Below are 57,308 nucleotides of genomic sequence, written 5' to 3'. Positions count from 1 at the left end.
CCACCTCACCGACGGTAAAAAAGTACAGCCGTGTAGCCTGCAGGTGCGTTCCGGTGAAATCGTTGGGCTGGCGGGCCTGGTCGGGGCCGGACGATCCGAGCTGGCGCAGCTGATTTTCGGCGTGCGTAAAGCCACCGGCGGCATGATTGAGGTCGACGGCGAGCCGGTGGTGATCCACTCCCCGCGTGCGGCCATCGAAAACGGCATCGGTTTTCTCACCGAAAACCGCAAGGAGCAGGGGCTGTTTCTGGAGCTGGCGGCGCAGGAGAACATCACCATGGCGACGCTGGAGCGCGACGCCACCTTCGGCATGCTAAACCGCAAAAAAGCCCAGTCGATTTCCGATGACGCCATTGCATTGCTCAACATCCGCGTGCCCCATTCGCAGGTGCGCGCGGGCGGGCTGTCCGGCGGCAATCAGCAAAAGCTGCTGATCTCCCGCTGGGTGGCCATCGGCCCGCGCATTCTGATCCTGGACGAACCCACGCGCGGCGTGGACGTCGGCGCGAAAAGCGAGATCTACCGCATCATGAACCAGATGGCGCGCAAAGGGGTGGCGATTTTAATGATCTCCAGCGAGCTGCCGGAAGTGGTAGGCATGAGCGACCGGGTGTACGTGATGCGGGAAGGCAGCATTGCGGGTGAACTCCACGGGCGCGACATCTCTCAGGAAAACATTATGACGCTGGCAACCGGCGTGAACGACACTCATCATCAGGCGGTGCAATCATGACAACTCCAACCCATCCGCAGCAGGTGGCGAAATCCGCCTCCGCCAAAAAAATGCTGATGAGCGATCTGATGCAAACGGTCGGCATCCTGCCGATTCTTATCCTGATTGTGGCGGTATTTGGCTTTATCGCCCCGAACTTCTTCACCGAGAGCAACCTGCTCAACATTACCCGTCAGGCGTCGATCAACATCGTGCTGGCGGCGGGAATGACCTTCATCATCCTAACCGGCGGGATTGACCTCTCCGTGGGCTCAATTCTGGGCACCACGGCGGTAGCGGCGATGGTGGTCTCGCTTATCCCTGAATTTGCCATGCTCTCCATTCCGGCCGCGCTGATGCTCGGCATGGTGCTGGGCCTGTTCAACGGCGCGCTGGTGGCCTTTGCCGGGCTGCCGCCCTTTATCGTGACGCTCGGTACCTATACGGCGCTGCGCGGCGCTGCGTATCTGCTGGCGGACGGCACGACGGTCATTAACTCCAACATCAGCTTCGAGTGGATCGGCAATAACTACCTCGGCCCGATCCCGTGGCTGGTGGTAATCGCCCTGGCGGTCATTGCTATCTGCTGGTTCATCCTGCGCCGCACCACGCTCGGCGTACATATCTACGCGGTGGGCGGCAACATGCAGGCGGCGAGACTGACGGGCATTAAGGTCTGGCTGGTGCTGCTGTTCGTGTACGGCATAAGCGGCCTGCTCTCCGGGCTTGGCGGCGTCATGAGCGCCTCGCGCCTCTACAGCGCCAACGGCAACCTCGGCACGGGCTACGAGCTGGATGCGATTGCGGCGGTGATCCTCGGCGGCACCAGCTTCGTCGGCGGGATCGGCACGATCACCGGCACGCTGGTGGGGGCGCTGATCATCGCCACCCTCAATAACGGCATGACGCTGATGGGCGTCTCCTACTTCTGGCAGCTGGTGATCAAAGGGGCGGTGATCATCATAGCGGTGCTGATCGACAAATACCGTACCCGACACCATCAAAGTGCATAACAACAAAACCCTACAGCTTCGAGGAAAACCATATGCGTTTGAAACCGTTAGTGACCGCGCTCTGTGCTGGCGCGCTGCTTGCCGCAACGCCGTTTGCGCAGGCAAAAGATCTGAAGTCCATCGGCGTGACGGTGGGCGACCTGGCCAACCCGTTCTTCGTGCAGATCACCAAAGGTGCCGAGCTGGAAGCCCGCAAGCTGGCTGGCGATAACGTCAAGGTGACGCTGGTCTCCAGCGGTTACGATCTGGGCCAGCAGGTGGCGCAGATCGACAACTTCATCGCCGCGAAGGTGGACATGATCATCCTCAACGCTGCGGATTCCAAAGGGATCGGCCCGGCGGTGAAGCGCGCGAAGGACGCCGGGATCGTGGTCGTTGCGGTTGACGTGGCGGCGGAAGGGGCGGATGCGACCATCACCTCCGATAACACCCAGGCGGGCGAAATGGCCTGTAAGTACATTACCGATCGCCTGAAAGGCAAAGGCAACGTGGTGATCATCAACGGACCGCCGGTCTCTGCGGTGCAAAACCGCGTGGAAGGTTGCCAGACGGAATTCAAAAAACATCCGGATATCAAGGTGCTCTCGGATAACCAAAACGCCAAGGGCAGTCGTGAAGGCGGTCTGGAAGTCATGACCTCCCTGCTGGCGGCCAATCCGAAGATCGACGGTGTGTTTGCGATTAACGATCCGACGGCGATCGGTGCCGATCTGGCCGCGAAGCAGGCTCAGCGCAACGAGTTCTTTATCGTCGGCGTGGATGGTTCCCCGGACGGTGAGGAAGCGCTGAAGCGCGAAAACTCCCTGTTTGTCGCGACCCCGGCGCAGGATCCGCAGGTGATGGCGGCAAAAGCGGTGGAGATCGGCTATGACATTCTACAGGGCAAACCTGCGCCGAAAGCGCCTGTGCTGATCCCGGTGACGATGATCGATAAAAAGAACGTCGGCACGTATAAGGGTTGGACGGTTAAGTAACTTCGGTGCGGCCTGATGCCCTCACCCTAACCCTCTCCCACAGGGAGAGGGAACTTACTCCCCTTCTCCCTTGAGGGAGAAGGCCGGGGTGAGGGGGTGGCATAAAATTCAAGGAGTCCCCATGAAACGCTCCGACATCAATGAAATTCTCGGCCACACGCGACAGTTCTTTTCCATGCACGACGTGCATCTCCCGCCGTTTGCCAGCTTCCCGCCGACAAAATGGCAGCAGCTTGACCAGGCCGCCTGGCAGGAAGTGTTCGACCTCAAGCTCGGCTGGGACGTGACGGCGTTCGGCGGCAACAGCTTTGCCGCTGAGGGCCTGACGCTGTTTACCCTGCGCAACGGCTCGCCCAACGGCGTGCCTTATGAAAAGTGCTATGCCGAAAAAATTATGCACGTGCGCGACGGCCAGGTGACGCCGATGCATTTTCACTGGCGCAAGCGGGAAGACATCATCAACCGGGGCGGCGGGAATCTGATTATTGAGTTATGGAATGCCGGGGCGCATGAAGAGACGGAAAACACCGACGTGACGGTCACCGTCGACGGCTGTCGTCAGACCCACGCGCCCGGCAGCCAGCTGCGCCTCATGCCAGGGGAAAGCATCTGTCTGACACCCACTCTGTACCACAGCTTCTGGGGCGAACGCGGCTTCGGCGACGTGCTGGTTGGGGAGGTGTCATCGGTAAACGACGACGAGCACGACAACCACTTTTTGCAGCCCGTTGCCCGCTATAACAACATCGAAGAAGACGAACCGGCGCTGCTGGTGCTGTGCAACGAGTACAACCTGTTCCGGATATAAGGAGTAAATGATGCCATTGATCTCTCTTGCCGACGGTCTGGAGCACGCCAGGGCGCATCGCTACGCGCTGGGCGCGTTTAACGTGCTCGACTCCCACTTCCTGCGCGCGCTGTTCGCCGCCGCGAAGCAGGAACGCTCGCCGTTTATCATCAACATCGCCGAAGTGCATTTTAAGTACGTTTCTCTGGATTCGCTTGTCGAAGCGGTGAAGTTCGAGGCCGCCCGTCACGATATTCCCGTGGTGCTCAATCTCGACCACGGCCTGCATTTCGAGGCGGTGGTGCGCGCCCTGCGCTTAGGGTTCAGCTCGGTGATGTTTGACGGCTCTACGCTGAGCTATGAGGAGAACATTCGCCAGACGCGGGAGGTGGTGAAGATGTGCCACGCGGTCGGCGTGTCGGTGGAAGCGGAGCTGGGCGCGGTCGGTGGCGATGAAGGCGGCGCCCTGTACGGGCATGCGGATGAAGCGTTCTTTACCAACCCGCAGCTGGCGCGCGAGTTTGTCGATTCAACCGGCATTGACGCGCTGGCGGTTGCCATCGGCAACGCGCACGGCAAATACAAGGGCGAGCCGAAACTCGATTTCCCACGCCTGGACGCCATTCGCCAGCAGACGGGCCTGCCGTTGGTTTTACACGGCGGCTCAGGGATTAGCGATGCCGACTTCCGCCGCGCCATCGAGCTGGGCATCCATAAAATCAACTTCTACACCGGCATGTCGCAGGCCGCGCTCGCCGCCGTTGAGCAGCGCATGGCGAACCGCCAGCCGCTTTACGATGAGTTTGCCGAGCTGCTGCTGGGGATAGAAGAGGCGATTACCGATACGGTCGCCGAACAGATGCGCATCTTCGGCAGCGCGGGGCAGGCATAATGGAACGCAAAGGCATCATCGCCGCAGGCAACATGCTGGTGGATCACGTGCATCAGATCGTGCAGTGGCCGGAGCGCGGCTGGCTGGCGGAAATCACCCACAGCGAACGCTCAACCGGCGGCGCGCCGCTCAACGTGCTGCTGACGCTGGCAAAAATGCACGTTGGCCTGCCGCTGCAGGCGGTGGGGCTGATTGGTGAAGATGCCGACGGGGACTACATTCTGGCGATGCTCGACCAGTACCACGTCAACCGCCAGCGCGTGCAGCGCACCACCTTTGCCCCGACCTCCATGTCGCAGGTCATGACCGATCCCAGCGGACAGCGCACCTTCTTCCACTCGCCGGGCGCCAACCGCCTGCTGGATCTTCCCGCCTTCGATCGCTTAGACGGATCGATGAAGATCTTCCATCTCGGCTACCTGCTGCTGCTCGACAGCCTGGATATGCCCGATGACGAGTTTGGCACCCGCAGCGCGCGCCTGCTGGCGCAGATGCGAGACCAGGGGTATGAAACGTCGCTCGATCTGGTGTCCCGCAAGGGCGACCCGCGCTATCAGCCGCTGGTGCTCCCTGCCCTGCGCCATCTGGATTATCTGGTGATTAACGAGCTGGAAGCCGGGGAGTTTAGCGGGCTTGAGATGCGCGACGACGACGATGCGCTGAATATCGCCCATATCGCCGATGCCGCGACGCAGCTGCTGGCGGCAGGCGTGCGTCAGCGGGTGGTGATCCACTGTCCGGAAGGCGCATGGGGTGAAGCGCCGGGTGAGCAAGGCCGCTGGATCCCATCATGGTTGCTGGAGCAGAAAGACATTGTCGGCAGCGTCGGCGCGGGCGATGCGTTTTGCGCGGGGTTTTTATACGGCTGCCACGAATCGCTCCCGCTCACGGAGAGCATTTATCTGGCACACGCCTGCGCGCGGGCCAGCCTGCTGGCGGCCAACGCGATTGATGGCGCCAAAACGCTGGAAGAGCTGAAAACGTATCTTGAGGATAAGTCAGCCCCTACCTGAATTAAGGGTAAAGGGGAATATAACTTTATCGTAAATCACCCTGCAAGCGGCGCTATATCTCTGCTGCAATATATGTGCGTAAAATTTAAACTGATCAATTATCAACCATTCATATTAATCATATTTAAAGTTTAAGCCGCATCTGCCGTTTTTCCTTGCGTTATCCATTGGTCATGTTCACTTACCCTTAAGATGAATATACACCAGGATAACAACATTAATTTACCATAAGGAAAAACTATGAAGCATAGAATTATGCTGCTAACGGCATTGTTATTCTCCGGCATAACACATGCCGCAGTAACTGAATTAAGTGACACGCAACTATCGCAAATTAATGGTAAAGGAAACGGCCTTGTTACTAACCCAGTGTTCCCAATACCTAAACCTACAACCCCAACCAACCCTTGGGCTGGGATAAAGTTTCCGAAATACTCAAGTCTGACGTTGACCGACTCCGGCAGCATAAAAAAACCTCTTGAAGGGTTTGATACCATCACCGGAACAAATTTTGTTGGCATGCACTATATGAATATGATTCATAACTTCGGCGTCGATGAAGATAGTCGAAATTACGTATTGCACAGCCAGGACTTCGTCAACGGCCCGACAACGATTACCGATACCGGCGATGGTAAAAAATATTCGGTCGTTGGTGATGTGTGGCGCTACGCGCGCAGTACTGAAGGCCGTTTCGAAGCAGCGAAATCATCGGTTGTTGAAGAGTATTATCGTGTCATGAACACCGATGGGACCTTATCGAACCAGGCACTGCGCTGGACAAAATGGAACCGCGACATCAACATGACAAAATGGTGATTTAAATGATGTCGAGAGTGGCTGGCGTCGTTGCGCCATTTATATTTGTTACGATTGCGCATGCTGACATTCTCAGACTGAACAACGGAGACAATATCACTGGAGATATTGTCTCCTTTAAAGATGGTGTGTGTGTGTTCAGCACACCCTATGGTTCAAGTCTGCGGATCAGCGCTGATCAAATAAAAACGATAGACACCGATAAGCAGTATGCAGTGACGTTTAAAAATGGTGACAGAATCACGGGGTTCCTTAAATCAGATAGCAATCATTCAGCATCCATTGTGCGAAAGGATAACGCGTATCCCATTTCCTTCCCGGATGTCACCCATTTCGACGTCGTCAGAAAAGATAATAGTCGAATAGCTAACATAGAAAAAAAGCAGGAGGAGTATAGCGCGCCCATTAGTTATCTTTCCGACTATACGGTTCTGCTTAATCACGGGGAAACTGACGTTGATTTCGGTTTCAAATACCGCACATGGAAATCCACATCCTCATTGCCGCAGCAGGGACCTTATCAAGTTTCCAGTTATTCGATTAAAAAGCTTTATTTTTATGTTTCGCCAAAATTCGGTATTACCGACAGGCTTAGCGTCTGGTTGAACGTACCCTGGACCTACACAAAAATCGAAGATGTTTCGAGTAATGCCTGGACCCGGGATACCTCTCAGGGCCATATCGGCGACATATCGGCCGGTATCCAGTATCTGCTACTGAAAGAGAACAATGATCATCCATCCGTGACGGGCTCATTTGCCGTCAATACGCCGACCGGGCGCAAAAAATACGTCTCCGACCTGGACGCCTGGAAGCAGCCGCTCAATAACAGCGAAGGCTACTGGAGCCTGACGCCATCCCTGACGTTTGTGCGGATTACGGATCCCGTAACCTTTTTTGGCGGTATCTCATACGAAAAAACGTTTGAGACCAGTAAAGGTGGGGAGCGAATTAAAGCTGGCGATACCGCATCGGCATTCCTGGGCACCGGTTTCGCTCTCAATAATGTCAGTTCGTTGGGCAGCAGATTTACATATAGCTGGTCAGATAATATGAAATACGAAGGGCGCACCATGAAAGGCACCAGCCAGGAGTCTGAATCGCTTGCATTTTATTTCTCTTATCTGCTATCACCGCATTTCAGTATTACGCCTGAAGTCTCCTTCCCACTGGAGACCACGGGTTCAACGTTCGGCGTCAGCATGACAAGGAACTTCTGATGAAATGGTCAGCGGCATGTTTGTTATTACTGGCCTGTAATGCGCAGGCCTATAACGCAACCATGAAAGGCTGGATGCGCTTGCGTACAGACGGGATTGTTCGCCAGACGACCGATTTTTCATGCGGGCCAGCAGCGCTGTCGCTCCTGCTAAATACCCGCTTTTCACTAGAGATCAGAGAGATAGATATCATCTCAGATATTATCTATCGCGCTGAGCCTGGGACAGAAGCGGAGAAACTGCAAACAGGTTTTTCCCTTCTCGATCTGAAAAATGCGGCTCAGCGTATGGGTTTTCAGGCAAAAGGCCTCCGATATGACGTTAATGAACCACTGACGATTGACCAACCCATGATCATCCCCCTGGAAGGGGAAAAGTATTCGCATTTTGTGGTGATCACCGCCATTCATAATGACACTGCAGAAATTCTCGACCCGGAAACAGGACGAAAATCGATGCCATTGTGGCGACTAAAATCAGAGTGGAAAGGTTACGCATTGAAAACGGAGGCACTGATAAAACCTTAGTATTACGCTGCTTTCTCGCTATGGGAAACATCGGAGGCAAACACGTAACCCAGCCCACGAATGGTTTTGATGAGGGCTGGCTGGTGCGGGTTAGCCTCAATCTTCCGGCGCAGGCGCATGATCAGCACGTCAATCGTGCGGTCAAACACGTCCGCGCTTTCGCTGTGGGTCAGCTCAAGCAGGCGATCGCGGCTCAGCACCCGGCGGGCATTTTGCGTGAGCGCCAGCAGCAAGCCGTATTCGCCCTGAGTTAAGGGCACGCTATTGCGGTTCGGATCGATCAGCTCGCAGCGGGTGGTATCAAGCGTCCACCCATTAAAGGCAATACCCGCGACGGGCGCCGCGGGAGTTTCTGCAGCCAGCACGCCCGTACGGCGCAGTACCGCTTTGACGCGGGCGACGACCACGCGCGGGTTGAACGGTTTGCCAATATAATCGTCGGCCCCCATCTCCAGCCCCACCACCACGTCTGACTCACTGCCCAGACCCGTTAACATCACAACCGGTAGCGCCGGACGCTGCTTTTGCAGCTGCAGCAAAACCTGCAGGCCGTTGATATCGGGCAACATCATATCCAGCAGAACAAGCGCGATATTCTGATCCTGCTGTACCCGGCGCAGCGCATCCTGGCCGTTATGGCAGACAAGCACGCTAAAGACGTGCTCGCTCAGCACATCCTGAAGCAGTTCGCAGACTGCCGTATCGTCATCAACCACCAGAATCGCCGGTTTCATCGTATGCTTCCGTCAGGGGATTATGTTAAGTCTGAACCATTCTGCCGTCGGCTCCAGTTAAATAGTTTTTTCAGTGACGGAAATTCAACCCATGTCACATCCGCTGCCCTGTCGACACGTCAATTTTGACGATTGGCTGCTTTTTGTCAGGGTTTTCACCGCGAAGGGACCGTAAAGTCAGGGCATACCCATACAAAAAACATGGCATAGAAGCTGCATAGTGGGTGCGAATGATTCGATTAACTGGAGCAGACTGATGAAAAAAGTCGTCACGGTTTGCCCTTATTGTGCCTCAGGTTGCAAGATCCACCTGGTGGTCGATAACGGCAAAATCGTCCGGGCAGAGGCCGCACAGGGGAAAACCAACCAGGGCACGCTATGCCTGAAAGGTTACTACGGCTGGGATTTTATTAACGATACCCAAATCCTCACCCCGCGCCTGAAAACCCCTATGATCCGCCGCGAGCGCGGCGGCAAGCTGGAAGCCGTCTCCTGGAGCGAGGCGCTGGATTACGTCGCCACGCGTCTGAGCGCCATCAAGGCCAAGTATGGCCCGGATGCAATTCAGACCACCGGCTCTTCACGCGGGACGGGGAATGAAACCAACTATGTGATGCAAAAATTCGCGCGCGCCGTTATTGGAACCAATAACGTCGACTGCTGCGCTCGCGTCTGACACGGCCCATCGGTTGCAGGTCTGCACCAGTCGGTCGGTAACGGCGCAATGAGTAATGCCATCAACGAGATAGATAACACCGATCTCGTCTTCATCTTTGGCTATAACCCGGCGGATTCTCACCCTATCGTCGCGAACCATGTTATTCGCGCTAAGCAGAACGGGGCGAAAATCATCGTCTGCGATCCGCGCAAAATTGAAACCGCGCGCATTGCGGATATGCACATCGCGTTGAAAAACGGCTCGAACATCGCGCTGTTGAACGCAATGGGGCACGTCATTATTGAGGAGAACCTGTACGACCAGGCATTTGTCGCGACCCGTACGGAAGGTTTTGAAGAGTATCGAAAAATTGTCGAAGGCTATACGCCAGAGTCGGTGGAAACAATCACCGGCGTCAGCGCGCAGGAGATCCGCCAGGCGGCACGGATGTATGCCGGGGCGAAAACCGCTGCCATCCTGTGGGGAATGGGCGTGACTCAGTTCTATCAGGGCGTGGAAACCGTGCGTTCTCTGACGAGTCTCGCGATGCTGACCGGCAATCTGGGTAAAGCGCATGTCGGCGTCAACCCGGTACGTGGGCAGAATAACGTCCAGGGCGCCTGCGATATGGGCGCACTGCCGGACACCTACCCGGGCTACCAGTACGTGAAGTTCCCGGAAAACCGCGAGAAATTCGCAAAGGCCTGGGGCGTGGAAAGCCTGCCGGAACACACCGGATATCGCATCAGCGAGCTGCCGCACCGCGCAGCGCACGGCGAAGTGCGTGCGGCCTACATCATGGGTGAAGATCCGCTTCAGACCGACGCCGAGCTGTCTGCTGTACGCAAAGGGTTTGAGGATCTGGAGCTGGTGATTGTCCAGGATATCTTCATGACCAAAACCGCGGCGGCGGCGGATGTGATTTTACCGTCGACCTCCTGGGGCGAGCATGAAGGCGTCTACACGGCGGCAGACCGCGGCTTCCAGCGCTTCTTTAAGGCGGTCGAGCCGAAGTGGGACCTGAAAACGGACTGGCAGATCATCAGCGAAATCGCCACCCGCATGGGCTACCCGATGCACTACAACAACACTCAGGAGATCTGGGACGAATTGCGCAATCTGTGTCCGGACTTCTACGGTGCAACCTATGAAAAAATGGGTGAGCTGGGTTACATCCAGTGGCCGTGCCGGGATGAGTCCGAAGCCGACCAGGGGACGTCATACCTCTTTAAAGAGAAGTTCGACACCCCGAACGGGCTGGCGCAGTTCTTCACCTGCGACTGGGTCGCGCCGATCGATAAACTCACCGACGAGTATCCGATGGTACTCTCCACCGTGCGTGAAGTGGGCCACTACTCCTGCCGTTCGATGACGGGTAACTGCGCCGCGCTGGCGGCGCTGGCGGACGAACCGGGCTACGCGCAAATCAACACCGCCGACGCGCAGCGCCTTGGAATTGAGGACGAAGCGCTGGTGTGGGTGAATTCGCGCAAAGGCCGGATCATTACCCGTGCGCAGGTCAGCGATCGTCCGAACAAAGGGGCGGTCTATATGACCTACCAGTGGTGGATTGGCGCCTGTAACGAGCTGGTCACGGAGAACTTAAGCCCGATAACCAAAACGCCGGAGTATAAATACTGCGCCGTACGCGTGGAGCCGATTGCGGATCAGCACGCAGCGGAACAGTATGTCATTGACGAATATAACAAGCTGAAAGCCCGACTGCGCGAAAGCGCAATGGGTTGAAGCCGTTAATTCATCAGTGAATAAAGGGAGTGAGATATTCACTCCCTTTTTATTTCCGATTAACTCATCAAACATATCAATTATTATTCTGGAAAGCGGCTCGCAGAAATAATGTAATTTTCGCGAAAAAGAATTACATCTTTGCATTTTAATTCAGGGGGATAAGATGTGCGGCGGGTGCTTAAGACTTTCTGTCTTGAGCATTGTTGAGGGACAGAAAGTAGAAAGCCCCGGGAAATTTTCATTTACCCGAGGCTACTCCCTCAACTCCGACAAGTTGAGAGTAGCCTCTTATTCTTTTTTTGACAAGGAGTAAAAGGCATGACGCCATTAAAAACTGCGTTAAGCATCGTCTTTATTATTTGCCTGACGATAGTGATCTTTACCTTTATTACTCGCGGCAGGCTCTGCGAGTTTTCAATAAAGAGTGAGCATCAGTAGGTGGCGGCTAAATTAGCCTGTAACGCAGGCTAACCTCTACGGGCGGAACAACGGTTCCGCCCGGCTTGCAGGATGCTGAGGTCTTAATGCACCCATTTTTTTCTTCTGTCGCCGCGATTATACTGCGCGGCGTGTACCCCGATGATAAGAACCCATGAAACATATTTTTCTGTTGTTGTTACTTTTTACATCGCTTGTCCGTGCCGACGAGATTGGCAGCCAGTACAAAGAACAGGCTGAAGCGGGTGACGCCCGTGCCCAGTATTATTTGGCCGACACATACTTTAGCTCCGGTGACAGCAAGCAGGCCGCGCTGTGGGCCGAGAAAGCCGCTAAAGGTGGCGATGTCGACGCTATGGGGCTGCTCTCGCAAATCCTCTTTACCCAGGGAAATTATGCGCAAGCTAAGGCGCTGGCGCAGCAGGCAACCATCGCAGGCAGCAAACGCGGCGCGATCATGCTGGCGCGCGTGCTGGTCAACACTCAGGCAGGTAAAACTGACTATCCTCAGGCCATCAAACTGCTGCAAACGGCGGCCGAAGATATCGACAACGACTCTGCGGTAGATGCGCAAATGCTGCTGGGGCTGATTTATGCCAACGGCGTTGAAGTGGCCCAGGACGACGTGCAGGCCGCCTCGTGGTTCAAGCGGAGCTCGGCACTTTCACGCACGGGCTACGCCGAATACTGGGCAGGGATGTTGTTCAGGCAGGGTGAGAAAGGCTTTATCACGCCCAATAAACAGAAAGCGCTGTACTGGTTGAACCTGAGCTGTACTGAAGGGTTTGATACCGGATGCGAAGAGTTTGATGCGCTGAGCGGAGAGTAAAGTGCCGGGTGGCGGCTTCGCCTTACCCGGCCTACAAAACCCGTAGGCCCGGTCAGCGCAGCGCCACCGGGCTTAGGATGTTACTGGTCGGCCGTCTTATCAAAACGACCCAGCACCTCGCGTTCATACGCCAGCGCTTTTTTACGATCGAACTTGTGTTCCCACTTGGCGATAACCAGCACCGCCAGGGCATTCCCCACCACGTTCAGCGCGGTACGCGCCATGTCGAGGATACGGTCGACACCGGCGATAAACGCCAGACCTTCCAGCGGAATACCGACGCTGCCGAGCGTCGCCAGCAGCACTACGAAGGAGACGCCCGGTACGCCTGCAATACCTTTGGACGTCACCATCAGCGTCAGCACCAGCACGATCTCCTGCCACAGCGACAGATCAATGCCGTACAGCTGCGCAATAAAGATAGCAGCGATACTCTGATACAGCGTCGAACCGTCCAGGTTAAAGGAGTAGCCGGTCGGTACCACGAAGCTGGTAATAGAGGCAGGCGCGCCGTAGGCTTCCATCTTCTCAATGATGCGCGGCAGCACGCTCTCAGAACTTGCCGTGGAGTACGCCAGAATCAGCTCATCTTTCAGGATGCGAATCAGGATCCAGATGCTCAGCCCGCACAGACGCGCCACGATCCCCAGCACCACCAGCGCGAAGAACAGAATGGCGAAGTGAACCAGGAGCACCAGCTTCGCCAGCGGCCACAGGGAGGCAAAACCGAAGTTCGCCACGGTCACCGCGATAAGCGCAAACACCCCTATCGGCGCGTAACGCATCACCATGTGGGTCACTTTGAACATGGTTTCGGAGATAGAGCGGAACACGGTCACCAGCGGCTCACGGTGCGTCGCCGGCAGGGAAGAGAGCCCCAGACCAAACAGCACAGAGAAGAAGATGATAGGCAGCATCTCGCCCTTCGCCATCGACGCCACGATGTTGGTCGGCACCAGCGACAGGATAGTGCCCATCAGACCATGCGCATGGCTCTGCACGTCAGCGGTCGTACTTTGGTATTTCGAAATATCCACCGTGGCCAGCTGCGACATATCGATCCCGGAACCCGGCTGGAACACGTTCGCCAGCGTGATACCGAGGATAATCGCAACCGTAGTGATCACTTCGAAATAGATAATGGTTTTCGCGCCAATACGGCCTAACTGCTTCGCATCGCCGACGCCTGCAATACCGACCACCAGCGTCGAGATCACAATCGGCACCACAATCATCTTGATCAGATGAATAAAGATATCCCCTGCCGGAGAGAGCAGGTTCGCAATCAGCCATTCGCGGCTGTCGCTATGATAGTGGAGGTAACTGCCCAGCAAAATGCCCAGCACAAGGGCGATTAAGATCTGCCAGGCAAGGCTGACTTTAACGTTTTTCATAGAAACTGACTTCCTCAATGAAGCGCCTTATTCACTCAAACTGCATGAACAGGGAGACATACTGAAAGGGTATGAATTGTGTTGCGTTGGTTTATGGGATTTTTTAACGCGGCGTATGAGTATCATTTGCGCGACCTGTTGCGCAAGCCTTAAAGAACGACGCGTTTCACTCACAAAAGCGACGATGACGGGAGTTTGTTCTAATTCTGATAAATAACCTTTTGTTATAAAAACGCTTTTTTAAACATAAATGTGAATAATCGTCAGCATCAATTATTTTCCTTCAAAGTTTCATTCGCTCATTTTTCATACTCTTCAAACAATGCGTGATCTGTAGCCCAAATAATAAACAAAGCTTGTAAAGCCCCTACAATTAACGTTTTTGCGACATATTATTAACATCTTACAAGGAGAAAAAAAGCCATGAGCCAAATACATAAACACGACATTCCCGCAAATATTGCGGACCGTTGCCTGATCACCCCGGAGCAGTACCACGAGAAATATCAGCAGTCTATCACCGCCCCGGACACCTTCTGGGGTGAGCAGGGCCATATCCTGGACTGGATCAAACCTTATCAGAAGGTGAAGAACACCTCCTTTGCGCCCGGCAATGTCTCCATTAAATGGTATGAAGATGGCACCCTGAACCTGGCGGCGAACTGCCTCGATCGTCATCTCGCCGAGCGCGGGAACGAGACGGCCATCATCTGGGAAGGCGATGATGCCTCGCAAAGCAAACATATTACGTACAAAGAGCTGCACCGCGACGTGTGCCGCTTCGCCAACGTCCTGCTTGAAAAGGGCATTAAAAAAGGCGATGTGGTCGCTATCTATATGCCGATGGTGCCGGAAGCGGCGGTGGCCATGCTGGCCTGCGCGCGTATCGGTGCGATCCACTCGGTGATTTTCGGCGGGTTCTCGCCAGAGGCGGTTGCGGGCCGTATTGTCGATTCCAGTTCAAAACTGGTGATCACCGCCGATGAAGGCGTGCGCGCCGGGCGCGGTATCCCACTGAAGAAAAACGTCGACGAAGCGCTGAAAAACCCGAACGTCAAAACGGTCAGTAACGTTATCGTCCTTAAGCGTACCGGCGGCAAAATCGACTGGAACGAGGGGCGCGACCTGTGGTGGAGCGACCTGATTGAGAACGCGAGCGACCAGCATCAGCCGGAAGAGATGAACGCAGAAGATCCGCTGTTCATTCTTTATACCTCCGGCTCCACCGGTAAGCCGAAAGGCGTGCTGCACACCACCGGCGGCTATCTGGTCTATGCGGCCACCACCTTCAAATACGTCTTCGACTACCATCCGGGCGACATCTACTGGTGTACCGCCGACGTGGGCTGGGTTACCGGACACAGCTACCTGCTGTACGGCCCGCTGGCCTGTGGCGCAACAACGCTGATGTTTGAGGGCGTACCAAACTGGCCGACCCCGGCGCGTATGTGTCAGGTGGTCGACAAACACCAGGTCAACATTCTCTACACCGCGCCAACGGCGATCCGCGCATTAATGGCGGAAGGCGATAAAGCCATCGAAGGCACTGACCGCTCTTCATTGCGCATCCTCGGTTCCGTGGGTGAGCCAATCAACCCGGAAGCCTGGGAGTGGTACTGGAAGAAAATCGGTAACGAGAAATGCCCGGTGATGGACACCTGGTGGCAGACCGAAACCGGCGGCTTCATGATCACCCCGATGCCGGGCGCCACGCAGCTGAAGGCCGGTTCCGCAACCCGTCCGTTCTTCGGCGTGCAGCCTGCGCTGGTGGATAACGAAGGCAACCCGCTGGAAGGCGCCACCGAAGGCAACCTGGTGATCACAGACTCCTGGCCGGGTCAGGCGCGTACCCTGTTCGGCGATCACGATCGCTTCGAGCAAACCTACTTCTCGACCTTTAAAAACATGTACTTCAGCGGCGACGGCGCGCGTCGTGACGAAGATGGCTATTACTGGATAACCGGGCGCGTGGACGACGTGCTGAACGTCTCCGGCCACCGTCTGGGCACCGCTGAGATTGAATCGGCGCTGGTGTCGCATCCGAAGATTGCCGAAGCCGCCGTGGTCGGTATTCCGCACAACATCAAAGGCCAGGCGATTTACGCCTATGTCACCCTGAACCACGGCGAAGAGCCGTCGCCTGAGCTCTACGCTGAGGTGCGCAACTGGGTGCGTAAAGAGATTGGCCCGCTGGCGACGCCGGACGTGCTGCACTGGACCGACTCGCTGCCGAAAACCCGTTCCGGCAAAATTATGCGTCGTATCTTGCGCAAAATCGCGGCTGGAGACACCAGCAACCTCGGCGATACTTCAACGCTCGCGGATCCCGGCGTGGTGGAAAAACTGCTCGAAGAGAAGCAGGCCATCGCGATGCCATCGTAACCCCCTCACCCTAACCCTCTCCCTCAAGGGAGAGGGAACAATAAAACCTCCCCTACAAATACTTCTGGAGACTCTGTGATGAATAACGATATTTGTCAGCAGATAGAGAATAGTGCGCACTACAGGGAGCTCGTCGATAAGCGGCAACGGTTTGCCTTCATCCTTTCCATCATCATGCTGGTTATCTACGTCGGCTTTATTCTGCTGATCGCCTTTGCCCCGCACTGGCTGGGCACCCCGCTGCACGAGGGGACCAGCGTGACGCGCGGTATCCCGATTGGTATTGGCGTGATTGTGATTTCATTCTTGCTGACAGGCGTCTACGTCTGGCGCGCGAACGGTGAATTCGATCGACTTAATAAAGCGGTACTGCAAGAGGTAAAAGCATCATGAAGAGAGTTCTGACGGCGCTCGCCGCCACGCTTCCCTTTGCCGCCCACGCGGCGGATGCCATTACCGGCGAGGTCCAGCGCCAGCCAACCAACTGGCAGGCCATTGTGATGTTCCTGATTTTCGTCCTGCTGACGCTGTACATAACTTACTGGGCGTCGAAACGCGTGCGCTCCCGTAACGATTACTACACCGCTGGCGGCAACATTACCGGCTTCCAGAACGGACTGGCGATCGCGGGTGACTTTATGTCCGCCGCCTCTTTTCTCGGGATCTCCGCGCTGGTGTACACCTCCGGCTATGACGGCCTGATTTACTCCCTCGGCTTCCTCGTCGGCTGGCCGATCATCCTGTTCCTGATTGCCGAGCGCCTGCGTAACCTGGGCCGCTATACCTTCGCAGACGTGGCATCCTATCGCCTGAAGCAGGGGCCGATTCGCACCCTCTCCGCCTGCGGTTCGCTGGTGGTGGTGGCGCTGTACCTGATTGCGCAGATGGTGGGCGCGGGTAAATTGATCGAACTGCTGTTCGGCCTGAACTACCACGTCGCGGTGGTGCTGGTTGGCGTGCTGATGGTGATGTACGTCCTGTTCGGCGGCATGCTGGCAACCACCTGGGTGCAGATCATCAAAGCGGTATTGCTGCTGTTCGGCGCCAGCTTTATGGCCTTTATGGTGATGAAGCACGTCGGGTTCAGCTTCAATAACCTGTTCACCGAAGCGATGGCAGTCCACCCAAAAGGGGAAGCGATCATGAGCCCGGGCGGGCTGGTGAAAGACCCGATATCCGCGCTCTCGCTCGGTCTCGGCCTGATGTTCGGTACCGCGGGCCTGCCGCATATCCTGATGCGTTTCTTCACCGTGAGCGATGCGCGTGAAGCGCGCAAGAGCGTCTTTTACGCCACCGGTTTCATGGGTTACTTCTATATCCTCACCTTTATCATCGGCTTTGGCGCGATCATGCTGGTGGGGGCGAACCCGGCGTTTAAAGACGCGGCGGGCGCGCTGATTGGCGGTAACAACATGGCGGCGGTGCACCTGGCCGACGCGGTTGGCGGTAACCTGTTCCTCGGCTTTATCTCCGCCGTGGCCTTCGCCACCATTCTTGCGGTGGTTGCAGGGCTGACGCTGGCAGGCGCGTCTGCGGTATCGCATGACCTCTACGCCAACGTCTTCCGCAAAGGCGCGAGCGAGCGCGACGAGCTGAAGGTCTCGAAAATCACCGTGCTGGTGCTGGGCGTTGTCGCGATTCTGTTAGGCATTCTGTTCGAGAAGCAGAACATCGCCTTTATGGTGGGGCTGGCCTTCTCGATTGCGGCAAGCTGTAACTTCCCGATCATCCTGCTCTCCATGTACTGGTCGAAACTGACCACGCGCGGCGCGATGATTGGCGGCTGGCTGGGGCTGCTGACGGCGGTGATCCTGATGATTCTGGGCCCGACCATTTGGGTGCAGATCCTCGGTCACGCAAGCGCTATCTTCCCGTATGAATACCCGGCGCTGTTCTCTATCGCCGTGGCGTTTATCGGTATCTGGTTCTTCTCGGCCACCGACAATTCGCCGGAGGGTAACCTGGAGCGTGAGAAATTCCGCGCCCAGTTTATCCGTTCACAAACCGGCCTGGGCGTTGAGCAGGGCCGCGCGCACTAAACCTTTCTCCCCGGTCATTCTGGCCGGGGAGCTTAAAACATCACCCACGCCACCAGCGGGGCAATTAGCACCATCACTACGCCTGAGAGCATCATCACCAGGCTCGCGACGACGCCCTCCTGCTGCCCCAGCTCATACGAACGTGCCGTGCCCGCCCCGTGCGACGCCGCGCCAAACCCTGCCCCTTTTGCCATCCCTTCCCGGATAGAAAGCCGCAGAAAAAGCATATCGCCGACCGCCATCCCAAAGACGCCCGTCACCACCACAAACAGCGCCACCAGATCCGGCTGCCCGCCGAGCGGTTTAGCGGCCGCCAGCGCAAACGGCGTGGTTACCGAACGCACCGCCAGGCTGCGCTGAATTTCATCGGGCAGCGTAAACAGCCGCGCCAGCCAGACGGAGCTACACACCGCAACCACCGTGGCGGTGATGACGCCCGCGCTGAGCGACATCCAGTGGCGTTTGATAATCGCCAGGTTGTCGTAAACCGGTACGGCAAAAGCGATGGTCGCCGGGCCGAGCAGCCACAGCAGCCAGTGGGATTCGCCAATGTAGTTCTGCCAGGAGATGTGGCCGAAGACCAGCATCAGCACCAGCAGGATCGGCGTGAAGACCAGCGGCATCAGCGGCAGGGCATGAAAGCGGCGATACAGTCGCTTGTTGGCAAAGTAGATCGCCAGCGTCGCAATCAGGCACAAGACGCTGATCTGAAAATTAGTCATGTTTGTGCCTGCTGATTTCAAAGCGATACACTTTATCCACCACCCAGGCGGTCGCCCCCAGCACCATCAGCGTACTCAGCGCGATAACCGCAAAGATTCGCCAGCCGTCCACCATCAGCAGCTGCGCATAGTTCACCACCGCCACCACCGCCGGAACAAAGAACAGCAGCATCTCCGCCAGCAGCCAGCGCGCCCCGGCGCGCACCCAGTTAAGGGGGATCACGCGGCACAGAATAAGCGTCAGCATCAGCAGCATCCCGACAAGATTGGCTGGCAGCGGCAGATGCAGCCAGCCGACAAGATATTCCGCGAAAACAAACAGTCCCGCGTAGAGCAGTACCTGCACCGGGACCTGGAGTCGTTGCACAACGGCAGGCGTAACACGGCTTAACGCCACGGCCATGGGGGTTTTCCTCAAAAATGAGACGAGGCGCCAGTATAGAGAGCGCACGGTATGGACTGAAATGAATTAAAATCATCAAAGGTATAGTTTCGAGGAATAATCATGGACATAAGAACGCTGCGCTATTTTGTCGAAGTGGTTCGCCAGCAAAGTTTTACCCGCGCAGCGGAGAAGTTGTTTGTTACCCAGCCCACCATCAGCAAGATGCTGAAAAACCTCGAAGATGAACTGAACTGTACCCTGCTGATCCGCGACGGGCGCAAGCTGCTGCTAACCGACACCGGACGCGTGGTGTTCGAACGCGGGCTGGCGATTCTGGCGGAGTTTCGCCAGCTGGAAGCAGAGCTGGGCGATATCAATCATCTGAAGAAAGGTGTCCTTCGCCTCGGCATTCCGCCAATGGTGGGGATGATGATGGCCGGGCCGATTAGCCTGTTTCGCCAGCGTTATCCCGGCGTTGAGCTGAAGATTTCGGAGTTTGGTGGGTTAACCGTCCAGCAGGCCGTCACCAACGGCGAGCTCGACGTGGCAATGACCGCCCTTCCCGTTGAGGAAGAGAGCGGTCTGGCGACGCTTCCGCTCTTTAGCCACCCGCTGTGCGTGCTGGTTCCCCGCTCCGGCGACTGGCTGAAGTTAGACTCGGTGAGACCTGAACTGCTCGGCGAGCACCCTCTGCTGATCTACAACGAAGACTTCGCTCTCAGCCGCCAGCTGATGACGCTGTTTAACCAGCATAACGTCAAGCCGCGCATAGCGGTGCGCAGCGGACAGTGGGATTTCCTGGCGGCGATGGTGCAGGCCGGCGTGGGGATTGCCATTCTGCCGCAGCCTATCTGCGAGCGTCTGGATAAAAACACGCTGCGCTGGATCCCGCTGGAGAGCGACCTGCACTGGCAGCTGGGGATGATCTGGCGTGAAGGGGTGTATTTATCGCAGAGCGCGCAGGCGTGGCTGCAGTGTTGTGAGGAGTTTTGGGTGCCCTCACCCTAACCCTCTCCCACAGGGAGAGGGAACCGATCGAGCACGTAGGCCCGGTAAGCGCAGCGCCACCGGGCAAAAACAGCGCTACTGATTCTCTATCAACAGCGCTTCCAGCAGGTCCAGATCGTGCAGCAGCTTTTGCAGCGTTTCGTTGCTGATCTGCCTCGTGGCGCGCAGATGGTACAGCTCGGCACGCTCTGAGCGCAGCGCCGCCAGGCGGAACCGGCGCTCCAGGTTCTCCTCCTGCAGCGAGCTTTCCACATCGTTACGCCCGTCCGCGCGGCGGCGCAGGTTACCAATAACGCGGGAACTGACCTCTGTCAGCAGCTGATTGTCGATGTTCTCTTCCGCATCCGCTGCCAGACGCTCTTCCATCTTCTGAATCGCGACAATTGCCACTTCGGCGGTCGCCGCCCGGGCAATACGCTCCTCTTTATGCTGCTGGGTCGAATCACCGGCATCAATATGCTGGAGTAAAATCGGCAGCATAATCACGCCGACAAACAGGGAGAAGAGAATCACGCCCGCCGCCAGGAAGACCAGCTCGTAGCGCGCCGGGAAGACATCGCCCGTAGGCAGCAGCAGCGGAATGGAGAGCACACCGGCAAGGGTGATTGCCCCGCGGACGCCGGCAAAGGAGGCAATCAGCAGCTCACGCGTTGTCCAGGAGCCGAACTCCATCGGCTTTTTCTTCAGGAAGCGTACGCTGAAGTTTTTCATCGTCCACAGCCAGCCGAAACGCACCAGCATCAGCGCCAGGTAGATCAGCACGACGTCGGTAAACAGCATCCAGACCTCAACGTTCGGGTCGGCTTCGGCCGCCACCAGCGAGGATTCCATAATGCCCGGCAGCTGCAGGCCCAACAGCAGGAACACCATGCCGTTAAAGACAAATTCCAGCATGGCCCAGGTGCTGTTTGCACGCAGGCGCATGGCCAGCGGCGCGCGGCGCATTACGCCGGAACGGGTAATGGTCATCCCCGCCGCAACCGCTGCCAGAATGCCCGACACGCCGATATGTTCGGCAATCAGATAAGAGGCAAACGGCAGCAGGAACAGCAGTACGATCTGCGTTGCGGGCTCATCGCCGCCCCAGCGGCTGAGGAAGCGCAATGAGCGGCCGTACAGCCAGCTAACCACGAAGCCTGCGAGAATACCGCCAATCGCCACCTTGAAGAATTCCAGCGTCGCGCCGCCGACGGTAAAGACCATCGTGCCCATCGCAACGGCCACGGCAAACTTCAGGGCAACCAGGCCGGAGGCGTCGTTCATCAGCGCCTCACCCTGTAAAATCCCCATGATTTTCTTCGGAATTCGGCCTTCACCCACAATGCCGGACAGCGCCACGGCATCGGTTGGCGACAGCACGGCGGCCAGCGCGAAAGCCGGTATTAATGGAATACCCGGTACCGCCCAGTAGATCAGAAAACCAATCCCGACGACGGTGACCACCACCAGCGCCAGCGCCAGGCCGAAGATTTCGCGCCCGTGCTCAAGGAATTCGCGCGTGGGCGTTTTCCAGCCATCGGCAAACAGCAGCGGCGGGATAAACAGCACGAGGAACAGTTCGGGGTCAAATTCCACGTGCAGGCCAAACGTCGGCCACGCCAGCAGCGCGCCGATGGCAATTTGCATTAATGGCAGGGGGACCTGAAAGGGCAGTACGCGTGTAACCACCCCGGATAGCGAGACCACAAGGGTCATGATGAGTATTGTGAAGAAAATTTCCATGCGTTCCCTGTTTACTGTGTTGCTTATGTACTCCGGAAGGCGTCGTGCCTTTTATTCTATCTTCCCCAGAGTAACGCAAAAGGCAACGGGATGAGTCCTGAAAATAAAAACGGGCGGCCTGAGCCACCCGTTTTCGCATCAAAGGACAACTTAGATTGCCCAGCCGCCCGCGTAGAACGCCACCAGCGCAACGGCGATAACAACGGTGCCAACGTTCAGCTTGCGCCATTCGCCGGAAACCAGACGACCAATCACCAGCGACGCGAAGCCGATCATAATGCCGGTCACGATGTTACAGGTCAGCACGATGAAGACCGCGGTAATCAGGCCAGACATGGCGTCAACGAAATCTGCAAAGTCGATTTTCGCCACGTTGCTCAGCATCAGCAGGCCAACGTACATCAGCGCTGGCGCGGTCGCATACGCCGGAACCAGATAGGAGAGCGGAGAGAGGAACAGGATCAGCATGAACAGCACGCCGACGGTGATCGCCGTCAGGCCGGTTTTACCGCCTGCCGCCGTACCCGCCGCGGATTCGATGTACACCGCCGCAGGCGCCGCGCCCACCAGGCCAGAGAAGACGCTGCTCAGGGAGTCAGTGGTCAGCGCTTTGCCGCCGTCAATAATCTGACCGTCTTTATCCAGCAGGTTCGCCTGACCGGCCACCGCACGAATGGTACCGGTCGCGTCAAACACGGCGGTCATGACCAGCGCCAGCACGCTTGGCAGGATCACCGGGTTCAGCGCGCCAACGATATCCAGGCTGCCAATCAGGGAGTTACCTTTGTCATCGCTCAGCGACGGCATAGCGAAGATACCGGAGAAGTGTACGGTCGGATCGAAAATCAGGCCGACAATAGAAACGCCGATAATGGTCAGCAGAATGCCGCCCGGCACCTTCAGTTTTTCCAGACCGATAATCACCGCCAGACCGATCAGCGACATGATCACCGGGAAGCTGGCGAAGTGGCCCAGCGCTACCGGCAGACCGTCCAGCGGGTTCTTGATGACCAGACCAACGCCGTTGGCGGCGATCAGCAACAGGAACAGGCCGATACCGATGCCGGTACCGTGCGCCACGCCCTGCGGCAGGTTGCGCAAAATCCAGCTACGGATGCCGGTCGCCGAAATCACGGTAAACAGCACACCCATCAGGAACACGGCACCCAGCGCAACCGGTACGCTGATGTGCTGACCCAGCACCAGGCTGAACGCGGTAAACGCGGTCAGAGAGATGGCGCAACCAATCGCCAGCGGCAGGTTCGCCCACAGGCCCATCACGATGGAGCCCACGCCGGCCACGAGGCAGGTCGCCACAAAGACGGCCGCTGGCGGAAAGCCAGCTTTGCCCAGCATGCCCGGCACAACGATGACGGAATAAACCATCGCCAGAAACGTTGTCAAACCGGCAACAATTTCCTGGCGCACGGTGCTTCCGCGGGCCGAAATTTTAAACATGGCGTCAAGTGAACCGCCAGTCCGCGCAGATGGCGTAGACATAGAAAACATCCCCTGAGAGTTTTTTAGGAAGTCCGTAAGCGAGGTGGAGACGCCACTGCCAGCTGAACGTCAAATCCTTGTGTTGCGTTTGTGACGAAAGGGCGTCACAAAAAAAGCAAACGTTTAGCTCCGCGCTTACAAACGGGTGGTCAAATTAAGGCAAACGATTATCTAGCGTAATCCCTGCCCTTTTCAACTGAACTTTCTCGTTTTTCGCTAAAATTCACTTATGACGCTGAAGAAATAAACAGAGGATGCGCAAACGTTATCGTCTATGCGCAATTTGTTTACATTTCAGTCCTCACCGGGAATAGATAACGGTCCACCTTGTTCCAGGGTTCTTTGCCAGCCAGGGCTGTTCTCAACTTTTGCCTTCCATGCCTGAATATGCGGCAGATTAGCGATACCGCCGCGTGCCAGCAGGGCAAAGATCGGGAAGCTCATCTGAATATCGGCCATGCTGAGCGTATCCCCGGCAAACCAGCTGTTTTCGGCAAGATGTGATTCAATAAAGCGCGCATGGGTCTCCAGCTGACGGTTGAGATACGCTTTCTGCACCCCCTGCCCCAGCGCTTTGCCCAGGGTTCTGATACCAAACGGCACCGGCGGCTTGCCGAGGCTGTTGAAGACCAGCTTCATTAACAGCAGCGGCATCAGCGATCCTTCGGCGTAATGCAGCCAGAAGCGGTATTGCACCTTATGCGCGGGATCCAAAGGCTTAAGCCGCGACTCGGCATCGTACGTTTCCTGCAGATATTCCAGAATGGCGCCAGACTCCGCAAGGATCAGCCCGTTATCTTCGATAACCGGTGATTTACCCAACGGATGCACCTTTTTGAGAGCCTCCGGCGCCAGCATGTTCTTTTCGCGCTGGTAGTGAACGATCTCATAAGGCAGGCCGAGTTCTTCCAGCGCCCAGATCGCGCGGTGCGAGCGCGACTGGTTAAGGTGGTGTACCGTGAGCATGGCTTTCTCCTGTTATTCATACTTTTTAACTATAGAAAATTGAACAACACCGCGAAAAAAATTCGTCTAAAAAACGGTCGGTGAGGCTGGCGAAAAAACGGGTCTTGCATAGAATTAAAGTGTCAGCACAATCCGGAACCTCCCCAACCAGCTCGACACTGAGGGGTGCTGATGTCGGGGGAAACCCTCCCGTGAACCAGCGGGATAGAGTGAAAGACAAAGACCGGGAAAAACTAAAGCGCCCTTATGTGGCGCTTTAGTTCTTTATTAATCCTCTTCCAGCAGCCGCGCCCCCGTCCCCTGCTCGCCCAGCCTGTCGCCAGGGTTACGCAACGGACAATCGCTACGCGACAGACAGCCGCAGCCGATGCAGCCATCCAGCTCATCACGCAGGACGACCAGCGTATGAATACGCCGGTCCAGCTCTTCACGCCACTGGGAAGACAGCTCTTTCCACTCTTTCGGGCTGAGCGTATGCCCTTCAGGCAGCACGCCAAACGCCTCGCCGATGGTGGCCAGGGGGATTCCGATTCGTTGCGCAATTTTGATAATCGCCACGTAGCGGAGCACGTCTCGGGTATAGCGGCGCTGGTTGCCGCCGTTGCGGATGCTTTTAATTAACCCTTTGCTTTCATAGAAGTGGAGCGCCGATACCGCAACGCCGCTTCTCTTTGCCACTTCGCCGGGGGTTAACAGCGTTTTAATTCGCGGCAATCTCTTTTCCATAAAACCTCTTTACCTCAAGTTAACTTGAGGAATTATACTCGCCCGCAGAGAAAACGACGAATTAACCGAGATAGTTGTATCTACAGAGGGGCAACCTTATGTCGCATCAGCAGATTATTCAGACGCTTATTGAATGGATTGATGAACATATCGACCAACCGTTGAACATTGATGTGGTCGCGAAAAAGTCGGGCTATTCGAAATGGTATTTACAGAGAATGTTCCGCACGGTCATGCATCAGACGCTGGGCGAATACATTCGCCAGCGCAGACTGCTGCTGGCGGCACAGGCGCTACGCTCAACGCAGCGGCCCATTTTTGATATCGCGATGGACCTTGGCTATGTGTCGCAACAAACCTTTTCCCGCGTGTTTCGCCGCGAGTTTGACCGCACGCCGAGCGACTATCGCCACCAGTTGAATTAATCACCCTCAGTGCAAAGGCTGCTGCTGCCAGGTCATAAATTCCTGGGGCGGCATCGCTTTCGCGAAGTGCCATCCCTGACAAAACTGGACGCCGCGCTTCAACAGCCAGCTCACCTGCTCTGCCGTCTCTACCCCTTCCGCAATGGTTTTCAGCCGCAGGCTTTGCGCCATCTCGATAATATGCTCGGCGATCAGGTGGCTGGTACTGTTGGTCGTTAAGGTATCGATAAACGATTTATCGATTTTCAGAATATCCACGTTCAGCGAGTAGAGGTTGTGCAGGTTCGAGTAGCCGGTACCGAAATCATCGATCGCGACTTCATAACCCGCCTGACGGAAAGCCTGAATCACCGGCGTGGTTTTTGGCACATCGATAAAACCGCGTTCCGTCACTTCTATTTTGATTTGCTGCGCACGGACGGCGTAGTGGCGGGCCTTGTCGGAAATCATGGCGATCAGCCGCGAGGAATGGAAATCCGTGGCCGACAGGTTAATCGAAATATAGAGATGCGGATGCTCGGCCAGGAAATGGCCCAGATCGTTGAACACCTCCTCAACGACATAGTCCGTAATCCGCTCGCTCATTCCCTCACTTTCCGCCAGTGGGATAAACTCAGCCGGGCTCATCACCTGCCCGTTAAAGCCGGGCCAGCGTAACAGCGCCTCCGCGCCCACACACCGGTTATTCTTAATATCAATAATCGGCTGATAGTGGACGCAAAGCTGTCGTTTGTTCAGCGCGCGGTGCAGTAAGCGCCCCGGCGAATTAAGTTCACGATGGGTGCGGGACCATACCAGCAAAATAATAATGCTGCAGATCATGCCCAGCGGCAGCGTCAACGTCGCCTGGTGATAAAGCGTTTCATAAAAGCGTTTATTCGATGTCGACACAATGGCCGCAATCGGTCTTTTGGGAGATGTTACGATCGTATAAAAGCGGTTATCTTTTTGAAATACCGATTCCTTATCCCGAATCATCGAATTTAATAAAGAAACATTGGCTTTCTGGCTGACGGAAAAGAAAGCATTGGTTACCGTGTCGTACACACCCCAGGAGAGAGAATGATCCGCAGACATGACTTCGCTGTATGAAAGCGGATTGACGACAACCACATAATTTCCGCGCTGCATATATGTCATTTTATAGCCAGTATAAAATGGGGTGTCGCGATAATAATAGATAGCGACGTCAGGTTTACGCGTGTAATTAGCGACAGGAATGGCGTAGGGGTGATCCGGTGTAAAAACGGTCGAACAAAGAAAATTCTGACCTTCAGCGTAAATTAAATCGGCGACAAACAGGCGGCCACGAACAACGTTCAGCATATATTGACGGTGTCCCGGCGTGCAAAGCTCACCCTGATATTTTACAGCCTCGTCCCTGGCCAGCTCAACCTGATGAATAACCAGCTCTGTTTTGTCTAAAGCCAGTTCAGCAAATGTGCGTAGCTGGGCGCTTGTTTCAGAAACGGCTCGTAGCTGGGCAAACCATAGCGCAAGCATCACCGGCAGCATAACTACCATGATGATCCCTACCACCCTGAGCATTTTGCGCCGCGCGCTACGATTCATTTCCCGCCCTATATCCCTGCATGTTGTACGCCTGTAGTAATGAAGGCCGGATGCTTTGTTAAACAGGTGATTACGTTGCATGAATCATGCGAAGTTAGCAACTGACTTTTAGTATTAAAAATCTTAAATTTCGTTATGCCGATAATATTTTCCCGTAAGTTAAACTGTAAGTATTCGTTCCGTTTCAATTAAGGGAAATAATTATCCAGCCCGTTAGGGCTGACGGGAAGATAACACAACAGACGATCGTTGATTAAGCCAAACGTCTGACAGCATGAAAAAAGTACAACTTCATCGGGACATTTTATGCTATTTGCTCGGAGGCATTGTGTTCGTTGATTTATAAATAGTCAGCCTTCACCACAATATTTTCAGGATTGAGTGAGAATAACGACCCTCTTATAAAAACCGAATTTGCAGTATCACCACCTGCCCGATGTGCGTTTCCGGCGCGCTGTGTGCCCACCTCCTCGTGCGCCGAAGGCAGAACCAACCCGCGCAATCGCCTTTTCTGAAGAATAAAATCCTCTTTTTTGATCGCATAGATACTGGCGAATAAATCAACAAATGTGATATAGTTCACACATATTTTGTAACGAGAAACACCGTTTCATTCAGTTCGTCTGTTTTGTAGAGGATGGGTTTTATGGCAACCATTACTACCAGCATGGTTCTCCTGCGCTGGCCTTTGTTGAGTGCGGTACTGATGTTTTTAGCCAGCACGCTGAATATTCAGTTTCGTAAATCTGACTATGCGGGTCTTGCTGTTATCAGCACCCTGCTGGGGCTGGGTGCGGCCTGCTGGTTTGCAACGGGTCTGCTTGGCATCACCCTGCTGGATATCGCCGCCGTCTGGGAAAATATTAAAGTGGTGATGGTTGAGGCGATGAGCCACACGCCGCCAGACTGGCCGATGGTGATTACCTGATCCCTGACGGAATAAAAAAACCCAGACGATAGTCTGGGTTTTTTGTTTTCTGCACGCGGAAATCAGAACGGAATGTCGTCGTCGAAATCCATTGGCGGTTCGTTAGACGGCGCCGGAGCAGACTGCTGCTGCGGACGAGACTGTGCGCCGCCGCTGAACTGGTTGCCGCCCTGCGGCTGCTGAGGCTGACCCCAACCGCCCTGCTGCTGGCTCTGACCGCCGCCAGCCGGTGCGCCACCGCCCTGACGGCCACCCAGCATCTGCATGGTACCGCCCACATTGACCACAACTTCTGTGGTGTACTTCTCAGCGCCGGCCTGATCGGTCCATTTGCGGGTACGCAGCTGGCCTTCGATATAGACCTGAGAACCTTTACGCAGATACTCACCGGCCACTTCTGCCAGTTTGCCAAACAGCACTACGCGGTGCCATTCGGTCTGCTCTTTCATCTCACCGGTCGCTTTATCACGCCAGGATTCGGAAGTAGCCAGCGTAATGTTGGCAACTGCGCCACCACTCGGCATGTAGCGTACTTCCGGGTCCTGGCCCAGATTACCGACGAGAATCACCTTGTTTACGCCTCTGCTGGCCATGTTCGTGTCTCCTGAATACGTTTCTTAATAGTGTAAACGCGCGAGTGTACCATTTCCACGCGGCAATTTGCATAGTTGCGTAGTCGGTTCAGAAATCTCTCGCGGACTCGACATTGTTACACAACCAATCAGAAAATGCATTCCAATACTGTATATTCAAACAGGTCAAATTGTGTCATAATTAGCCGTTTCTGACAGCCGTTTGTCCTTCAAACAAATCAGGCAATCCGTGTTCCAACCGGGAAAGGTGAATGGATAAGATCGAAGTTCGGGGCGCCCGCACCCACAATCTCAAGAATATCAACCTCATAATCCCTCGCGACAAACTTATTGTCGTGACCGGGCTTTCGGGGTCTGGCAAATCCTCACTGGCTTTCGACACTTTGTATGCCGAAGGACAGCGTCGTTACGTTGAATCGCTCTCTGCGTACGCGCGTCAGTTCCTGTCGCTGATGGAAAAACCGGATGTCGACCACATTGAAGGGTTGTCCCCTGCTATCTCTATTGAGCAGAAGTCCACCTCGCATAACCCGCGTTCAACGGTCGGTACCATTACCGAAATTCATGACTACCTGCGTCTGCTGTATGCCCGCGTGGGCGAGCCGCGCTGCCCGGACCACGACGTCCCGCTGGCGGCCCAGACCGTAAGCCAGATGGTGGATAACGTGCTGTCGCAGCCGGAAGGCAAACGCCTGATGCTGCTAGCGCCGATCATTAAAGAGCGAAAAGGCGAACACACCAAAACGCTGGAAAACCTGGCAAGCCAGGGCTATATCCGCGCCCGTATCGACGGCGAGGTGTGTGACCTGTCCGATCCGCCAAAGCTGGAGCTGCAGAAGAAGCACACCATCGAAGTGGTGATTGACCGCTTTAAGGTGCGCGACGATCTCGCCACGCGCCTGGCGGAATCCTTTGAAACGGCGCTGGAACTCTCTGGCGGCACGGCCGTGGTGTCCGACATGGACGACCCAAAAGCGGAAGAGCTGCTCTTCTCCGCCAACTTCGCCTGCCCGATTTGCGGCTACAGCATGCGCGAGCTGGAACCGCGCCTGTTCTCATTCAACAACCCGGCGGGCGCGTGTCCGACGTGTGACGGCCTGGGCGTCCAGCAGTATTTCGACCCGGACCGCGTGATCCAGAATCCGGAGCTGTCGCTGGCGGGCGGGGCCATTCGCGGCTGGGACAAGCGTAACTTCTACTACTTCCAGATGCTGAAATCGCTGGCGGAGCACTATAAGTTCGATGTCGAAGCCCCGTGGGCGAGCCTGACCCCGAACGTGCACAAAGTGATCCTGTTCGGTTCCGGCAAAGAGAACATCGAGTTCAAGTATATGAACGATCGCGGCGATACCTCCGTGCGTCGCCACCCGTTCGAAGGGGTGCTGCACAACATGGAGCGCCGCTACAAAGAGACCGAATCCAGCGCGGTGCGCGAGGAGCTGGCAAAGTTCATCAGCAACCGCTCCTGCGCCACCTGTGAAGGCACGCGTCTGCGTCGCGAAGCGCGCCACGTGTTTGTGGAAAACACCGCGCTGCCGACCATCTCAGACATGAGCATCGGTCACGCGATGGACTTCTTCAACAACCTGAAGCTCTCCGGCCAGCGCGCGAAAATTGCCGAAAAGGTGCTGAAAGAGATCGGCGATCGCCTGAAATTCCTCGTGAACGTCGGCCTGAACTACCTGACGCTTTCCCGCTCGGCAGAAACGCTCTCCGGCGGTGAAGCCCAGCGTATCCGTCTGGCGAGCCAGATTGGCGCGGGCTTAGTCGGCGTGATGTACGTTCTGGATGAGCCGTCCATCGGCCTGCACCAGCGCGACAACGAGCGTCTGCTCGGGACGCTGGTTCACCTGCGCAACCTCGGTAACACGGTAATTGTGGTCGAGCACGATGAAGATGCGATCCGCGCGGCTGACCACGTCATCGACATTGGCCCAGGCGCTGGCGTGCACGGCGGTCAGGTAGTCGCGGAGGGGACGCTGAAGGACATTATGGCGGTACCCGAATCGCTGACCGGCCAGTTCATGAGCGGCAAGCGCAAGATTGAAGTGCCGAAACAGCGCGTAGCGGCAGATCCGGAAAAAGTGCTGAAGCTGACCGGCGCGCGCGGCAACAACCTGAAAGACGTCACCCTGACGCTGCCGGTTGGCCTGTTTACCTGCATCACCGGCGTGTCCGGTTCCGGTAAATCGACGCTGATCAACGATACGCTGTTCCCGATTGCGCAGACGGCGCTGAACGGCGCGACGCTGGCCGAGCCTGCACCGTACCGCGACATCCAGGGGCTGGAGCATTTCGATAAAGTTATCGACATTGACCAGAGCCCGATTGGCCGTACTCCGCGCTCTAACCCGGCAACCTATACCGGCGTCTTCACGCCCGTACGTGAACTGTTTGCCGGCGTGCCGGAAGCGCGCTCCCGCGGCTATACGCCAGGACGTTTCAGCTTTAACGTGCGCGGCGGCCGCTGCGAAGCGTGCCAGGGCGACGGCGTGATCAAGGTTGAGATGCACTTCCTGCCGGATATCTACGTGCCGTGCGACCAGTGCAAAGGCAAGCGCTATAACCGCGAAACGCTGGAGATTAAGTACAAAGGCAAGACCATCCACGAAGTGCTGGACATGACCATCGAAGAGGCGCGCGAGTTCTTTGACGCCGTCCCTGCGCTGGCGCGTAAGCTGCAGACGCTGATGGACGTAGGCCTGACCTACATTCGTCTGGGACAGTCCGCCACCACGCTGTCCGGCGGTGAAGCGCAGCGCGTGAAGCTGGCGCGTGAGCTGTCAAAACGCGGCACCGGTCAGACGCTCTACATTCTGGACGAGCCGACCACCGGCCTGCACTTTGCCGACATCCAGCAGCTGCTCGAGGTTCTGCATCAGCTGCGCGATCAGGGCAACACTATCGTGGTCATCGAACATAACCTGGACGTGATTAAAACCGCGGACTGGATTGTCGATCTCGGCCCGGAAGGCGGCAGCGGCGGCGGTGAAATTCTCGTCTCCGGTACGCCAGAGACCGTTGCAGAGTGCGAAGCCTCGCACACCGCGCGCTTCCTTAAACCGTTGCTGTAATTGTCACACGGAGAGCTGCTGTCGGGTGATTTCCGGCAGCAGCTCAACCGCCTGCTGATAGGACGCATCCACCAGGTAGTAGATCTGTGAGCCTGGAATCGATCCATCCAGATAGACGGTGCTCCAGTGCGCCTTATTGAGGTGCTTGCTCGGCCTCACGTCATCATGCTGTTGACGTAGCAAATCCGCTAGTTCAGGGCTGGTTTTCAGCGACGCCGCCGGACGGCCTTCCACCTCTTTCACCATCGCAAACAGGACATCTCCCACTTTAATCTGCGTGGCTTTCCAGTCGCTATGAACGCTCTGCTCCGCACCGGGCTTGCTCATGCAGTACTGAAGTATCTCCGAAATTGTCATCTTTATTCCCCTTGTAGCGTGGCGATAATTTTACGCGAACCACCGTGAATGCGATGCTCTCCCAGCCAGATCCCCTGCCACGTTCCCAACAGCAGCCGCCCGTTGTGAACCGGCAGCATCAACGATACGCCCAGCAGGGAGGATTTAATATGCGAAGGCATATCGTCCGCCCCCTCATAGTCATGCTCGTAAGGCGCGTTGTCCGGGACGCTCTTCAGAAAATGATGCTCCATGTCGGACCGGACGGTGGGATCGCAATTTTCATTAAGCGTGAGAGAGGCGGACGTGTGCTGAAGCAGCAGATGCAGCAAACCCGTTTTCACCCGCGACAGGTCGCGGAGTTGACCGATGACTTCATCCGTCACCAGGTGAAATCCGCGTGGTTTAGCGCTTAAGGTCAGAGTCTGTTGATACCACATGTGCTGTTCCGTGATGAAAGATGAATCTTTCTAAGTGTGCAGCAAGAAGACGAAAGGTAAAACCCGCAGCAGCGAGATTTGATTAAAAAAGAGTCAAACTCGCTGCCGGGTACTTAATACTCCGAATTGACGATCACCTCTTCGCCAAACTTTCCGGCCATCGGCAGCGGTCGATACGTGGAGTTAGAGGCACGTAACACCCTGATACCTCTGGCACCCACATCCTGTGCGGCGGTAATATCGTTATCCGAATCGCCGTAGAATACTTTGATATTTTTCTTTTCCAGCCACTGGGTTTTGGTGTTTTGCCCTTCTTTGTCACCGGCAAAAATGACCGGATTCATGCTGGTCGCCGGGATCTGGAAATCATCCTGCAGCGTTTTAGAGACGGTTTCGGTTTTGGTCTGACTGCGGCCGGTGACAAAGTAGATGCTGTCACCGCGCTTCACGTGCATAGCAATAAGCGCACGGGCAACCTCTTTCGGGATGCTGAATTCGTCCCAGCCGTTATTCATTTTTTCCCAGAATTCCGGGTTCTTCAGATACGCTTCGCTGTCGGGTGAATACGTTTTCTTCCCGCGCCAGAAGCCGGGGCTTGAGAACAGCACGGTATCGTCAATGTCAAAGCCCACGGCCATTGGCGGGCGGCCGATCAGGCTGTTTTCGATTTGGGCCACGGAAATCCAGTGAATGGGCGCCTGCTCGGCGAGAATGGCGGCGGTGGTGCCGGTGTAAAGCGGCGTCGGGGCAGAAGCTCGCGCGACGACGGCGCTATTAAGCGAGAACAATAAGCAGGCGGCGCTGAGCGCCAGTGTGATCTTGCGCATATTTTCCCCTGAATATTCAGTTTGTTATCGTTTTAATTTGAGTAGATGGTCAAAAAACTATCCGACCATAACCCCAGCGGGAGGTGAAGGGAAGGAGTTTTTGCTTATGAAGCTGAATAAAAAGAAGACGATCACAAAGCGTGGAAGAGGCGTGTAGGCCCGGTAAGCGAAGCGCCACCGGGCAATGATTGGCACTGGCGCAAACAAAAAAGCCGGGTGGCGGCTGCGCCTTACCCGGCCTACATATAGCATGCAAGTAAGTGAATACTTACATCACAGCAGCAAACGCCTGCGCCACGCGATGAACGTTGCTGGCATTCAGTCCCGCCACGCACATACGGCCGCTGGCGATCAGGTAAACGCCGAACTCTTCGCGCAGGCGATCGACCTGCGCCGCGCTCAGTCCGGTATAGCTGAACATCCCGCGCTGCTTGAGCAGATAGTCGAAGTTATGTCCCGGCACGGCCTCTTTCAGCACGTTAACCAGCTCCTGACGCATGGACAGGATTCGCTTACGCATCGCTTCCACTTCGGCAAGCCAGGACGCTTTCAGCTGTTCGTCGCCGAGAACCATCGCCACCACCTGCGCACCAAAGTTTGGCGGGCTGGAGTAAATACGGCGCACCGTCGCCTTCAGCTGGCCGAGCACGCGACCCGCCGCTTCGGCGTCTTCACAGACCACGGACAGACCGCCAACGCGTTCACCGTACAGGGAGAAGATTTTAGAGAAGGAGTTGCTGACCAGCGCTGGCAGACCTGCGCTGGCCACGGCGCGGATGGCGTAAGCATCTTCTTCCATGCCCGCGCCAAAGCCCTGATAGGCAATGTCGAGGAACGGAATCAGGTCGCGGGCCTTCAGTACCTCAATCACCGCATCCCACTGGGCGTTGGTGAGATCCGCCCCGGTCGGGTTATGGCAGCATGGATGCAGCAGCACAATGCTGCGCGCCGGCAGGGTGTTCAGTTTTTCCAGTAGCGCTTCAACGCGCACACCGTTCGTTTCGCTGTCGAACCACGGATAGGTCGCCACTTTGAAACCTGCGCCCTCGAAGATCGCAACGTGGTTTTCCCACGTCGGGTCACTGACCCACACGCCTGAATCCGGGAAGTATTTTTTCAGGAAGTCTGCACCCACTTTCAGCGCACCCGAGCCGCCAAGCGTCTGGATGGTCGCCACGCGTTTTTGCGCGAGCACCGCGTGATCGGCACCGAATAACAGCGGAGCGATGGTGTTGCGGTAGGTGTTTAACCCTTCCATCGGCAGATAAAGAGAAGCACCGTGTGGAACAGCGTTCAGACGCGCTTCGGCTTCGGCAACGGCTTTTAATTGAGGAATGATGCCATCCTCGTTGTAATACAGACCGATGCTGAGGTTCACTTTGTCGCTGCGAGGATCTTCTTTGAAACGCTCCATTAAGGAGAGGATAGGGTCGCCGGCATAGGCGTCAACTTTCTGAAACACGCGATGGTTCTCCGGAATTCGATGAGGCAGGGATTTCAACAATAAACCGGAAGTGGGAGAAGGTCGAGAGCGATATCAGGCCAGCCCCTGGATATATCGGCAAATTTGATCGATTCGCGCAGAGAGTGGACCCTGCACGCGCAAAAAGGGGATATTTCGCTGTGACAGCTCCGCTTCATACCACGTTTGCTGCCGATGACGAAACGCCTCATCCTGGCGGGTACCATCCTGCACAAAGGGAAATTCATCCCCGCAGAGTACGACCAGAGAATAGTCGCGTTCGGCTAACTCAATTAATGCCTGCGGCGCGCTGCCAAACTGATCGAGCGTGTAAAACAAGGTCGTTAAAGGTGACGTATCGCACACCAGATAGGGCGCTATATAGGATAATTCTTCTCGACGCACTTGCTCTTGGGCTATATGCAGCAAATCCTCCAGTTCAAGTACACCATTCATTGCTTCCCAGTGTTCACGACCATATTCTGCAACATACGGGGCGTTTAGCGTCTGCGCCAGTGCCTTAGAAAGCGTGCTTTTGCCCGTTGACTCTCCACCTAATAAGCAGATGCGGAAAACAAAGCTGCGATAAACCTCAGGGGACATCATCTTACGATAACGATGAACATCAGAACGTATGCGCGTTCCCGAAGGGGCATCAGGTCCCAGTGGACGCTGGAGACGAACGTGCGCAACCGGTCGTCCGAAACGTTGGCTCAACACAATGGCAAACCCGTCTCCATAATCTTCGGCAGTAAATACCGCCTGTGGCTGACAATGCAGAATGTCCTCACATAGCGTTGCAACGTAGTGACGGTGACGATCATCGTCAGCGTCATTCGGTGGAGGTTGAGAAATACCATAAGAATTAATCAGTTGTGGCGAAAGCACAAGGTGGCGACATTGCGGGAAGCGCATCGTTAACCAGTGAAGTCGTTTTTCAGGTTCATAACCGCATATTTCCGGCACCGAATAGCTAATGATAAAGACCGTCTCGCACTGCTCAAGAGCCGCATTGATAAGCGCTTCATGCCCTGAATGCAAAGGTGCAAATTTGCCCACAACCAGGCCGCTGGCATAACGCTTCATTGCGCGCGGATCTCCTTACGCCACTGATACAGTCCATGCCATGCATTAAACCAAAACAGCAGATATAACCCGGCGGTCAGATGCAGGCCCCTCATCGCATACAGCGGTACCGCCAGCGTGTTAACGGCAATCCAGACGTACCAGTTTTCCAGACGTCGTCCCATCAGCATAAACTGAGCAAGAACGCTGAATGTCAAAATGATGGAATCCAGCCAGGGAGCCCAGGCATTCGTATAGAGATGCAATATCAGTCCGTACACCGCCGCCACGCTCACGGCACTGGCCAGGAGCATCAAGAAATGCCCCGGTTTGGTACGACGAACAGGCAATACCTCTCCATGGTTGCCTTTAAGCCAGTGCAACCAGCCGGTTATGCTCGTAACAATGAAGAAAAATTGAAGCGTAACGTCAGCATAAAGCTGTACTGAATAAAAGACCCACGCGTAAAGTCCGCAGCCTATGATGCCAATCCACCACGTATGGATGTTATTTCTGGCGGCCAGCCAGACGGAGAGCGCATAGGCCAGACAAGCCGCGATTTCTGAAGGGGACATTATCCTTCCCTGGAATGAAATGTTAGTCGATGTACTTCATCGCCACCCTTGACGTCAGGCGCGTGATAAGTTCGTAAGCACTCACTTTCGTAATTTCAGCAATGCGTTCAACGGGCAGACCTTCGCCCCACATCACGACATCGTCGCCGGGCTTATCCTGGGCTTCAGGCCCCAGATCGACACAAATCATGTCCATCGCCACGCGGCCAACAATCTTCACCTCGCGACCGTTGACCAGAACCGGCGTGCCCGAAGGCGCGGCGCGCGGATAGCCGTCACCATAGCCCATCGCCACCACGCCGAGACGGGTATCACGCTCGCTGGTCCAGGTACCGCCGTAGCCGACCGGCTCGCCCGCTCTATGGTCACGGACGGCAATCAGGTTAGAGACCAGCGACATGACCGGCTGGAAGCCAAAGTCCGGCCCCCAGGGTTTGTTCTCCAGCGGCGACACGCCGTAGAGAATAATGCCCGGTCGCGCCCAGTCGAAATGCGACTGCGGCCACAGCAGAATACCGCCGGATGCCGCAATCGAGCGCATCCCCGGCTTGCCTTCGCAGAAGGTGTTAAAGATATCCAGCTGCCGCTCGGTCGCACCGCACTCGGGCTCATCGGCGCGGGCGAAGTGGCTGACGATATTCACCGGCTGACGCACGTTTTTGCACCGGCATAAACGCTGATAAAACGCTTCCGCGCTTTCCGGACGCACGCCCAGACGGTGCATGCCCGTGTCGAGCTTCATCCAGACGGTCACCGGCTCGCTCAGTTCGGCGGTTTCGAGTGCGGTTAGCTGTTCTTCGTTATGTACAGCCGTGTGCAGATGCTGGTCAGCAATGGTCGGTAAATCTGTGGCTTCGAAAAAGCCTTCGAGGAGCAGTATGGGTTGAGTAATGCCGCCCGCGCGCAGGCGGAGGGCTTCTTCGAGACGGGCGACGCCAAAGGCGTCGGCATCGGGGAGCGTTCGCGCGGTCTCAAGAAGACCGTGTCCGTAAGCGTTCGCTTTCACGACTGCAACGAGCTTGCTGGCAGGCGCCAGTTCACGCAGACGTTGCAGGTTGTGTCGCAGAGCGCGGCGGTTAATAACAACAGTTGCCGCTTGCATTTGAATTCCTTAGAAATTACTCATCATCATATTGAGGACCGGCATAGTTGTCGAAACGCGACCACTGTCCGTTAAAGGTCAGACGCACCGTCCCGATTGGGCCGTTACGTTGTTTACCAATAATAATTTCGGCGATCCCTTTCAGGTCGCTGTTCTCGTGATAAACCTCATCACGGTAGATAAACATGATTAAGTCGGCATCCTGCTCGATGGAGCCGGACTCACGCAGGTCAGAGTTGACCGGGCGCTTGTCGGCACGTTGTTCCAGAGAGCGGTTCAGCTGCGACAGCGCGACTACCGGTACGTGCAGCTCTTTGGCTAACGCCTTGAGCGAGCGGGAAATCTCCGCAATTTCAAGCGTACGGTTGTCGGAAAGCGACGGGACGCGCATCAGCTGAAGGTAGTCGATCATGATGAGACCGATGCCACCGTGTTCACGGGCGATACGGCGCGCGCGGGAGCGCACTTCCGTCGGCGTCAGGCCGGAGGAGTCATCGATATAGATGTTACGTTTTTCCAGCAGAATGCCCATGGTGCCGGAGATGCGCGCCCAGTCTTCATCATCGAGCTGGCCGGTACGAATGCGGGTCTGATCTACGCGCGACAGCGACGCCAGAGAACGCATCATAATCTGCTCGGAGGGCATCTCAAGGCTGAAGATCAGCACCGGCTTATCCTGCAACATCGCCGCGTTTTCGACGAGGTTCATCGCAAAGGTAGTTTTACCCATCGACGGACGCGCGGCGACGATAATCAAATCCGACGGCTGCAGGCCGGCGGTTTTCTTGTTCAAATCGTCATAGCCGGTGTTTACCCCGGTCACACCGTCGTGCGGCTGCTGGAACAGCTGTTCGATACGGGCAACGGTGGCGTCGAGGACATCGGCGATGTTTTTTGGGCCTTCGTCTTTATTGGCGCGGCTTTCGGCGATTTTAAAGACGCGGGATTCAGCCAGGTCGAGCAGGTCTTCGCTGGTGCGCCCCTGCGGATCAAAACCGGCCTCGGCGATCTCGTTCGCCACCGAGATCATCTCGCGAACGACGGCACGTTCGCGCACGATATCGGCATAAGCGCTGATGTTCGCCGCACTAGGCGTGTTTTTTGACAATTCCGCCAGATAGGCAAACCCGCCGCAGCTGTCGAGCTGACCAAGACGCTCCAGCGATTCCGCGAGCGTGATCAGGTCGATTGGGCTGCCCGATTCCTGCAGACGCGCCATTTCAGTAAAGATGTGGCGGTGCGGACGGGTGTAGAAATCTTCCGCCACGACGCGCTCGGCGACGTCGTCCCAGCGCTCGTTATCCAGCATTAAACCGCCCAACACCGACTGTTCCGCTTCAATCGAGTGCGGCGGGACCTTTAACCCTGCGACCTGGAAATCACGCTCGCGAGGTTCAGTCTGTTTGTTGAAGGGTTTGTTTCCTGCCATAGTGAATGGAGTTACCGAGATAAAGAGTGGGTCGAAAGATTACCATATTTTTCTTACGGAGGGAGCATGGCAACGCGCATTGAATTCCAGAAACACGGTGGGCCAGACGTACTGAAAGCGGTGGAGTTCACACCTGCCGCGCCTGGCGAAAACGAAGTGCAGGTTGAAAACAAAGCCATCGGCATTAACTACATCGACACCTATATTCGAGGCGGTCTCTACCCGCCTCCGTCAATGCCGAGCGGCCTGGGCACCGAGGCAGCCGGTGTCGTCGTCAAAGTGGGGAGCGCAGTTAAGCATATTAAAGAGGGCGACCGCGTGGTGTATGCGCAGTCCGCGCTGGGCGCTTACAGCTCCGTCCACAACGTTCCGGCGGATAAAGCCGCCCTGCTGCCTAACGCCATCTCCTTTGAGCAGGCAGCGGCGTCATTCCTGAAAGGTTTGACGGTTTACTACCTGCTGCGCAAAACCTATGAAATTAAACCCGACGAGCAGTTCCTGTTCCATGCCGCAGCGGGTGGCGTCGGGCTTATCGCCTGTCAGTGGGCAAAAGCGCTGGGCGCGAAGCTGATCGGTACCGTCGGAAATGCACAAAAAGCGCAGCGCGCGCTGCAGGCGGGCGCCTGGCAGGTGATTAACTACCGTGAAGAGAGCATTGTTGAACGGCTGAAAGAGATCACCAACGGTAAAAAAGTCCGCGTGGTGTATGACTCGGTAGGGAAAGACACCTGGGAAGCGTCGCTGGACTGCCTGCAGCGTCGCGGGCTGATGGTCAGCTTCGGGAATGCGTCAGGTGCAGTGACCGGCGTTAATCTCGGCATACTGAACCAGAAAGGTTCTCTGTACGTGACGCGCCCTTCCCTGCAAGGATACATCACCAACCGGGAAGAACTTGAGGAAGCCAGCAACGAGCTGTTCTCGCTGATCGCCAGCGGGGTCATTAAGGTGGATGTGGCTGATGCGCAGAAATACGCGCTAACCGATGCGCAGCGTGCGCATGAAGTGCTGGAGAGCCGGGCAACGCAGGGGTCAAGTTTGTTGATTCCCTGAGTCCCAAAAAGAAATTGGGCTTCCCGTGGGAAGCCCTTTCTTTTTTTAGTTCGGCTGTATGTAGGGTACAGCTCGATGAATTCTTTAACGGCAGTCATAGTGACAGATTCGATAACTAAATCCTATTCTGTTCTAAGCCATGCCGCCGGAAAAGTTACAAGTATGTGACGAACCCCTCAATACCTTAGTAACGGAAGCGGTTATTGCGCTGATAACTGGGCACTTTTGGCGCTTTAATCGCCCGAATCACCCACACGACCGCAATGGCCAGCAGTAGCCACGGCAACAGCTTGATCGTCAGCGCAAACAGTCCGCCAATAAACATGACCACAGTCGCCACCACGATAGCCGCCAGAATGCCGAGCAGCGAAACGCCTGTCGCTAACAGCATGACAAAAAAGCCAATCACAAAAAGTAGTTCCAGCATGGTGCTCTCCCACGAGTTCCCGAGTAATGCACTCAGCATTACAAGAATCATGCCAGTATTAACCTGTTGTTATTAAAGCAAAACGCCCCGCGAACGTTCGCAGGGCGTGGTGAATTTGACGAACTTTTAGCGAAAGTTATCGCTTGTCTGCCACCAGTCGCAGCGCATGTTCCAGCACCTCAATATCGGCTCCGGCTTTATGCGCATTCTCGCTCAGGTAGCGGCGCCACTGACGCGCGCCCGGAATCCCCTGGAACAGGCCAAGCATATGGCGGGTGATATGGCCGAGATAGGTACCATTGCTCAACTCGCGCTCAATGTAGGGGTACATCGCACGCACGACGGCAACCGGATCGGTATCCGCGCCTTCGATACCAAAGATTTCGCGATCGACCGTCGCCAGAATGCCCGGGTTCTGATACGCCTCGCGGCCGACCATCACGCCATCCATATGCCCCAGATGCGCTTTGGCCTCTTCCAGCGACTTGATGCCACCGTTGATGGACATCGTCAGGTGCGGGAAGTCACGCTTCAGTTGATACACGCGCGGATAGTCCAGCGGCGGGATCTCACGGTTCTCTTTCGGGCTGAGGCCGGAGAGCCAGGCTTTTCGTGCATGGATGATGAACATCTCGCACTCGCCTTTCCCGGATACCGTGTTGATGAAGTCGCACAGGAATTCGTAGCTGTCCTGATCGTCAATGCCGATACGGGTTTTGACCGTGACCGGAATGGAGACCACATCGCGCATCGCCTTGATACAGTCCGCTACCAGCTGTGCATTCCCCATCAGACAGGCGCCAAACATGCCGTTTTGCACGCGATCGGACGGGCAGCCAACGTTCAGGTTGATCTCGTCGTAGCCGCGTTCTTCCGCCAGCTTCGCGCACTGCGCCAGCGCGGCCGGATCGCTGCCGCCCAGCTGCAGGGCAACCGGATGCTCTTCTTCGCTATAGGCCAGATAGTCGCCCTTCCCGTGAATGATTGCGCCCGTGGTCACCATTTCGGTGTACAGCAGCGTATGGCGGGAGAGCTGGCGCAGGAAGTAGCGACAGTGTCTGTCCGTCCAGTCGAGCATCGGCGCAATGGAGAAACGGTGTGCAGGGAAAGCGGTCTGTAATTCTGACGACATGGCGAAGTTTTAAGCATCTGGTGGAAAAGGGGCGCTACTATAGCACAAAGAAAAGCCGGAGGCGCAGCGCCTCCGGTGGACTTTAGAACGTCATGCTCAGCTGAGCCCCGGCGCCCCAGGTTTCGTCCTCGCCGTACAGGCCCATCAGGTCAACATGAACGGTACTGAACGGCGCGAAACCGACACCTCCGGTAAAGACATTGCTGTCGTTACCCTTCACGTCCGCGCGATAACCCGCACGCACCGCTAGCCAGCTGAGCGGCGTAACCTCGGCACCGACCCCCACGTACTGCGACGTATCTTCGCTCTTGAAGCCTTTGGTTTCCGTCAGATCGCCATCGGCGGTCAGCGTCACCAGGTCGTTGTGCCAGGCGGCACCGGCGGTCACCAGCGGACGGATCTGATAGGTGTCTTTATAGCTCACCACTTCTCCCGTACGGCCGTTGCGGATACGGATATCTTTGGTGTCGATATCGCGCGACATCAGGTTTTGACCGCTCACGCCGACCGTCCAGTGTTCGCCGAAATCAGCCGCAATACCGGCATCGACGTTAAAGCCCGTGTCGTCCGTGCGGTAGCGGCTGTCGTTCCACTTGTTACTGTCGTAATCGTAGATTGACGTGGTGTAGTTATAGACCCAGGTTTTTTGCAGCTTTGGCGTTACGCCTACGGAAACCGGGACGCCGCCGAGGTCAAACTGACGGGCTACGGCAACACCATAGTCGGACACAATCGCTGCCCGGCCAGACGCCGTTGAGTTGAGATTTTTAGTGATCTGATCCGTGCCGTTCAGCGCGGCGTCCAGGGCAACACCGGCAGCCACCACTTTGCTTTGTTGAATACCGCGCAGATAATCAATATCTTGCTGATCGATAGACGAGCTCACCCGGCCATGGGCATAGCCTTTCGCCATAAAGGCCACGGAAAGCACATCGTTAGGGATACTCACGGCAAGCCCTGCGCCTGCCGTCGCGCGTGCGGTTTTACCCTTGAGATAGTCCAGCTCATCGGCCAGATCTTTGGCCGCGCCCTGGAACTGATTAATGGAACCTAACGGATTGGTGATAATGTCTCCTGGCGTGAGGTCGTCAACCACATCCTTATAGTGATTGATTTTGTCGTTGATGGTATCTATCTCGTCCTGAAGATTGTCCTCATCCGTCACCTGTACGCCAACGGACGGCAAAATGACCGTCACATCATCGTCCGGTTTTGCCTTTGCCAGCAACGCGGGGTTGATTAACGCCCCGCTACCATAGCTCCCAGCCGCAACGCCGGTACCACCCATCGCGTCACTGCGTGCTTCTGTCCAGGTATTGGCTGCTCCCGCCTGATTTGCCATAAACAAGGAAACAGCGATGCTAACCATCGAAAATTTAAAATTTTTTTTCACAGTATGCCCGTTATAGTCTGTTATGAAATAACCCCTGTCTGTTATCACCCAAACAGGAACGAACTATTGCTGTGAATAAGTAGTAAAAGACCCGCTATTTCTATCCCTAAGTAAAACTTTCTTACGGCCTGTTGTATTTTGTGACGGCCCTCAATATTTATAGAAGAGGAAATTATTTTTTCCCAGGTTTTCCATCATGCGGTCCAAAAAACTGGGGCGGGTGGTCTACCCAGCGATCCTCACGGGTAGCGGCATAAACGGGGTTGAGCGGATAGTAGATGCGGTTGTGCTTCTTGTTGGCCTCGCCAACGACCAGTAACCGCACCTCTTCGTCCGTGTTGTTGATAAAGGTATGGCAAATACCGGTTCCGGCAGGAAACCCCACGCTGTCGCCCGGTTCAAGTTTCCATAAATAGCCGTTAATCCACGCTTCTGGATGACCTTCGAGCACATAAACGAACTCTTCTTCATCGCTTTCCGCATGCGGATAGGACGTCCTGCGCCCGGGCGGTAAACGCTCATGATGGATACCAATGCGCCCGAGCCCAAGCTTGCGAGCCAGCGGAGCGCCGATAGAAAACAGCTCGTCGCTGTCTGGGTAGGTCGAATCATCCGCCCCTTCAACGTCGCGCCAGTGCCGAATACAGTCAGGTTTTTTCATTGTTTGTTTCCCGTTTTGCAATGGGTCAGGTATAGCACAGACTGGCGGATCTCGGCGTTTTTACCAGAACATGATAAAGTGAGGGTTTTCCGTCCTATAACATCCGGGGTGCTAAATGGATAAGTCCACAAAAGAGCTGTTAGCGCAGGCCGAAAAGCTGTGCGCCCAACGCAATGTGCGCCTGACTCCGCAGCGCCTTGAAGTCTTACGTCTGATGAGCCTGCAGCAGGGTGCTATCAGCGCCTACGATCTGCTCGACCTGCTCCGCGAAAGCGAGCCGCAGGCGAAACCACCGACCGTGTATCGCGCCCTGGATTTCCTGCTGGAACAAGGATTCGTGCACAAAGTTGAGTCCACAAACAGCTATGTGTTGTGCCATCTGTTCGATCAGCCCACCCACACATCGGCGATGTTTATCTGTGACCGATGCGGCGTGGTGAAAGAAGAGGCTGCGGAAGGCGTGGAAGATATTATGCATACGCTGGCAGCGAAAATGGGTTTTGCCCTGCGTCATAACGTGATTGAAGCGCACGGGCTGTGCTCTGCCTGCGTGGAAGTGGAAGCCTGTCGTCATCAGGACGCGTGTCAGCACGACCACTCTATTCTTGTGAAGAAAAAACCGCGTTAACGGCAAAAGAAAAGGCGGCTCATGGCCGCCCTCAGGGTGTACTTCCTTGTACTTGCGGGTATAGCCCGGTTACCAGCGGTAGTCGTTGCGTTTTTCCCAGTCGCCTACTTCTTTTTCCGCCTGGTCTTTCGCGTAGCCGTAACGTTCCTGAATTTTACCGACAAGCTGATCGCGTTTACCTTCAATGACGGTCATATCGTCATCAGTCAGCTTACCCCACTGTTCTTTCGCTTTACCTTTGAACTGCTTCCAGTTGCCGCCGATTTCGTCTTTATTCATCATCGTGTCCTCTTAGTTAAGCGTCGGGTCGTAACGTCCGTTACGTTCTTTTCTGCTGGACGTGATAATTATTGTAGTTAAGGATTCGGCAGGTGATTTCATATTCGGAATCTTTAACCGTCACGATATATCGTGACGTGAAGGGAACCAGGTATCGTTTTGCCAGTGGCGGTGCCAGATAAAAGCCAGCGATATCCCTCTCAGCGAGAGGAAAACGGCCAGGGCCAGCCACAAACCGTGATTACCCAGCCAGGGAAGCGTCAGCAGCGTCAGGCCAAACCCGGCCGCAGCGACCGCCATGCTGTTACGCATTTCCGCTCCGCGCGTCGCACCAATAAACATGCCGTCCAGCAGATAACACCAGACGCCGACCACCGGTAAGATGACTTGCCAGATGAGATAGTGACTCGCCAGCTCGCGCAGCGCAGGAAGAGACGTAAGCAACGCGACGATTTGCTCGCCAAAGCAGGCATAAACCAGGCCGAACGCCAGCGCCACCAGCCCAGACTGGCGGCAGGCTGCCCGCCAGACGTCCCGCAGCTGCCCGCTTTCGCGCGCGCCGTACGCCTGCCCGGAATGCGCTTCTACCGCATAGGCAAATCCGTCCAGCGCGTAGGCGGTAAAGGTCAGTAGCGTCATCAATACCGCGTTGACCGCAACGATTTCTGGCCCCAGTCGCGCCCCGAAAACCGTCAGCGCGCCGAAGCAGAGCTGAAGCAGCAGCGAGCGCAGCATGATGTCACGATTGAGCGCCAGCAGCCTACGGATATTGCCGTGCCATGCGGTTTTGAGCAGCGCCAGAGAGATGCCGCGCATAGCCAGCACGCGCCAGACCATCCACAGGCCGATAATAAAGGTTCCGTACTCGGCAATCGCCGTCGCCAGCGCCGCGCCCCGCACGTTCATATGCAGGCCCATTACTAGCCAGACATCCAGCACAATGTTGAGAAGGTTGCCTACCACCAGCAAAATCACGGGCGCACGGGCGTACTGCACGCCCAATAACCACCCCAGCAGAACCAGATTTGCCAGCGAGGCGGGCGCGCTGAGCCAGCGGATTTCAAGGAAACGTCGCGCCTGAGCCAGTACCGCCTCGCTGCCGCCGACAACATGGAGCGCAAGGTCGATAAGAGGCGCACGTAATAAAACGATTAACGCCCCCGCCCCAAGCGCAAGGATCAGCGGCTGGACCAGCGCGCGCGCCAGACGCAGCGGATCTTTTGCACCATAAGCCTGGGCCGTGAGCCCGGTGGTGCTCATGCGCAAAAAGAGCAGCAGCATAAACAGGAAGCTGGTTGCCGTCGCGCCAATCGCCACGCCGCCAAGATAAACAGGCGAATCAAGGTGGCCAATAACGGCAGTATCGACCAGACCCAGCAAGGGAACGGTAATATTGGAGAAAATCATCGGCAGAGCAAGACGCCACAATGCCTTATCGGATGCCGTCAGCAGTGACATGAAAAATACCGGGAGTCGAGAATGAAGCAGGCTACAGCGGCGCCATAGCCTGTCAGGAAGAGGTTACAGCCATTCGCCGTTGCGAATGACCCCAACCGCCAGTCCTTCGATAGAGAAGTTGTGTTCGCGGAGATCGACCACAATCGGGGAGAACTCGTTGTTTTCAGGCAGTAGCTGAACGGTGTTACCCTGTTTTTTCAGACGCTTGACGGTAACTTCATCATCAATGCGCGCGACAACCACCTGGCCGTTACGCACATCCTGCGTTTTGTGCACCGCAAGCAGATCGCCGTCAAGAATACCAATGTCTTTCATCGACATACCGCTTACGCGCAGCAGGAAATCAGCGCTCGGTTTGAACATGCCAGGATCGACCTGGTAGTGGCCTTCAATATGCTGCTGTGCCAGTAAAGGCTCACCGGCAGCAACACGGCCTATCAGCGGAATGCCCGTCTCTTCTTCCACCAGCAGGCGGATACCGCGTGACGCGCCTGAAACAATCTCAATCACGCCTTTACGCGCCAGCGCTTTCAGGTGTTCTTCAGCAGCATTCGGAGAACGGAAGCCCAGACGCTGCGCGATTTCCGCACGCGTGGGTGGCATACCCGTCTGGCCGATATGATCCCGGATGAGATCAAACACCTCTTGCTGCCTGGTCGTTAACGCTTTCATTCCGCCCCCTGGGTGTATATACAGTTATGCTGTGAGTATATACAGTCAAAGGCGATTTTGGAACCAAAAACTGCACAAAAAACCAGGGACTTAATTATTCCTCGAGGCTCATCGGAAATGTGACCAAAGCAGCGTGACCCAGGTGATAACGGCAGTGATAATCGCCAGCAGCACGGCAGCAGAGCCCATGTCTTTTGCGCGGCCAGAAAGCTCGTGGAAATCTGAACCAATGCGATCAACAACGGCCTCAATAGCGCTATTAAGAATTTCCACTATCATCACCAGAAGTACGGAACCGATAAGAAGTACGCGGGTAATAGCATCAACATCAAGGAAACAGGCGATGATCACCGCGATGATTGCGGCGACGCCCTCCTGGCGAAAGGCAGCTTCGTTGATCCACGCGGCACGGAAACCTTTCCATGAATAGCCGGCGGCTTTGATGATACGCGTTAACCCAGTGGTATTATTGGCCATTAAAAGAACCTTTTATGAAAAAAAGCGTCAGTAACAGGAACTGTAGCGCGTTTCGCTACAGCCTGAAGTATGACGGGTAACAACAGAAATTTTGCGCGCTTTCTGTTATCCTTGCGCCGCAATTGCATTATTAACCAGAGGCTTTACATCGTTTATGTCCGGCTGGCCACGAATTTACTACAAATTACTTAATTTACCATTAAACATCCTGGTAAAAAGCAAGTCTATCCCAGCAGAACCCGCGCTGGAATTGGGGCTCGATACCTCGCGTCCTATTATGTACGTTTTGCCTTATAACTCGAAGGCAGACTTACTGACGCTTCGCGCCCAGTGTCTGGCGCATGACTTACCTGACCCGCTTGAACCGCTTGAAGTTGACGGCACTTTACTGCCGCGCTACGTGTTCATTCACGGTGGACCGCGCGTGTTTACCTACTACACGCCAAAAGAAGAGTCCATCAAGCTGTTCCACGACTATCTCGACCTGCATCGCAGCAACCCCGATCTGGATGTGCAGATGGTGCCGGTGTCGGTGATGTTTGGTCGTCGTCCAGGCCGTGAAAAAGGTGAAGAGAACCCGCCGCTGCGCATGCTTAACGGCATCCAGAAGTTCTTCGCGGTCTCCTGGCTGGGACGCGACAGCTTTGTGCGTTTCTCCCCTTCCGTTTCGCTGCGTCGAATGGCGGACGAGCACGGTACCGACAAGATCATCGCGCAAAAACTGGCGCGCGTGGCGCGTATGCACTTCGCCCGCCAGCGCCTGGCTGCCGTAGGGCCGCGTCTCCCGGCGCGTCAGGATCTGTTCAACAAGCTGTTGGCCTCCAAAGCGATTGCTCGCGCCGTTGAAGACGAAGCGCGCAGCAAGAAAATATCGCATGAGAAAGCCCAGCAGAACGCCATTGCGCTGATGGAAGAGATTGCAGCGAACTTCTCTTACGAGATGATTCGCCTGTCCGATCGTATTCTCGGCTTTACCTGGAACCGCCTGTATCAGGGCATCAATGTTCATAATGCCGAACGTGTGCGTCAGCTGGCGCACGATGGCCATGAGATTGTCTATGTTCCCTGCCACCGCAGCCACATGGACTACCTGCTTCTTTCCTACGTGCTCTATCACCAGGGGCTGGTACCGCCGCATATTGCTGCCGGTATCAACCTGAATTTCTGGCCAGCAGGTCCGATTTTCCGCCGCCTGGGCGCGTTCTTTATCCGTCGCACCTTCAAGGGCAACAAGCTCTACTCCACCGTGTTCCGCGAATATCTGGGCGAGCTGTTCAGCCGCGGCTATTCCGTTGAGTACTTCGTGGAGGGCGGTCGTTCCCGTACCGGACGTCTGCTCGATCCGAAGACCGGCACGCTGTCGATGACCATTCAGGCGATGCTGCGCGGAGGAACCCGTCCAATCACGCTGGTGCCAATCTACATTGGCTATGAGCACGTGATGGAAGTGGGCACGTACGCCAAAGAACTGCGCGGTGCGACCAAAGAGAAAGAGAGCCTGCCACAGATGCTGCGCGGCTTGAGCAAGCTACGCAATCTCGGTCAGGGCTACGTGAACTTCGGCGAACCGATGCCGCTGATGACGTATCTGAACCATCACGTTCCCGAGTGGCGCGAGTCCATCGATCCTATCGAAGCGATTCGTCCGGCCTGGCTGACGCCAACCGTCAACGGCATCGCGTCCGAGCTGATGGTGCGCATTAACAACGCCGGTGCGGCTAACGCCATGAACCTGTGCTGTACGGCGCTTCTGGCTTCGCGTCAGCGCTCGCTGACCCGCGAGCAGCTCACGGAGCAGCTGGATTGCTATCTGGACATGATGCGCAACGTGCCGTATTCCGTTGATTCAACCGTGCCTTCTGCTACCGCCAGTGAGCTTATCGATCACGCGCTGCAGATGAATAAGTTTGAAGTCGAAAAGGACACGATCGGCGACATCATCATTCTGCCGCGCGAGCAGGCAGTGCTGATGACCTACTACCGCAACAACATCACCCATATGCTGATGCTGCCGTCGCTCATGGCGGCTATCATCACCCAGCATCGCCGTATTTCGCGTCAGGAGCTATTGCGTCACGTTGAGACGCTCTATCCGATGCTGAAAGCGGAGCTGTTCCTGCGCTGGAGCAAGGATGAGCTGGCGGGCGAACTGGACAAACTGACGGAAGAACTACGTCGTCAAGGGCTGATCACCGTCACGAATGACGAGCTGCACATCAATCCGTCACGCTCCCGTACCCTGCAACTGCTGGCGGCCGGTGCGCGCGAAACGCTGCAGCGCTACGCCATTACGTTCTGGCTGCTGAGTGCGAATCCGTCTATCAACCGCGGTACGCTGGAGAAAGAGAGCCGGACGCTGGCACAGCGCCTGTCCGTTCTGCACGGCATTAACGCTCCTGAATTCTTCGACAAAGCGGTCTTCAGCACTCTGGTTCTGACGCTGCGCGACGAAGGCTACATCAGCGATACGGGCGATGCCGAGCCGGAAGAGACGCTGAAGGTGTACCAGATGCTGGCAGAACTGATCACCTCGGATGTTCGTTTAACGATTGAGAGCGCGACGCAGGACGAGTGATGTGAAAAAGCCGGGTGGTGGTTTCACCTGACCCGGCCTGGCATCCTGCATAATATAAAGGCCCGGTAAGCGTTAACGCTACCGGGCCTTATTTTTGAGCCTTGTTAAATCACCGCATTCAGCTCAGCAACGTAAAGGCTATCATCCCGACAATCGCACCCGTCGTGCCGAGGATGGTTTCCATCAGCGTCCAGGTTTTAAGGGTTTGCGCTTCGGTAGCGCCGGTAAATTTCCCGAACAGCCAGAAGCCCGCGTCGTTAACGTGAGAGACCACAATCGAACCGCCCGCGATACAGATAGACAGCGCCGCCATCTGCGCACCAGAGTAGTTCAGCTGTTCAATCACCGGCATCACCAGACCCACGGCGGTTAAACACGCCACGGTTGCGGAACCCTGAATGATACGCACCGCCGCGGCCAGTACAAAGCAGGTTACCGCAATCGGCAGGCCCATCCCGGTCAGAGCTTCGCCGAGAGCCGGACCCACGCCAGAATCCACCAGCACCTGCTTGAACACGCCGCCGGCGCCGATCACCAGCAGGATAATACCCGCAGGCTGCAGCGCGGCACCGCAGATCTCCATCACCCGGTCTTTCGGCATCCCCTGGCGCATCGCCAGGCCGTAAATCGCCACCAGACAGGCCACCAGGATCGCCGTGAACGGGTGACCGATGAACTCAAACCATTCGTAGGCGCTGGAACCCACCGGCACAAAGCGTGCGGCGATGGTTTTCAGACCCACGAGAACCAGAGGGAGCAGGATCAGCGACAGGCTGAAGCCGAAGGACGGCATTTTGCCCTCGCCCAGATGCGGCTCGGTGACGTCATCCGGAATGTGCAGCTCAACGTAACGGCTGATGAAGTTGCCCCACAGCGGACCAGCAATAATCATCCCCGGGATTGCCGCGCACAGGCCAATCAGGATCATCCAGCCAAAGTCGGCGTGCATCTGGGACGCCAGCAGCATCGGCGCAGGCCCCGGCAGCAGAAACGCTGCGGCCGCCGCCACGCCCGCAAAAAGCGGAATGACCAGCTTCACGAGGTTAGTACCGGTGTGGCGCGCCATGGAGAACGCGACGCTTATCAGCAGCACAACGGCCACTTCGAAGAACAGCGGCAGCGCGCAAATCAGGCCCGCCAGACCAATCGCGTAGTGCGCGCGGCTGTGGCCGAAGGATTTCAGCATCTTGACGGCAATCTGGTCGACCGCGCCCGTCTCGTGCAAAATCTTGCCAAACATCGCGCCAAGGGCGACCACAATCGCCAGGAAACCCAGCGTGCCTCCCATCCCTTTTTCCATAGTCGCGGCGATCTTGTCGAGCGGCATACCGGAAAAGAGACCTGCACCTATAGAAACCACCATCAAAGCAACAAAGGCGTGCATACGCGCCTTCATCACTAAAAACAGCAACAGCAATACGGAACCCACTGCTGTCAAAACTAGCGTTAATGTACTCAAAACTTACTGCCTTTTATTAATGACCTCGATGGTGCTGGCAACAACACCTTCCAGTGACTGATCGATATCAACCACTAAAACGTCTTTCTCGTCTTCACCCGGCACCTGCAGCGCTTCGAACTGCGTCACCAGCATCTGGGTTTTGAAGAAGTGACCTTTACGCGCCTTCAGGCGGCTTTCAATCACCTCGAAATCCCCTTTCAGGTAGATGAAAGAGAGGTTCGGGTTACCGTCGCGCAGCAGGTCGCGGTAGGTTTTTTTCAGCGCAGAGCAGACGATCAGGGAGACTTTGTTGGTACGCTGCATCGCGAACGCGGCGTCATTCAGCGCCTGCAACCACGGTTTGCGGTCATCGTCGTTCAGCGGCTCGCCGGAGGCCATTTTCATGATGTTGCTGCGCGGATGGAGGAAGTCGCCATCAAGGAACGCAGCCTGGAGTTGATGCGCCACTTCGCTGGCTACGGCTGATTTCCCGCTACCGGAAACGCCCATCAGGACGTAGACGTGGTGATCGTGATTAGTCGTGCTCAAAGGGTGTCCCTCAGTCAATTGTTACGGGTAACAGTTATCGGTAACATTGTCCTGCCGGGGCAAAAGAGAAGCAATATCCAAACGTGCGCGAAGTGAATAAGTGTGAGCTACTTCAAATTTGTCAGTTCAAATAGATCCACCCGGTGACAAGGTGAAACCTAAATCTAACATTTTTGGGGTAACCGTCTCGCCACGAATGCGCGCCAGCAGGCGTTCTGCGCCAATGCGTCCCATACGTTCACGCGGGGTCAGGACGCTTGCCAGACGCGGCTCCATCACCTGGCCGATGTCGTGGCCGTGGAAACCGGCAATTGCCATATCATCCGGGATCTTGAGCCCCAGACGCTGACACTCAAACGCCGCCCCGACCGCAAGGTCATCGTTGGTGCAGAAAATACCGTCCAGTTGCGGATACTCGCGTCGTGCCTGACGCATCAGCTCAATACCCGACGTATAGGAAGAGGACTGCTCCACCATCACGCTGTAGGGGGTTAAGTTCGCGTCGAGCATCGCCTGCTCGTATCCCTTCTGTTTGATGATAGTACGTTCATCAAGACGCGCACCCAGATAGGCGATATGACGATGCCCACGGGCGATGATCGCCGCCGTCATCTGGCGCGCCGCTTCGAAGTTATCGAACCCAACGGCGATGTCGAGGCACGGCGACTGGCTGTCCATCAGCTCCACCACCGGGATACCGGCCACTTCGATCATTTTGAGCGTGCGGGCAGTGTGGGTACGTTCCGTTAAAATCAGGCCGTCGATGTTCCAGGAAAGCATCGATTCAAGACGTTCCTCTTCCAGCTCCGGCTTGTACCCGTAGTGGGCGAGCATGGTCTGATAGCCAAAAGCATCGGTGACGCTTTCAATGCCGCGCAAAACTTCGGCGAAAACCTGGTTGGTCAGGGAAGGAAGCAGGACGCCCACCGCACGGCTGGTCGCATTGGAGAGAATATCGGGCGCGCGGTTGGGGATATAACCCAGTTCATCAAGGGCCGCGGCAATCTTGCCACGCAACGCCACGGAAACCTGTTCCGGGTTACGTAAAAAACGGCTGACCGTCATTTTGGTCACACCGACGCGATCGGCGACATCCTGAAGTACGGGGCGTTTCTTTTTCATCGTCCTGAGAAATCTTGAAGTGATAGATTTGCTCAGTTTATCACGGACAAAGCCCATCCTTCCCCTGTCAAAGGGAAGGATGGGCATTTATTTATGATTTATTACACCGGCGGCAGGTCAAACAACAGAATTTCACTTTCGCTGTCGGCATGCACGGAGAGCGCCTGCTCATCCCAGACGGCCAGGCCATCGGCGGTGGTTGCTTTGGTGCCGTTGATGGACACTTCACCTTTCACCACCTGGATCCAGACGCGGCGGTTGGCGGCAATCTGGTGCACAGACTGTTCGTCTTTCGCCAGCGCCCAGCGGTACAGCTCCATATCCTGATGAACCTTCAGAGAACCTTCACGCGCATCCGGGGACAGCACCAGCTGTTTGCCCTGTTTCGCATCGAAGCGGCGCTGCTCGTAGCGCGGCGTGATGCCGGTCTCTTCTGGAATGATCCAGATTTGGTACAGGTGCAGTTTTTCCGTTTTGCTCGGGTTGTACTCGGAGTGACGCACCCCGGTACCCGCGCTCATAATCTGGAACTCGCCCGCCGGAACCTGCTCTTTGTTGCCCATGCTGTCCTGGTGTTCCACCGCCCCTTCCAGCACATAGGTCAGAATTTCCATGTCCTTGTGCGGGTGGGTACCGAAGCCCTGGCCCGCATCAATCACGTCGTCGTTAATCACGCGCAGTGCGGAGAAGCCCATGAAGTTCGGGTCGTAGTAGTCGGCAAACGAGAATGAATGCCATGAGTCCAGCCAGCCATGATTCGCGTGACCACGTTCGTTTGCTTTGCGTAAGTAGATCATTGTTTTCACCCTCAGTTCGTTTCGATGGAGTAAGTGTGGACGCAAACCGCCTGGGATCATAGAGGGTGAAAATTGACTCCTCTGTTCAAAAATTATGAATAAGCGCAGAGGAGCCGTTTTTGCTTATTTCGCGAGGGTTACCGTGGCAGGAGAAGCCTGCTCGAAGGCCCGCTCGAGGATTTCCAGGTTGGTCAGAACGTCAGATTCCTTGACGTAATTCGGCGCTCCGGTTGTGAGAGTTTCATACAGCGTATCGTAGACGCGGCCATAGTCGCCAATTTCCGGTTTCATCTCTTCCCTGACCGTCACGCCCTCATCGTTTACGTACTCCAGCATGCCCACGGAATCATCCGCCGCAAAGCCCGGTTCACCCGGCATGATGTTGGCCTTCAGGCTGGTTTCCTGCTGGTCGATGCCGTACTTAATGAAAGATCCTTTGGTGCCATGAACGATAAATTTTGGATAGTCGATTTTCACCAGATGGCTGGTTTTGACGATGGCCTTCAGGTCGCCGTAGAACAGCTGCGCTTCAAAGGTGTCGTCCGGGTTGGCTTTATTACGCAGGCTGCGGATGTCGTATGCGACATGATCCGGTCGGCCAAACAGGGAGATGATCTGGTCCATGGTATGCACGCCCAGACCATAGAACGAGCCGTCCTGCGGCAGGCCGGGTTGGGTTTCCGCTACCGGACGGTAGTAATCGAAGTGGCTTTCGATTTCCACAATGTCGCCCAACTTGCCGCATTCAATCGCCTTTTTCGCCGTCAGGAAGCAGCTGTCAAAGCGACGGTTCTGATACGGCGTAACGGTCAGGCCTTTACTTTTCGCCAGCGCGAACAGCTCTTTTGCTTCGGCGATGGTCGGGGTGAACGGTTTTTCCACCAGCACGTTTTTGCCCGCTTCCAGCGCGCGTTTCGCATAGTCAAAATGGCTGTCGGCGTGGGTGCAGACGACAACCAGTTTGACCTGCGGGTCGTTAAGCACGTCATCGAGATCGCTGGTGAAATGGATATGGGAATACTGTGGGGATTGCTCTTCCGGCTTCGCGCGGCGGCGGAAGACGTGCGCGACGTGCCAGCTGTCTTTACGGTTGAGAACATACGGCAGGTGGTAGCGGGTCGTACTTTTACCAAATCCAATAAATGCGCAATGTAGTGTCATGGCTCAGTCCTTTTGGAAGGTTACTGAGTCTAACCATAACAAAAAAAAGCCAGCTAAAAGCTGGCTAAAGTAATACTGGAAGCAATGTGAGCAATGTCGTGCTTTCAGGTTACCGTAGGGGTCTTCCTGAATGCAGAGCAATAATAATCATTCTCATTCGCACTTGTCTACTTTTTTTTGCAAAAAATAGCGGTTGACTCAAATTTTAAAGTCATTGATGTTGAAAGGGACATTTAACTGACTAAGGAACAAGGAATGTGTGAGATTGTGATACGCCATGCGGAACCGAAAGATGCCGAAGCTTTACGCCAGAACTACATGCATCCGGGGGTGTATCACGACACGCTACAGCTACCTCATCCTTCCCTTGAGTACTGGCAAGAACGTCTTATTACAAAACCCGGACAAAAACGGCTGGTCGCCTGCATTGATGAACAGCTCGTTGGCGATCTGATGCTTCAGGTGGAAGCCAGCCCGCGACGCAGCCATGTGGCAACGTTCGGTATCAGCGTTGCGGCGCACGCTCAAGGGCGCGGCGTCGGGAGCGCGCTCATGCGCGAGATGATCAACCTGTGCGACAACTGGATGCGCATCGAACGTATAGAGTTAACGGTTTTTGCCGATAACCCTGCTGCACTGGCGCTGTACCAGAAGTTTGGCTTTGAAATCGAAGGCACCGGCAGGAAATTTGCCCTGCGCAACGGCGAGTATGTGGATGCGTATTACATGGCGCGAATGAAGTAGTTTTTTGCCCTCACCCTAACCCTCTCCCACAGGGAGAGGGAAAACATAGGCCGGGTAAGGTGAAGCCGCCACCCGGCAACACATCAATACCCCGCCGACAAATCATCCACCGAACGCGGGTCCGACGCGCCAAACAGCGCCCCGTCCGGCCCCACCATAATGCTTTGGGTGCTGCCCATCGCCTCCTTCACCGCCACCTTCTGCCCGCGCTGCTCCAGCAGCTTGATGGTATCGGGGCTAAAGCCCTTCTCGACGCGCAGCTCGTCCGGCAGCCACTGGTGATGGAAACGCGGGGCGTTGGTCGCTTCGGCGACGTTCATTCCAAAGTCGATGCTGTTCACCACCATCTGCAGCACGGTGGTGATAATACGGCTGCCGCCAGGGCTGCCGGTTACCAGCCAGGTTTTCCCGTCTTTCACGACAATGGTGGGCGACATGGACGATAGCGGACGCTTCTTCGGCCCGACGGCGTTTGCATCACCGCCCACCAGCCCGTAGACGTTCGGCACGCCCGGTTTGGCAGAGAAGTCATCCATCTCGTTGTTCAGCAGAATACCGCTGTTGCCCGCCACAATCCCGGTGCCGAAGGTGGTGTTGAGCGTGTACGTCACCGCCACCGCGTTACCGTCTTTATCCACCACCGAGAAGTGGGTGGTCTGGTTGCTTTCATACGGCGCCAGCTTGCCGGGGCGGATCTCGCTCGACGGTTTGGCCTTGTTGATGTCAATCTGATCGGCAATGGATTTGGCATACGCCTTGTTGGTCAGCGCCTGCCAGGGCACCTTCACGAAGTCCGGATCGCCGAGATATTCCGACCGGTCGGCGTAGGCGCGTTTTTCCGCTTCCGCCATCACCTGCATGGCGTCCGCGCTGCCGAAGCCGAACTTGTGCATATCGAAGTTTTCAAGAATATTGAGGATCTGCACGATGTGGATCCCACCGGAGGACGGCGGCGGCATGGAGAAGACCTCGTATCCGCGATAGGTGCCGCTAATCGGCTCGCGCTCCACCGGCTTGTATTCCGCCAGATCCGCTTTGGTGATGAGCCCGCCGTTCTTCTGCATCTCTTCGGCAATCTGGTCGGCAATTGCCCCTTTGTAGAAGGCGTCCGGACCGTGCTCCGCAATCAGCTCCAGGCTTTTGGCGAGGTTCTTCTGCACCAGCTTATCGCCCTTCTTCAGCGGCTCACCGTCTTTCCAGAAGATGGCCTTGCTGTTTTCGTGATTCGGAATGACTTCGCTGCCGTAGGTCTTGAGATCGTCCGCCAGCGCATCGTTTACCACAAAGCCGTCGCGAGCCAGCTTGATGGCAGGCTGCACCACCTTGTTCAGCGGCATCGTGCCGTATTTTTCCAGCGCAAGCGAGAAGCCCGCAACGGTGCCCGGCGTGCCGGTGGCGAGGTGCGAAGTCAGGGATTTTTTGCTGTCAGGGTTACCCTGATCGTCGAGGAACATATCGCGGGACGCCTGAGAAGGCGCCATTTCTCGGAAATCGATAGCGGTGGTTTTGCCGTCTTTGGTGCGCAGCATCATAAAACCGCCGCCGCCCAGGTTCCCCGCCTGCGGATGCGTCACCGCCAGCGCATAGCCGACGGCGACGGCTGCATCCACCGCGTTACCACCCTGCCTGAGAATATCGACGCCCACTTTTGTTGCCAGGGCATCCACTGACGCCACCATGCCATGGGTTGCCCGCACGGGATGAA

The 57,308-nt window shown here is 55.9% G+C and carries 55 protein-coding genes (2 of these 55 cut by a window edge); 23 read left to right on the top strand and 32 right to left on the bottom strand.

What is annotated here, in order from left to right; genetic code table 11:
* From UTM25_RS21080 to UTM25_RS21040, 9 genes are all read left to right on the top strand, one after another.
* A protein-coding gene (locus UTM25_RS21080; protein ID WP_194401618.1) for a sugar ABC transporter ATP-binding protein crosses the window boundary here: on the top strand, positions 1–733 show its final stretch. 788 nt of this gene lie to the left of the window's left edge; only the last 733 of its 1,521 coding nucleotides appear in the window; its start codon lies off the left edge, out of view; the stop codon is at positions 731–733.
* A complete protein-coding gene (locus UTM25_RS21075; RefSeq protein ID WP_080329992.1) occupies positions 730–1,725 on the top strand; it encodes an ABC transporter permease subunit in 996 nt (331 codons plus the stop codon). The genes UTM25_RS21080 and UTM25_RS21075 overlap by 4 nt, the downstream gene beginning before the upstream one ends.
* A gap of 32 nt (positions 1,726–1,757) precedes the next feature.
* The gene (locus UTM25_RS21070; protein ID WP_021242935.1) at positions 1,758–2,699 is read left to right on the top strand and encodes an ABC transporter substrate-binding protein; all 942 of its coding nucleotides are present in this window, start codon (positions 1,758–1,760) and stop codon (positions 2,697–2,699) included.
* Positions 2,700–2,820: 121 nt separating this feature from the next.
* Entirely contained in the window at positions 2,821–3,507 is a 687-nt protein-coding gene (locus UTM25_RS21065) for a D-lyxose/D-mannose family sugar isomerase (protein ID WP_047653084.1), read from the top strand.
* 10 nt (positions 3,508–3,517) lie between these two features.
* Positions 3,518–4,378 carry a ketose 1,6-bisphosphate aldolase gene (locus UTM25_RS21060; RefSeq protein WP_109846215.1) on the top strand — a complete coding sequence of 287 codons (861 nt, stop codon included), beginning with the start codon at positions 3,518–3,520 and terminating at the stop codon, positions 4,376–4,378.
* Positions 4,378–5,391, top strand: coding sequence for a carbohydrate kinase family protein (locus UTM25_RS21055; protein ID WP_194401619.1), 1,014 nt, complete (start codon positions 4,378–4,380; stop codon positions 5,389–5,391). The genes UTM25_RS21060 and UTM25_RS21055 overlap by 1 nt, the downstream gene beginning before the upstream one ends.
* Before the next feature lie 240 nt (positions 5,392–5,631).
* Positions 5,632–6,210 (top strand): hypothetical protein, encoded by a 579-nt coding sequence (locus UTM25_RS21050; RefSeq protein ID WP_194401620.1) that lies wholly within the window; start codon positions 5,632–5,634, stop codon positions 6,208–6,210.
* 5 nt (positions 6,211–6,215) lie between these two features.
* Positions 6,216–7,430: a transporter gene (locus tag UTM25_RS21045; RefSeq protein WP_194401621.1), complete on the top strand. Its 1,215-nt coding sequence runs from the start codon at positions 6,216–6,218 to the stop codon at positions 7,428–7,430.
* Entirely contained in the window at positions 7,430–7,957 is a 528-nt protein-coding gene (locus tag UTM25_RS21040; RefSeq protein WP_194401622.1) for a C39 family peptidase, read from the top strand. The genes UTM25_RS21045 and UTM25_RS21040 overlap by 1 nt, the downstream gene beginning before the upstream one ends.
* 2 nt (positions 7,958–7,959) lie before the next feature.
* Here the strand turns inward: UTM25_RS21040 and UTM25_RS21035 are convergent, their stop codons facing one another.
* Positions 7,960–8,691, bottom strand: coding sequence for a response regulator (locus UTM25_RS21035; RefSeq protein WP_194401623.1), 732 nt, complete (start codon positions 8,689–8,691; stop codon positions 7,960–7,962).
* 256 nt (positions 8,692–8,947) lie between these two features.
* Here UTM25_RS21035 and fdhF point away from each other — a divergent pair, with 256 nt between their 5' ends.
* The 3 genes from fdhF to UTM25_RS21020 all read left to right on the top strand — a co-directional run bounded on the left by fdhF (position 8,948) and on the right by UTM25_RS21020 (position 12,365).
* Positions 8,948–11,095 (top strand): formate dehydrogenase subunit alpha, encoded by a 2,148-nt coding sequence (fdhF, locus tag UTM25_RS21030; RefSeq protein WP_194401624.1) that lies wholly within the window; start codon positions 8,948–8,950, stop codon positions 11,093–11,095.
* Positions 11,096–11,416: 321 nt separating this feature from the next.
* Positions 11,417–11,536 (top strand): Hok/Gef family protein, encoded by a 120-nt coding sequence (locus UTM25_RS21025; RefSeq protein ID WP_194401625.1) that lies wholly within the window; start codon positions 11,417–11,419, stop codon positions 11,534–11,536.
* 154 nt (positions 11,537–11,690) lie between these two features.
* On the top strand, positions 11,691–12,365 hold the full coding sequence (locus UTM25_RS21020) for a tetratricopeptide repeat protein (protein WP_029740746.1): 675 nt from the start codon (positions 11,691–11,693) through the stop codon (positions 12,363–12,365).
* Positions 12,366–12,445: 80 nt separating this feature from the next.
* Here the strand turns inward: UTM25_RS21020 and gltP are convergent, their stop codons facing one another.
* Positions 12,446–13,759 (bottom strand): glutamate/aspartate:proton symporter GltP, encoded by a 1,314-nt coding sequence (gene gltP / locus UTM25_RS21015; protein WP_194401626.1) that lies wholly within the window; start codon positions 13,757–13,759, stop codon positions 12,446–12,448.
* Positions 13,760–14,182: 423 nt separating this feature from the next.
* Here gltP and acs point away from each other — a divergent pair, with 423 nt between their 5' ends.
* From acs to actP, 3 genes are all read left to right on the top strand, one after another.
* The gene (gene acs, locus UTM25_RS21010; RefSeq protein ID WP_023310066.1) at positions 14,183–16,141 is read left to right on the top strand and encodes an acetate--CoA ligase; all 1,959 of its coding nucleotides are present in this window, start codon (positions 14,183–14,185) and stop codon (positions 16,139–16,141) included.
* 78 nt (positions 16,142–16,219) lie between these two features.
* Positions 16,220–16,534, top strand: coding sequence for a DUF485 domain-containing protein (locus UTM25_RS21005; RefSeq protein WP_023310065.1), 315 nt, complete (start codon positions 16,220–16,222; stop codon positions 16,532–16,534).
* The gene (actP, locus tag UTM25_RS21000; RefSeq protein WP_047653091.1) at positions 16,531–18,180 is read left to right on the top strand and encodes a cation/acetate symporter ActP; all 1,650 of its coding nucleotides are present in this window, start codon (positions 16,531–16,533) and stop codon (positions 18,178–18,180) included. The genes UTM25_RS21005 and actP overlap by 4 nt, the downstream gene beginning before the upstream one ends.
* 32 nt (positions 18,181–18,212) lie before the next feature.
* Here the strand turns inward: actP and UTM25_RS20995 are convergent, their stop codons facing one another.
* A complete protein-coding gene (locus UTM25_RS20995; protein ID WP_023310063.1) occupies positions 18,213–18,902 on the bottom strand; it encodes an LrgB family protein in 690 nt (229 codons plus the stop codon).
* Entirely contained in the window at positions 18,895–19,305 is a 411-nt protein-coding gene (locus tag UTM25_RS20990; RefSeq protein ID WP_021242769.1) for a CidA/LrgA family protein, read from the bottom strand. Before UTM25_RS20990 ends, UTM25_RS20995 begins: the two co-directional genes overlap by 8 nt.
* A gap of 102 nt (positions 19,306–19,407) precedes the next feature.
* Here UTM25_RS20990 and UTM25_RS20985 point away from each other — a divergent pair, with 102 nt between their 5' ends.
* Entirely contained in the window at positions 19,408–20,295 is an 888-nt protein-coding gene (locus UTM25_RS20985) for a LysR family transcriptional regulator (protein ID WP_194401627.1), read from the top strand.
* A 75-nt stretch (positions 20,296–20,370) separates the two neighbouring features.
* On the opposite strand, the gene UTM25_RS20980 is transcribed toward UTM25_RS20985, so the two are convergent.
* The 4 genes from UTM25_RS20980 to soxR all read right to left on the bottom strand — a co-directional run bounded on the left by UTM25_RS20980 (position 20,371) and on the right by soxR (position 25,209).
* Positions 20,371–22,017, bottom strand: a complete 1,647-nt coding sequence (locus UTM25_RS20980; protein ID WP_023334184.1) for a Na+/H+ antiporter — start codon at positions 22,015–22,017, stop codon at positions 20,371–20,373.
* A 150-nt stretch (positions 22,018–22,167) separates the two neighbouring features.
* Entirely contained in the window at positions 22,168–23,517 is a 1,350-nt protein-coding gene (gene ghxP / locus UTM25_RS20975; protein ID WP_029740208.1) for a guanine/hypoxanthine transporter GhxP, read from the bottom strand.
* Between the two features lie 294 nt (positions 23,518–23,811).
* Positions 23,812–24,483, bottom strand: a complete 672-nt coding sequence (locus tag UTM25_RS20970; RefSeq protein ID WP_194401628.1) for a glutathione S-transferase family protein — start codon at positions 24,481–24,483, stop codon at positions 23,812–23,814.
* Between the two features lie 267 nt (positions 24,484–24,750).
* Complete coding sequence (soxR, locus tag UTM25_RS20965) at positions 24,751–25,209, bottom strand: redox-sensitive transcriptional activator SoxR (protein ID WP_194401629.1); 459 nt, start codon at positions 25,207–25,209, stop codon at positions 24,751–24,753.
* Between the two features lie 98 nt (positions 25,210–25,307).
* On the opposite strand from soxR, the gene soxS reads away from it, so the two are divergent.
* Entirely contained in the window at positions 25,308–25,634 is a 327-nt protein-coding gene (gene soxS / locus UTM25_RS20960; RefSeq protein ID WP_013095071.1) for a superoxide response transcriptional regulator SoxS, read from the top strand.
* 6 nt (positions 25,635–25,640) lie between these two features.
* Here the strand turns inward: soxS and UTM25_RS20955 are convergent, their stop codons facing one another.
* Positions 25,641–27,206: an EAL domain-containing protein gene (locus UTM25_RS20955; protein ID WP_194401630.1), complete on the bottom strand. Its 1,566-nt coding sequence runs from the start codon at positions 27,204–27,206 to the stop codon at positions 25,641–25,643.
* Between the two features lie 646 nt (positions 27,207–27,852).
* Between UTM25_RS20955 and UTM25_RS20950 the strand changes: the two genes are divergently transcribed.
* The gene (locus UTM25_RS20950; RefSeq protein ID WP_008503385.1) at positions 27,853–28,134 is read left to right on the top strand and encodes a YjcB family protein; all 282 of its coding nucleotides are present in this window, start codon (positions 27,853–27,855) and stop codon (positions 28,132–28,134) included.
* Positions 28,135–28,196: 62 nt separating this feature from the next.
* Here the strand turns inward: UTM25_RS20950 and ssb1 are convergent, their stop codons facing one another.
* Positions 28,197–28,727 carry a single-stranded DNA-binding protein SSB1 gene (gene ssb1, locus UTM25_RS20945; protein WP_029740211.1) on the bottom strand — a complete coding sequence of 177 codons (531 nt, stop codon included), beginning with the start codon at positions 28,725–28,727 and terminating at the stop codon, positions 28,197–28,199.
* Positions 28,728–28,978: 251 nt separating this feature from the next.
* On the opposite strand from ssb1, the gene uvrA reads away from it, so the two are divergent.
* Positions 28,979–31,801, top strand: coding sequence for an excinuclease ABC subunit UvrA (gene uvrA / locus UTM25_RS20940; protein WP_045355262.1), 2,823 nt, complete (start codon positions 28,979–28,981; stop codon positions 31,799–31,801).
* A 3-nt stretch (positions 31,802–31,804) separates the two neighbouring features.
* Here the strand turns inward: uvrA and UTM25_RS20935 are convergent, their stop codons facing one another.
* The 8 genes from UTM25_RS20935 to dnaB form a co-directional block, all read right to left on the bottom strand.
* Entirely contained in the window at positions 31,805–32,158 is a 354-nt protein-coding gene (locus UTM25_RS20935) for an MmcQ/YjbR family DNA-binding protein (RefSeq protein ID WP_194401631.1), read from the bottom strand.
* Between the two features lie 2 nt (positions 32,159–32,160).
* On the bottom strand, positions 32,161–32,577 hold the full coding sequence (locus UTM25_RS20930) for a secondary thiamine-phosphate synthase enzyme YjbQ (protein WP_023310052.1): 417 nt from the start codon (positions 32,575–32,577) through the stop codon (positions 32,161–32,163).
* 113 nt (positions 32,578–32,690) lie between these two features.
* Positions 32,691–33,404, bottom strand: coding sequence for an acid phosphatase AphA (gene aphA / locus UTM25_RS20925; RefSeq protein ID WP_194401632.1), 714 nt, complete (start codon positions 33,402–33,404; stop codon positions 32,691–32,693).
* Between the two features lie 268 nt (positions 33,405–33,672).
* A complete protein-coding gene (gene tyrB, locus UTM25_RS20920) occupies positions 33,673–34,866 on the bottom strand; it encodes an aromatic amino acid transaminase (RefSeq protein ID WP_194401633.1) in 1,194 nt (397 codons plus the stop codon).
* A gap of 75 nt (positions 34,867–34,941) precedes the next feature.
* On the bottom strand, positions 34,942–35,952 hold the full coding sequence (locus tag UTM25_RS20915) for an AAA family ATPase (protein ID WP_194401634.1): 1,011 nt from the start codon (positions 35,950–35,952) through the stop codon (positions 34,942–34,944).
* Entirely contained in the window at positions 35,949–36,506 is a 558-nt protein-coding gene (gene pnuC / locus UTM25_RS20910; protein ID WP_194401635.1) for a nicotinamide riboside transporter PnuC, read from the bottom strand. Before pnuC ends, UTM25_RS20915 begins: the two co-directional genes overlap by 4 nt.
* A gap of 22 nt (positions 36,507–36,528) precedes the next feature.
* On the bottom strand, positions 36,529–37,608 hold the full coding sequence (gene alr / locus UTM25_RS20905; RefSeq protein ID WP_194401636.1) for an alanine racemase: 1,080 nt from the start codon (positions 37,606–37,608) through the stop codon (positions 36,529–36,531).
* Between the two features lie 16 nt (positions 37,609–37,624).
* Complete coding sequence (gene dnaB, locus UTM25_RS20900) at positions 37,625–39,037, bottom strand: replicative DNA helicase (protein WP_023310046.1); 1,413 nt, start codon at positions 39,035–39,037, stop codon at positions 37,625–37,627.
* Positions 39,038–39,103: 66 nt separating this feature from the next.
* On the opposite strand from dnaB, the gene UTM25_RS20895 reads away from it, so the two are divergent.
* Positions 39,104–40,087, top strand: coding sequence for a quinone oxidoreductase (locus tag UTM25_RS20895; protein ID WP_194401637.1), 984 nt, complete (start codon positions 39,104–39,106; stop codon positions 40,085–40,087).
* Positions 40,088–40,271: 184 nt separating this feature from the next.
* On the opposite strand, the gene pspG is transcribed toward UTM25_RS20895, so the two are convergent.
* The 4 genes from pspG to UTM25_RS20875 all read right to left on the bottom strand — a co-directional run bounded on the left by pspG (position 40,272) and on the right by UTM25_RS20875 (position 43,700).
* Positions 40,272–40,514 (bottom strand): envelope stress response protein PspG, encoded by a 243-nt coding sequence (gene pspG / locus UTM25_RS20890; RefSeq protein WP_023310044.1) that lies wholly within the window; start codon positions 40,512–40,514, stop codon positions 40,272–40,274.
* A gap of 136 nt (positions 40,515–40,650) precedes the next feature.
* Positions 40,651–41,646, bottom strand: a complete 996-nt coding sequence (gene dusA / locus UTM25_RS20885; RefSeq protein WP_032662604.1) for a tRNA dihydrouridine(20/20a) synthase DusA — start codon at positions 41,644–41,646, stop codon at positions 40,651–40,653.
* An 82-nt stretch (positions 41,647–41,728) separates the two neighbouring features.
* Entirely contained in the window at positions 41,729–43,039 is a 1,311-nt protein-coding gene (locus UTM25_RS20880) for a conjugal transfer protein TraF (protein ID WP_194401638.1), read from the bottom strand.
* A 172-nt stretch (positions 43,040–43,211) separates the two neighbouring features.
* Positions 43,212–43,700: a cupin domain-containing protein gene (locus tag UTM25_RS20875; RefSeq protein WP_063440737.1), complete on the bottom strand. Its 489-nt coding sequence runs from the start codon at positions 43,698–43,700 to the stop codon at positions 43,212–43,214.
* A gap of 115 nt (positions 43,701–43,815) precedes the next feature.
* Here UTM25_RS20875 and zur point away from each other — a divergent pair, with 115 nt between their 5' ends.
* Positions 43,816–44,328, top strand: coding sequence for a zinc uptake transcriptional repressor Zur (gene zur / locus UTM25_RS20870; protein WP_008503369.1), 513 nt, complete (start codon positions 43,816–43,818; stop codon positions 44,326–44,328).
* Positions 44,329–44,397: 69 nt separating this feature from the next.
* Here zur and UTM25_RS20865 read toward each other — a convergent pair whose 3' ends face one another.
* The 4 genes from UTM25_RS20865 to UTM25_RS20850 form a co-directional block, all read right to left on the bottom strand.
* The gene (locus UTM25_RS20865) at positions 44,398–44,607 is read right to left on the bottom strand and encodes a CsbD family protein (RefSeq protein WP_014830284.1); all 210 of its coding nucleotides are present in this window, start codon (positions 44,605–44,607) and stop codon (positions 44,398–44,400) included.
* Between the two features lie 120 nt (positions 44,608–44,727).
* Positions 44,728–46,065: an MATE family efflux transporter DinF gene (gene dinF, locus UTM25_RS20860; protein ID WP_194401639.1), complete on the bottom strand. Its 1,338-nt coding sequence runs from the start codon at positions 46,063–46,065 to the stop codon at positions 44,728–44,730.
* A 63-nt stretch (positions 46,066–46,128) separates the two neighbouring features.
* Complete coding sequence (gene lexA / locus UTM25_RS20855) at positions 46,129–46,737, bottom strand: transcriptional repressor LexA (protein ID WP_023310039.1); 609 nt, start codon at positions 46,735–46,737, stop codon at positions 46,129–46,131.
* A gap of 108 nt (positions 46,738–46,845) precedes the next feature.
* On the bottom strand, positions 46,846–47,214 hold the full coding sequence (locus tag UTM25_RS20850) for a diacylglycerol kinase (RefSeq protein WP_023334158.1): 369 nt from the start codon (positions 47,212–47,214) through the stop codon (positions 46,846–46,848).
* A gap of 154 nt (positions 47,215–47,368) precedes the next feature.
* On the opposite strand from UTM25_RS20850, the gene plsB reads away from it, so the two are divergent.
* A complete protein-coding gene (gene plsB / locus UTM25_RS20845) occupies positions 47,369–49,789 on the top strand; it encodes a glycerol-3-phosphate 1-O-acyltransferase PlsB (protein WP_194401640.1) in 2,421 nt (806 codons plus the stop codon).
* Between the two features lie 118 nt (positions 49,790–49,907).
* Here plsB and gntU read toward each other — a convergent pair whose 3' ends face one another.
* The 5 genes from gntU to UTM25_RS20820 all read right to left on the bottom strand — a co-directional run bounded on the left by gntU (position 49,908) and on the right by UTM25_RS20820 (position 54,859).
* Entirely contained in the window at positions 49,908–51,248 is a 1,341-nt protein-coding gene (gene gntU / locus UTM25_RS20840; protein WP_023310036.1) for a gluconate transporter, read from the bottom strand.
* A 3-nt stretch (positions 51,249–51,251) separates the two neighbouring features.
* Positions 51,252–51,779: a gluconokinase gene (gntK, locus tag UTM25_RS20835; RefSeq protein ID WP_194401641.1), complete on the bottom strand. Its 528-nt coding sequence runs from the start codon at positions 51,777–51,779 to the stop codon at positions 51,252–51,254.
* Between the two features lie 126 nt (positions 51,780–51,905).
* Positions 51,906–52,901, bottom strand: coding sequence for a gluconate operon transcriptional repressor GntR (gene gntR / locus UTM25_RS20830; RefSeq protein WP_021242747.1), 996 nt, complete (start codon positions 52,899–52,901; stop codon positions 51,906–51,908).
* Between the two features lie 101 nt (positions 52,902–53,002).
* Positions 53,003–53,698 carry a pirin family protein gene (locus UTM25_RS20825; RefSeq protein ID WP_003861565.1) on the bottom strand — a complete coding sequence of 232 codons (696 nt, stop codon included), beginning with the start codon at positions 53,696–53,698 and terminating at the stop codon, positions 53,003–53,005.
* Positions 53,699–53,821: 123 nt separating this feature from the next.
* Complete coding sequence (locus UTM25_RS20820) at positions 53,822–54,859, bottom strand: oxidoreductase (RefSeq protein ID WP_194401642.1); 1,038 nt, start codon at positions 54,857–54,859, stop codon at positions 53,822–53,824.
* Positions 54,860–55,114: 255 nt separating this feature from the next.
* Between UTM25_RS20820 and yhhY the strand changes: the two genes are divergently transcribed.
* Positions 55,115–55,603 (top strand): N-acetyltransferase, encoded by a 489-nt coding sequence (yhhY, locus tag UTM25_RS20815; protein WP_194401643.1) that lies wholly within the window; start codon positions 55,115–55,117, stop codon positions 55,601–55,603.
* Positions 55,604–55,686: 83 nt separating this feature from the next.
* On the opposite strand, the gene ggt is transcribed toward yhhY, so the two are convergent.
* A protein-coding gene (gene ggt, locus UTM25_RS20810; RefSeq protein WP_194401644.1) for a gamma-glutamyltransferase crosses the window boundary here: on the bottom strand, positions 55,687–57,308 show its 3' portion. 124 nt of this gene lie beyond the right edge of the window; 1,622 of the gene's 1,746 nt are visible here — the last part of the coding sequence; its start codon lies beyond the right edge, outside the window; it ends in the stop codon at positions 55,687–55,689.

This window comes from Enterobacter sp. 61D5 (genome assembly GCF_034107965.1).
GTDB lineage: Bacteria > Pseudomonadota > Gammaproteobacteria > Enterobacterales > Enterobacteriaceae > Enterobacter > Enterobacter cloacae_M.
Note: the sequence above shows the minus strand (reverse complement) of the source record. Positions and strands in the feature narration are given on the sequence as shown.

What these genes read in the sequence shown, in the direction of transcription:
- UTM25_RS20850 (WP_023334158.1), bottom strand. Translation starts at nt 47,214, where the DNA reads ATGGCCAATAATACCACTGGGTTAACGCGTATCATCAAAGCCGCCGGC.
- UTM25_RS20980 (WP_023334184.1), bottom strand. Translation starts at nt 22,017, where the DNA reads ATGGAAATTTTCTTCACAATACTCATCATGACCCTTGTGGTCTCGCTA.
- zur (WP_008503369.1), top strand. Translation starts at nt 43,816, where the DNA reads ATGGATAAGTCCACAAAAGAGCTGTTAGCGCAGGCCGAAAAGCTGTGC.
- UTM25_RS20915 (WP_194401634.1), bottom strand. Translation starts at nt 35,952, where the DNA reads ATGAAGCGTTATGCCAGCGGCCTGGTTGTGGGCAAATTTGCACCTTTG.
- UTM25_RS21075 (WP_080329992.1), top strand. Translation starts at nt 730, where the DNA reads ATGACAACTCCAACCCATCCGCAGCAGGTGGCGAAATCCGCCTCCGCC.
- UTM25_RS21060 (WP_109846215.1), top strand. Translation starts at nt 3,518, where the DNA reads ATGCCATTGATCTCTCTTGCCGACGGTCTGGAGCACGCCAGGGCGCAT.
- UTM25_RS20875 (WP_063440737.1), bottom strand. Translation starts at nt 43,700, where the DNA reads ATGAAAAAACCTGACTGTATTCGGCACTGGCGCGACGTTGAAGGGGCG.
- UTM25_RS21005 (WP_023310065.1), top strand. Translation starts at nt 16,220, where the DNA reads ATGAATAACGATATTTGTCAGCAGATAGAGAATAGTGCGCACTACAGG.
- UTM25_RS21025 (WP_194401625.1), top strand. Translation starts at nt 11,417, where the DNA reads ATGACGCCATTAAAAACTGCGTTAAGCATCGTCTTTATTATTTGCCTG.
- aphA (WP_194401632.1), bottom strand. Translation starts at nt 33,404, where the DNA reads ATGCGCAAGATCACACTGGCGCTCAGCGCCGCCTGCTTATTGTTCTCG.
- UTM25_RS21040 (WP_194401622.1), top strand. Translation starts at nt 7,430, where the DNA reads ATGAAATGGTCAGCGGCATGTTTGTTATTACTGGCCTGTAATGCGCAG.
- gltP (WP_194401626.1), bottom strand. Translation starts at nt 13,759, where the DNA reads ATGAAAAACGTTAAAGTCAGCCTTGCCTGGCAGATCTTAATCGCCCTT.
- plsB (WP_194401640.1), top strand. Translation starts at nt 47,369, where the DNA reads ATGTCCGGCTGGCCACGAATTTACTACAAATTACTTAATTTACCATTA.
- UTM25_RS21050 (WP_194401620.1), top strand. Translation starts at nt 5,632, where the DNA reads ATGAAGCATAGAATTATGCTGCTAACGGCATTGTTATTCTCCGGCATA.
- actP (WP_047653091.1), top strand. Translation starts at nt 16,531, where the DNA reads ATGAAGAGAGTTCTGACGGCGCTCGCCGCCACGCTTCCCTTTGCCGCC.
- UTM25_RS21055 (WP_194401619.1), top strand. Translation starts at nt 4,378, where the DNA reads ATGGAACGCAAAGGCATCATCGCCGCAGGCAACATGCTGGTGGATCAC.
- UTM25_RS20990 (WP_021242769.1), bottom strand. Translation starts at nt 19,305, where the DNA reads ATGGCCGTGGCGTTAAGCCGTGTTACGCCTGCCGTTGTGCAACGACTC.
- UTM25_RS20970 (WP_194401628.1), bottom strand. Translation starts at nt 24,483, where the DNA reads ATGCTCACGGTACACCACCTTAACCAGTCGCGCTCGCACCGCGCGATC.
- UTM25_RS20935 (WP_194401631.1), bottom strand. Translation starts at nt 32,158, where the DNA reads ATGACAATTTCGGAGATACTTCAGTACTGCATGAGCAAGCCCGGTGCG.
- UTM25_RS20930 (WP_023310052.1), bottom strand. Translation starts at nt 32,577, where the DNA reads ATGTGGTATCAACAGACTCTGACCTTAAGCGCTAAACCACGCGGATTT.
- ssb1 (WP_029740211.1), bottom strand. Translation starts at nt 28,727, where the DNA reads ATGGCCAGCAGAGGCGTAAACAAGGTGATTCTCGTCGGTAATCTGGGC.
- UTM25_RS21035 (WP_194401623.1), bottom strand. Translation starts at nt 8,691, where the DNA reads ATGAAACCGGCGATTCTGGTGGTTGATGACGATACGGCAGTCTGCGAA.
- UTM25_RS20985 (WP_194401627.1), top strand. Translation starts at nt 19,408, where the DNA reads ATGGACATAAGAACGCTGCGCTATTTTGTCGAAGTGGTTCGCCAGCAA.
- pspG (WP_023310044.1), bottom strand. Translation starts at nt 40,514, where the DNA reads ATGCTGGAACTACTTTTTGTGATTGGCTTTTTTGTCATGCTGTTAGCG.
- UTM25_RS21045 (WP_194401621.1), top strand. Translation starts at nt 6,216, where the DNA reads ATGATGTCGAGAGTGGCTGGCGTCGTTGCGCCATTTATATTTGTTACG.
- UTM25_RS20820 (WP_194401642.1), bottom strand. Translation starts at nt 54,859, where the DNA reads ATGACACTACATTGCGCATTTATTGGATTTGGTAAAAGTACGACCCGC.
- UTM25_RS20955 (WP_194401630.1), bottom strand. Translation starts at nt 27,206, where the DNA reads ATGAATCGTAGCGCGCGGCGCAAAATGCTCAGGGTGGTAGGGATCATC.
- UTM25_RS20895 (WP_194401637.1), top strand. Translation starts at nt 39,104, where the DNA reads ATGGCAACGCGCATTGAATTCCAGAAACACGGTGGGCCAGACGTACTG.
- soxR (WP_194401629.1), bottom strand. Translation starts at nt 25,209, where the DNA reads ATGGAAAAGAGATTGCCGCGAATTAAAACGCTGTTAACCCCCGGCGAA.
- soxS (WP_013095071.1), top strand. Translation starts at nt 25,308, where the DNA reads ATGTCGCATCAGCAGATTATTCAGACGCTTATTGAATGGATTGATGAA.
- pnuC (WP_194401635.1), bottom strand. Translation starts at nt 36,506, where the DNA reads ATGTCCCCTTCAGAAATCGCGGCTTGTCTGGCCTATGCGCTCTCCGTC.
- uvrA (WP_045355262.1), top strand. Translation starts at nt 28,979, where the DNA reads ATGGATAAGATCGAAGTTCGGGGCGCCCGCACCCACAATCTCAAGAAT.
- UTM25_RS21065 (WP_047653084.1), top strand. Translation starts at nt 2,821, where the DNA reads ATGAAACGCTCCGACATCAATGAAATTCTCGGCCACACGCGACAGTTC.
- lexA (WP_023310039.1), bottom strand. Translation starts at nt 46,737, where the DNA reads ATGAAAGCGTTAACGACCAGGCAGCAAGAGGTGTTTGATCTCATCCGG.
- UTM25_RS20950 (WP_008503385.1), top strand. Translation starts at nt 27,853, where the DNA reads ATGGCAACCATTACTACCAGCATGGTTCTCCTGCGCTGGCCTTTGTTG.
- alr (WP_194401636.1), bottom strand. Translation starts at nt 37,608, where the DNA reads ATGCAAGCGGCAACTGTTGTTATTAACCGCCGCGCTCTGCGACACAAC.
- gntR (WP_021242747.1), bottom strand. Translation starts at nt 52,901, where the DNA reads ATGAAAAAGAAACGCCCCGTACTTCAGGATGTCGCCGATCGCGTCGGT.
- ghxP (WP_029740208.1), bottom strand. Translation starts at nt 23,517, where the DNA reads ATGTCTACGCCATCTGCGCGGACTGGCGGTTCACTTGACGCCATGTTT.
- acs (WP_023310066.1), top strand. Translation starts at nt 14,183, where the DNA reads ATGAGCCAAATACATAAACACGACATTCCCGCAAATATTGCGGACCGT.
- UTM25_RS20995 (WP_023310063.1), bottom strand. Translation starts at nt 18,902, where the DNA reads ATGACTAATTTTCAGATCAGCGTCTTGTGCCTGATTGCGACGCTGGCG.
- dnaB (WP_023310046.1), bottom strand. Translation starts at nt 39,037, where the DNA reads ATGGCAGGAAACAAACCCTTCAACAAACAGACTGAACCTCGCGAGCGT.
- yhhY (WP_194401643.1), top strand. Translation starts at nt 55,115, where the DNA reads ATGTGTGAGATTGTGATACGCCATGCGGAACCGAAAGATGCCGAAGCT.
- dusA (WP_032662604.1), bottom strand. Translation starts at nt 41,646, where the DNA reads ATGTCGTCAGAATTACAGACCGCTTTCCCTGCACACCGTTTCTCCATT.
- UTM25_RS20825 (WP_003861565.1), bottom strand. Translation starts at nt 53,698, where the DNA reads ATGATCTACTTACGCAAAGCAAACGAACGTGGTCACGCGAATCATGGC.
- UTM25_RS20865 (WP_014830284.1), bottom strand. Translation starts at nt 44,607, where the DNA reads ATGAATAAAGACGAAATCGGCGGCAACTGGAAGCAGTTCAAAGGTAAA.
- dinF (WP_194401639.1), bottom strand. Translation starts at nt 46,065, where the DNA reads ATGTCACTGCTGACGGCATCCGATAAGGCATTGTGGCGTCTTGCTCTG.
- UTM25_RS21070 (WP_021242935.1), top strand. Translation starts at nt 1,758, where the DNA reads ATGCGTTTGAAACCGTTAGTGACCGCGCTCTGTGCTGGCGCGCTGCTT.
- UTM25_RS21020 (WP_029740746.1), top strand. Translation starts at nt 11,691, where the DNA reads ATGAAACATATTTTTCTGTTGTTGTTACTTTTTACATCGCTTGTCCGT.